Source organism: Microlunatus panaciterrae, from assembly GCF_016907535.1.
Taxonomy (GTDB): domain Bacteria; phylum Actinomycetota; class Actinomycetes; order Propionibacteriales; family Propionibacteriaceae; genus Microlunatus; species Microlunatus panaciterrae.
Genome location: NZ_JAFBCF010000001.1, coordinates 1,151,116 through 1,208,394, shown reverse-complemented (window position 1 = coordinate 1,208,394; position 57,279 = coordinate 1,151,116). Strand labels below are relative to the sequence as shown.

Here is a 57,279-nt window from a genome sequence, read left to right as displayed (position 1 = left end):
AGGGTGGCGTACGAACCCTGCGCTACCAGGCGCCCCACTCCGATGTGGGCAAGGGAGGAGATCAAAGCGGAGCCGCGACCGATGCCGTCGTAGGACTTCGGGTCAGGTGGCACGGCCGGACCCGGTTTGGGCGCGGTGGAGTCGAGCAGCACCAGGCCGGCGACCTGGTCCGGGAACTGCGCAGCGAAATTGAGGACATACAGGCCGCCGAAGGAGTGACCGGCCAGCACGTACGGCCCGGGCACGTGGGCACGATCCAGCAGGGTGTGCAGGTCGGCGGCAATGTGGACTCCGTCCTGTGAGCCGTTGGTGGCGTCGCTCCAGCCGCGACCTGCACGGTCGTAGACGCAGACCCTGGTGTCGCGGGCCACGGCCGGCGCGATCCAACCGAGATCCGACGATGACGCGCCGCCACCCGGCTCCAGCACGACGGTGGGGCTGCCTGAGCCGGTGCAGTGCAGATGCAGCCGGTGGCCGCCCACGTCGATCAGCTGGCCGGGCATCGGATAGGCCCTGGCGTCGAGTGCCTCGTGCACCGTCTCGTAGCCGCCGCCCACGGAGGATATTGCCAGCACAGCCAGTACGGGATACACCATCCAGCGGGCGCTGCGGCTGATCAACTGCCGTCGGGCACGCACAAACATCCAGACAACGAGCGCCAACAGGACGGGCGGCCACACCCATCCGAGCAGGTTGTGGACGGCGGCGGAACCGCTCAGCGAGGCCAGACCGACCACGGTCATAAACACGGCCGGCGCAGCCGCCCATCGTTGCGGCTGGTCGCTGAGACGCACGGACAGGATGGCCAGCAGTGCCCAGCCAAGCGCGAAGCCCAACAGCACGCCGGCGACAATGTGCTCCGTCGGGATGAGGGGGACGGCGACCAGGACAACGGCCGCCAGAAGTCCAGCGGCCATCGACAGTGCGACGATCAGCCCGATCCGCCTCTTCGCGGCCAACTGCAGGCGACCGGGTTGTTGCAGGTCGCCGTGGGGAGTTGTCGTGACCATAATGGCCCGCCTTCCGTTGGATTGGCCTCACCCTCAGACCGTGATGACGATCTTTCCGCGGGCTTCGCCGCTGTGCAGACGCCGGATGGCGTCGGCCGCCTCGCTCAGGGGGTAGGTCCGATCGACCACCGGCGTGATCTTGCCGTCCTCGATCAGGTCGTTCAGCGTCTGCAGGTCCTCCGCCTTCGTGGCCGAGACGACCATCCGAAGGCGCTGTCTGACGAACGGCGAGAGGGCGACGGCGCGGAGCGACCGGAGCAGGGCGCCGCCGACCAGCCGGCCGCCGCCCTCGCCGCCGACGAGGACGAGGGTGCCGCGTGGGGTCAGGCAGCGCCGGAGCTGCGACAGCGTCCGGTTGCCACCCATGTCGAGGACCAGGTCGAAGCGCTGCTCGATCGCGCTGATATCTGTCTCGGCGTAGTCGATCACGTGATCAGCGCCGACGGAGCGGACCAACTCGATCTTGGAGCGGCTGCAGACCCCGGTCACCTCTGCACCGAACGCCTGGGCGATCTGCACCGCGAACAGTCCCACACCGCCCGACGCCCCGATGATCAAGACCCGCTGCCCGGCTGAGATCTCTCCAATGCGTAGCGCCTGCAACGCGGTGCAGGCCGAGGTGGGGACGGCGGCGGTCTGCTCGAAGGTCAGGATTGCCGGCTTGCGGGCGAGAGTCTCGACCCGTGCGGTGGCGTACTCCGCGAAAGCACCGTCGCAGCTGCCATACACCTCGTCACCCACCCGGAAGGCGGTCACGTTGGCACCCACGGCTGCGACGGTGCCGGCGGCATCCATGCCGCGCACCCGTGCTTTCGGTGATCGGAACCCGAAGCCCATGACGCGCATCAGGTACGGCTGGCCGGTCATCACATGCCAGTCGCCGATATGGGCGCTAGCCGCCCGGACCCGGATCAGCACATGGTCGGCGCCGGCCTCTGGCGCAGGGATGTGGACCAGTTGGAGAGCATCGGCGTCACCGTAGGCATCCTGGACGATCGCCCGCATCACTGTGGTGGTCGGCGAGGAATCCGCTGGGGTGGTCGGCGCAGACAAGTGCTGGGGATCGTCCATGATCGTTTCCTCCGAGGGTCACCGATGCGACCACTCTGCAGCACTGACTACGGGAAAGTACCATACGCTGTACGAAAGCACCGTAGGGAGCGAAGGCCTGTGCGAGGGAATGAGAGTGCGGAGCGAGGACGCGTCGGACTCAGCCGTCAACGGGTGCTGGAAGGTGCTGTCACCATCGCTGACGCCGATGGCATCGGCGCGCTGACCATCCGCTCACTCGCCCAGCACCTCGGTGTGAAGCCGATGTCCCTCTACTACTACGTCGCCAACAAGAGCGAGATTCTCGACGCGATGGTCGATATCGTCTTCAGCGCGATCGACGTTCCGGCCGGCGACGGCGGCGACTGGCGATCCGAGATCCGCCTCCGCGCCACCTCCGCACGGGACGTCCTGAGTCGTCACTCCTGGGCGATCGGGCTGCTGGACTCCCGCACCTCGCCCGGACCCGACACGATGCGCCACCACGATGCGATGCTTGGCACGCTGCGCGCAGCCGGCTTCACCATCGAGACGGCCGCCCACGCCTACGTTCTGATCAACAGTTACGTGTACGGCTTCGCCCTCCAAGAGGCCGCTCTGCCCTTCGACGGACCCGACGCGGGCACTGTGGCGGTGCCGATGATCCAGCAGCGCCCCGACGGGGAGCACCCCCACCTGAGGGAGCTGGCGACCCGGCACATTCCCCAACCCGGCAACGACCTCGGCGATGAATTCGACTTCGGGCTGAACCTGATCCTCGACGCCCTCAGCAGGTTGATTCCGGGGTAGGGCAGCCGTACGGCTACTCTTCCTGGGTGGTCTCCGCCGATGCCTTACTGACGCCGAACGTGATGCGCACCATCGAGGCTGCGGTGACGAAGCATCTGGGCTCCGGCTGGCGCTGCGAGGATTCCGTCGATCTCGCGGATCGGTCCTCTCATCCGGCCGCCCTGCTGCACGGAGGCGCCCTCTCGGTCTTCGCGAAGCTGATCGACGGGGCCGGAGCCATCGACCAGGCCACCGCGGAGCTGTCCGGGCTGGCCCTGATCCGGAACCGCTCGGGAGCGGCGACCCCGGTGCCCGTCGGCGACGGCTTCGTCCAGCTCGGTGAGCGGGCCGTGGTTCTGTTCGAGGCGCTGGCCGAACATCCTCCCGAGCAGAGGACCGCGAGGGACTGGGAGGCCATCGGCCGGACATTGGCCAACCTCCACCAGGTGCGCGGGGACGTGTACGGCCTCGACCAGGACGGCTATTTCGGGCCGCTCCATCAGGACAACCGCCCGGTGGCCGCCAACAGCTGGGCCGACTTCTACGCCGACCGCCGGCTGCTGCCCTGGCTTGCGACTGCGGTCGATGCGGGACACGTGCCGCCCGACCTCGCCGGTCGGGTGGAACAGATCGCCGGTCGTCTGGACGAACTGGTGGGGCCAGATCTTGGGCCGCGGTTGCTGCACGGCGACGCGCAGCATCACAACTTCATCAGCACGGCCGACGGGGCCGTGGTGATCGACGCCTCTCCCTACTACGGCCACCCGGAGCTCGACCTGGCGCTGGTCGACTACTTCACTCCGGTGCCGGGGGCGTTGTTCGCCGCCTACACGGAGATCAGCCCGATCGATGCCGGCTTTGAGGACAGGCGTGAGCTGTGGCGACTGTTCGCCTACCTCGGCGTTCTCACCTGTGATGGCGCCAGCCCATTCGGTCGTGCCTTCGTACGCCGGCTGGAAGCTGCGGTCGCGCTCTACACGTAGCCACCCTCCCTGCCGAAGCCTTGGAGGCGGGTCCGTCCTGTCGACATTGATTGGCCATACTGGGCACGACCGTCGATCGAGGAGGAGAAGCACATGGACTGGACGCTCGAAGTGGTGGTGCTGCCGGTCAGCGACATCGACCGCGCCATCGCGTTCTACCGTGACCAGGTGGGGTTCACCCTGGATCACCACACCGTCAACGAGCAGATGGACGTGGCGCAGCTGACGCCTCCGGGCTCGGGGTGCTCGATCGTGATCGGCAACCTGCCGAGCCAGCAGGCCATGGTGCCGGGGTCGATGCGCGGCCTGCAGCTGGTGGTGTCCGACGCGAAGGCTGCCCGGCAGCAGCTGCTCGACAAGGGGGTGGACGCCAGCGAGATCACCGTCTTCGACCAGCGTGACGGTGGCACGTTCTTCGGCTTCACTGATCCCGACGGCAACACCTGGGCGGTGCAGGAGCTCAAGGTGCGCGCCGAGCGTCCGTTGATCCCGGCCGAGGCCAGGGGTCGGTTCGGCACTGAACAATCCGCCTAGCCGCAAGACTGCCTGGGGAAGCTATTTCTAGGCAGTTCGCCGACGCGGGTACGACACGCCGTAGCGGGGTTTAGTCTGCCGCTAATGACCGTTCTGTCGTGACCAAGGAGCGCAGCAATGACCTCACGTCTCAACCCGTACATCAGTTTCCGCGACAACGCGCGGGAGGCTATGGAGTTCTACAAGGACGTCTTCGGCGGCACGTTGACGCTGAGCACGTTCGGTGAGTTCGGAGACAAAGACTCACCGCAGGCCGACAAGATCATGCACGGCATGCTCGTCACCGACAAGGATTTCGCACTGATGGCTGCCGACACTCCAGCCGGGATGTCGCACAATCCGGGCGACAACGTCGCCGTCAGTCTCAGCGGTGACGATGCCGACGACCTGCGTGGCTATTGGGCGAAGCTGTCGGAGGGCGGCACCGTCTCGGTCCCGCTGGAGAAGCAGATGTGGGGTGACGAGTTCGGCGCGTGCGTGGACAAGTTCGGCATCTCCTGGATGGTCAACATCGGCCAGCCCCAAGGCTGAGGGCCGGCGCAGGACGCCGGGGGACGATCGGCCGCCCAGCGAGCAGCCATGCGCGTCACGCCCTGCTCATCCTGGCGGCAGCGGCATTCCTGAAGCGGCGCGCAGAAACCCTTGCGGCGTTGACAAATCCGGTGGTACGTATGGGGCAGCGAGCCGCCGGGGCGACGACTCGGGGTGGGCGTTCTCCAGACTGGACGGGCGCCTGGGCGCGTGGTCACGCGCCGGGAGGAGTGCACCATGCGTCGTACACATTTTCGAGCCGCAATCGCCGCAGTAGCCTCCCTCGGGGGCCTGGCGGCGCTGTCCGCGCTACCGGCCGTCGCCACCACGGTGGTCGGCTCCAACGTCGCGGTGACGACTGACGCGTCCTACGTCAAGGCGAACGGACGCGCAGCCGGTCCCGGTGATGCGATCACGGCCTGCGGCCAGAACCGGCGCCAGCAGAACGAGCCCTCGGTGGCGGTGGACGCGCGAGATCCGTCGATCGTGGTCGCCGGCTCCAACGACTACTGCACGACCGAGCTGGCCGGCGGCAGCTGGGCCGGTTTCTATCGCAGCACCACCTCCGGGTCGACCTGGGTGAACAGCCTGCTACCCGGATACCCGACTGACAATTCGCCTGAGGGACTGGCAAGCCCGCTGCAGCGGAAGGGCATCACCAACGCCGGCGACCCGGTGCAGGCGTGGGACACCCAAGGGCGGCTGTTCTATATGGGCAACGCGTTCAACCGAGTGTCACCCCAGAACGGGTCGGTCTGGATCGCCACCTACGACCAGGACGCCGCCCGGTATGTGCGCACCGTGATCGTCGGCTCCGGGACGCCGGCGTTGAACGGGCGGTTCAATGACAAGACCTCGATCGAGGTTGATCGTGGCGTGAACAGCCCCCACCGCGGCAACGTCTACGGCGCCTGGAGCATCTTCCAGGGCCTGAACGCCAACAACTCGATCCAATTCACCCGCTCGACCGACCACGGAGCGACCTTCAGCAAGCCGACGAAGATCTCGACCGGGTCGAAGGGCGTGCAGTTCGCCGACATCGCGGTCACCAGCGACGGCACGGTCTACATCGCCTACCGCCAGTTCGAGACGGTCCGTGGCCACCAGCAGAACGCCATGGCCTACGTGGTCTCCCATGACGGTGGCCGGACGTTCAGCGCACCGGCCGTCGCGGCCACCTTCGAGCCTTTCGACGCGGCCGACACCGCCGGGGACCCCGCAGCAGCGGCCAAGGCGCACGAGCAGGCCTACGAGAACGCGGACGGACCGCAGTCCGAGCCGAGCGAGGAGTCGGTGGGCGACAGCCGTGACTGCGGCTCGGGCCCGTTCGCCTGCCGCAGCGGCTTCGTCTTCTTCCGCCACGACAGCCAACCTCGGATCACGGCCGACCCGAAGGCCGCCGACCAGCGGGTCTACCTCGTCTACGACGCGACCATTCCGGGCACTGAGCAGGCATCGGCGACCACGTACAACACCGCTGACCCGGCGGGAACCACCCTGCGGGTCGGCCAGGGCGGCATCTACTTCACCTCGCTCAGCTCCACAGGGTGGTCCACACCGCGGCTGTTGGCGCCGACGGCCCGTGGCCACCAGTTCTTCCCGGACATCAACGCTGACGGTGGCGTGCTGCACGCCATCTGGCACGACAGCCGCAACGATCCCGCCTACAGCGTCCAGTATCCGGCCGGCAACAACGGCGCGGTCCGTGACGCGGCAGGTTTCGCCGCCGCGACGCGTGGCCTCGACACCTACGGCGCATCGTCCACCACCGGGGGTACGTCGTGGGCGGTGGCCCGGCTGTCCAACGTGAGGCAGAAGCCCAACTATGAGATGTTCGGCGATCGCCGGGTGCCGTTCCACGGCGACTACAACTACGTCTCCTCGGTCGGCTCCTTCGCCTTCAACACCTGGACGGACAACCGGCAGGTCGTCGGTGGTGACGATCCTCGCTATGCCGGAGGTGAGGGGTTCGACGTCCACCAGTGCCGCGTCCAGGACGCCACCGGCGCCTGGGGTCCGGACACCTGCCCGAACGCCGGTGGTCTCGACCAGGACATCTTCGGGACGGCAAGCACCAGCTGAGGCTGGCCCGCGGCGGCGCAGGATGATCTTCGTGTCAGTCCTGCGCCAGGCTGTCCGCGGGCTCGGCCTGCTGGAGAGCGGCCGACAGTCCGGCGGCGAAGAGGTGCACGTCGGTGACGATGTCAGGGTCGCAGAGGACGGCGAGGTTGAGCTGGCCCGCATACGACAGGACGCTGACGCCCACGGACAGGTTTCCCTGCACAACACCGATCTGGAACATCTCGAGGATGCGGGAGCCGAGAAAGCTGAGCGGCCGTTGCGGACCGGCCAGGTTGCTGACCAGCAGGTTGACCAGCCGCTGGCGAGGCATCACCCGCACCATCCAACGTTGGGCGAACCGCCCGCTCGGCTGGTAGGGCGGCCGGAGCTTGGCTGCTGCAGTGGCGCGGATGATCTGCTGCAGTCGTCGCGACGGGTCGGGCTCCGCGACCGGGAGCGGGATGACCAGCACCGCGGCCCGGTTGCCGCCGGTGTGTTGATCTGCCTCCAGCCGGGTCGCGATGGCGACGGATGCGTTGATCACCATCTCGGGCCGAAGCTCGTCCCGGGACTCGAGCACCTCCCGGGCGGCTGCTGTCACGGCGGCAAGGACCGCGTCGTTGACCGTCCCACCCAGTGCCTTGGCCGACGCCCTGGTGGCCGCCAGGTCCGCGCGGACGAGGACGAGTCGGCGCCGATCACCGACGGGACGATTGAAGGACAGCCTCGGGGCCCTGGTCTGCCGGAGTATGCGAGCCACCTGACCGGTCTGTTGCACCAGCTGGCTGAGAGTGCTTGAGACGCCCGTGGTCGAGAGGCAGTCGCGAAGGATCGTCGCCTTGCGCTGCAGGTTGTCCTGGGCCAGCTCTCGTCGGCTGGGGCGCCGCCGGGGGGTGTGAGGCGAGCGGTCGGCCAGGGCCTCGGCCGGATCGCCGTCGAACAGCACCCGGATCAGTGCCATGGCAGCGATGCCGTCGGCCATCACGTGATGCAGGCGCAACAACATCGCCACCCGGCCGTCGCCGAGGCCGCCGAGCAGCCACAGCTCCCACAACGGGCGCTCCAGCTTGAGCGGTGCCGCGTTCAGTTCGGCGCACACCTCGAGCAGAGTGTTCTCGTCCCCCGGAGGCGGAAGCATTCGGGTCCGTACGTGGTACCTCACGTCGAAGGCCGGATCGTCGACCCAGAGCGGTGGTCCCAGGCCGAGCCCGGGGCGGAACAGCACCTGCTGCAACCGGGGCGCCCACTGCACCCGGCGCCTGACCTGGAAGCGGACGTAGTCGAGACGGACCCGGCCGTTGAGGTCGAGCAGCCGGCCACCGTCGAGAATGGCGAGAGCTGCCACGTGCATGGGTCCACCATGTTCCTCCACCCGCAGGTTGCTCAGGTCCAGTGAGCTGAGGCGTTCGAGGTCAGAAGTCCGCATCGAGCCGCCCTTCGACAGGCTCAGGGCGCGGAAGATCGAGCCGCCCTTCGACAGGCTCAGGGCGCGGAAGATTGAGCAGCCCTTCGACAGGCTCAGGGCGCGTAGGGGTTGGCTCAGGGCGCGGAAGATTGAGCAGCCCTTCGACAGGCTCAGGGCGCGTAGGGGTTGGGTCAGGGCGCGTGGGGGTCGGCTCAGGGAGCGGATGGGTTGGCTCAGGGCGCGTAGGGGTGGGCTCAAGGCGCGTGAGCGGAAGGTCTGGGCGCACGATGCTCCTCTGCGATGAGTCTCTGCCACCGGCTGCGGCTGTGCGCTCAGTCCATCCTGGCTGGGGGAGCCCAACTAGGGGCGAAAGTCCTTCCTGTGTGCGGCTGGCCGAGGTCGGGTGAACATTGTCCAGTACGGTAGGACGGACCAAGATCATCATCTGAGGAGTCGTCCGTGCCGCAGCCCACCTTGTCTCTGTTACCCCTGGGTCAACTGCAGCCGGCTGGATGGCTGCGCGGACAGTTGGAGCGGCAGCGGGACGGCATGGCCGGGCACCTGGACGAGTTCTGGCCGGACGTCCGTGACAGCGGTTGGCTCGGCGGATCGGCAGAGGGCTGGGAACGGGCTCCGTATTGGCTGGATGCCCTGGTCCCGTTGGCCTTCACGCTCCAGGACCCGACCCTAATGGCGAAGGCGCACCGCTGGGTCAACCGGATTCTCGAACTGCAGTCCGCGGACGGCTGGATGGGGCCGACCGCCACCACGGCTGACCGTGATCAGTCGGCCGATGACGATCATGATGTCTGGCCGCGGATGATCATGCTCAAGGCGCTGCTCCAGTACCACTCGGCCACCGATGATCAACGCATCGTTCCGGCCGCGCTGCGGCTCTGCCGACGGATCAAGACGGTGCTCGAGCGCCATCCGCTCCGCGACTGGGGACGGGTCCGCTGGGCGGATCTGGTGCTGTCAATCAACGAGCTCTCCCAGCTGTCCGGGGAGGAATGGCTGCCCGAGCTGGCTGACCTGGTGCGTGAGCAGGGCTTCGACTGGAGGGTCTTCGCCGACGAGCTGCCGTTCCCGGCCAAGGTGACCGCGGCCGAGCTGCTGACCTTCCAGGCGGAGGCCGACGGGTTCTGGATGAACGATCGCTACCTGACCTCACACGGAGTCAACATCGCGATGGGGCTGAAGGCCCTCCCTGTGCGCTGGGCCAACACGGGCGAGGAGGAGCTGCGCGAAGGACTGCAGACGATGGTGCGGCTGCTTGACGATCATCACGGGCAGTCCAATGGCTTCTTCAGCTGCGACGAGCACGTAGCCGGGAGGCACCCGTCGCAGGGCTCCGAGACCTGTGCGGTGGTCGAGGCGATGTTCTCCCTCGAGACAGCCTTGCAGCACTGGGGAGTCGACGGGCGCCTCGCAGAACGGCTGGAGCTGCTCGCCTTCAACCCACTGCCGGCCAGCGCCCGGGTGGACGAATGGGGTCATCAGTACGTCCAGCAGGCCAACCAGGTGGTCTGCCACGTCACTGAGGACCGGATCTACACCAACAACGGACCCGATGCGAACACCTTCGGTCTGGAGCCACACTTCGGCTGTTGCACGGCCAACCGCCACCAGGGCTGGCCCAAGTTCGCCGCGCGGTTGTGGATGGAGGCCGACGACGGCGACTTGGTGGCCCTGTCGTACGCGCCGAGCATCATCAACACCCGACGTGCCGGTGTTCAGGTAAGGATCGAGACCAGCGGAGAGTACCCGTTCACCGACGAGGTGACGATCACCGTCACGGTCGCCGAGCCCGTGGCCTTCGGGCTGCGGCTCCGGATCCCGGGCTGGTCCGATGAACCGGCGGTTCAGGTCGGCGGTGATGCGCTCCAGCCCCTCGATGCGGGCACCGTCTGCCGGATCGCGCAGCGTTGGGACGGCACCCGGACGATCACGCTGCGGCTGCCGGCGCGGGTGCGGGTGACGGACCGTCCCGGCGGGGCGGTCTCAGTGCAGCGCGGCCCGCTGGTGTTCACTCTCGCCGTGGAAGAGGATTGGCGCCGGATCGGGGGCGAGCTCCCGCACGCCAGCTGGGAGGTGCTGCCCGCCTCCCCCTGGAACTATGCACTGACGGGTGCACTGCCGGAGGGGCTTCGGCTGGAACGTGGCACGGTAGGCGAGGCTCCGTTCAGCCCTGACGGTGCGCCGCTGCGACTGCACGGTTTCGGCCAGCGGGTGCCGTCGTGGAGTCTCGAGCACGGGGCGGCCGCGGCGCCACCAGCGAGTCCGGTGCGGCTGGACACTGCGATCGAACCACTCGTGCTGCTGCCGTACGGCGCAGCGCGGCTGCGGGTGACGGAGTTCCCGACAGCCGAGTGAACCCTTCAACCCGACCTCGGGGTGAAGGGGCCCGGACCTGGCCTGGGCAGGATCGATGAGCGCCGCGCAGGGAAGGGTCGATGCTGGTTTATCGTGGTCTGACCAGAACCACAGCAGCGGAGCACCTTTCTTGTGAGCAACGAACCTAAAGACGCCGGTACAGCGAGCGCCGATCCTCGGTCTTCCGCCCTTCGACAGGCTCAGGGCACGGAAGGGGCCGGGAGGGAACTGTGGCGCCGGTTCACCGCCACAGCCCAGCTGAGGCGATGGGCGGTCGCCTCCCTGGTCGGCAATATCGGCATCGTCGTGACGGGTGCACTGGTCCGGCTCACCGACTCGGGGCTGGGTTGCCCGACCTGGCCGAGGTGCGCCCCTGAGTCCTACGTGCCGCACCCGGCCTACGGCATCCATGGTGTGATCGAGTTCGGCAACCGGCTGCTCACCTTCGTGCTGGCGGCGATCATGATCCTCACCTTCGTCACGGCCCGCCGACTGCAGGACCGTGAGGCTCGCCCGCGGGCGCGAACCATCGCTCTGATCCTGCTGGCCGGCATCCCGGCCCAGGCGATCATCGGTGGGATCACCGTGCTCACCCACCTGAACCCGTTCGCGGTCGCGCTGCACATGCTGGCGTCACTGGCGCTGATCTGCGTCAACGTGCTGCTGGTGCACCGCGCTCTCGGGGTCCGTCGCCAGCCGGTGAGCGGCGTTCAGCGGGCGTTGGTCCGGGTCACCTTCGGGGCGCTGGCCGTCGCCGTCTGGCTGGGTACGGTCGTCACCGGCAGCGGCCCACATGCCGGGGACCGGGACGCGGTCCGCACCGGCTTCGACCCGGCTCTCCTCAGCCACATCCACGCAGCCGCGGTCTATGTCGTGATGGCAGCGACCATCGCCGGCATCCTGTGGATCCGCTCCCGGGCAGCCGTCCTGCTCCTCATGCTGCTGCTCGGGCAGGCCGTCATCGGCATCGTCCAATACAACATCGCCCTGCCGGTCGGCCTGGTGCTGCTGCACGTTCTCGGCGCCGCTGTCATCACCGCAGCCGGTGCTCATTACCTGATGTCGGTCGGCAAGCGAGCCGAACAACCCCGGGCGACGGCTCCGGCTCGGCCAGAGTCCGCGACCGTCTGACTGAGGCTGCAACCCGGTGCAGGTCGTTCAGCGGGAAGTCTGATCCGCTGTCCGAGCGGGTGGTCCGCGCCGATAGGGTGGTGGCCAGCATGGCCCTCCGGTGGAGGGCCGTCGCCGTCCCTGCTCCCGCGTGGTCAGGGGATCTGTCCGCGGGTGAGGGGAGCAGGGGTCATCGACCGTTACCAGTACCTGCTGCTGATGGGATTGTGCCTGCTCGTCACCCTGCCGCTGGAGTTCCTGCTCGGAGCACGCGTCTACCGCCGTCCCCGGCCGTTGGTGCTCGCCCTGCTGGTGGTGGTGATCGTCTTCTCCGTCTGGGACATCGCCGGCATCCTGCGTGATCACTGGACCTACAGCCCCACCTTCACCACCGGCATCCACCTGATCTTCGGCATGCCGCTGGAGGAGCTCGTCTTCTTCCTCGTGATCCCCATCTGCGGCCTGCTCACGTACGAGGCTGTGGGCACGGTGCTCCGCTGGCTGCGTCGTCCGCGCGCCGGCACGGCGACGGAACTGGACGATCGTGCCTGAGTACACCCTGCTGACCGTCGTCGCCATCATCGGCGTGGTCGCGTTGGAGGTGCTCTGGCTGAGGACGGGAATTTTCAGGACCGCCCAGTACTGGGTGTCGATGGCGATCGTGTTCGCCTTCCAGATCCCCGTCGACGGCTGGCTCACCAAGCTGTCCGACCCGATCGTGATCTACAACGAGCGACAGATGCTCGGCCTCCGGTTGCCCTGGGACATCCCGGTCGAGGACTTCGGCTTCGGCTTCGCCATGGTCACCTTGGCGATTCTCTGCTGGCGGCGGTTCGTCGACCGCAGCCACGATTCATCAGTACCCAAAGACCCAGAACTGCACGGGAATTTAGAACTGCGTGAGGCGTCTTCCGCCGTCTCCGCCCCGACACCCACCGACCGTGAGGAGCCCTGATGCGCACCCCTTCGATGATCGCCACCGAGGACGTCCCCGAAGCCTTCGACTCGGCAGCGCCGCGCTACGACCTGATGGTGGCACTGAACCCCGGCTACCACCGTCACCTACGCAGCGCCGCCGCGGCCCTGGCAGAGCGCCTCGCCCCCGTCGAGACGACTCGCATCGTCGACCTGGGCTGCGGCTCCGGCGCCTCGACCAGGGCTCTGGTGCAGCAGTTCGGGCAGAGCAGGCTCGATGTCGTCGGCATCGACGCCTCCTCGGGGATGCTCAAGCAGGCCGAGGCCAAGCCGTGGCCGGCTGGCGTCCGCTTCGTGCACGGGTTGGCTGAGGAGCTGGCCTGGTCGCGGGGGGACTGGGGGCTGTCCGACCCGGTGGACGGTGTCTTCGCCGCCTATCTGTTCCGCAATGTGACCGAGCGGGACAAGGTGTTGGCCGCGGTGCACGACCTGCTCGTCCCGGGCGGTGTCCTGGTCACCCAGGAATACTCGGTGGCGGGCTCTCGGCTGGCCCAATGGATCTGGACAGTGGTGTGTTGGCTGGTGGTGATCCCGCTCAGCTGGCTGACCTCGCGCGAGAGCCGGCTCTATCGCTACCTGTGGCGCAGCGTGCAGCGGTTCGACTCGGTGGACTCCTTCACCGACCGGATGTCCGCGGCCGGCTACGTCGACGTCGAAGTGCGCACCGTCCCGGGCTGGCAGCGCGGCATCCTGCACACCTTCCGGGCCCGCAAGCCGGCCGAACAGGGGCCGAGCGGACCTGTGATGGATGAGCCGGCGAGGGGCGCGTGACGGCGCGCTGGATCCCGGGCAGGGACGCCAGAGCCGCCCTGCATCCCGGGGCGACGGGAGCGCTGCGGTCGAGCCAGGCCCGTACGGTGGTGGTGGTCGGCGGCGGCATCGCCGGGATCGCGGCCTCGGTAGCCCTGGCCGAGCGCGGTGTGGGGGTGACGCTGGTGGAGCGGGAGGCCCAGCTGGGTGGCCGGGTCCGGGCCTGGCCGGTCGACCACGACGGCGACCGGGTCACCATGAGCCGGGGTTTCCACGCCTTCTTCCGGCAGTACTACAACCTGCGGGCACTGCTGCGGCGCACCGACCCGGCCCTGGAGCGGCTGACGGGGATCGGCGACTACCCGCTCACGCTGGCGGGCGGGCACGACGACTCGTTCGCCAGGATCCCGCGGACGCCGCCATTCAACCTGGCGGCGTTCGTCGCCCGGAGCCCGAGCTTCACCGCCCGCGACCTGTCCCGGGTCGACATCCCGGCCGCGCTGGAGTTGCTGGATGTCGACTTCCCGGACACGTTCAGCGCGTACGACGGGCAGAGCGCGGCCGAGTTCCTGGACCGGCTCCGGTTCCCGGCCGGGGCCCGTCACCTCGCTCTGGAGGTGTTCGCCCGAAGCTTCTTCGCCGATCCGACCGAGTTCTCCGCCGGCGAGCTGGTGGCGATGTTCCACACCTACTTCGTCGGCTCCTCCGAGGGACTGTTGTTCGACCTGCCGACCGACGACTACGACACCGCGCTCTGGGCTCCGCTGCGAAGCTATCTGGAGCGGTCCGGGGCCGAGGTGCGAACCCGCGAGACGATCGAGTGGCTGGATGTCTCCGACCCCGAGCAGGTTCGCGCCGGGCTCGGCTCCGGAGGCGAGCTGACGGCCGACGCCGTCGTGCTGGCCGCCGACCCGGCCAGCACCCGGCGGCTGGTGGCCGGCGCCGCAGAACTCGGCGACGACGACTGGCGGAGTCGGGTCGCCGGGACGCGGAACGCGCCGGCGTTCGCGGTCTGGCGGCTGTGGCTGGACCGGAGGGTCGACCCGGGACGGCCGGCTTTCCTCGGTACCAGTGGTTATGGTCCGCTGGACAACGTCACTGTGCTGGAGCGGTTCGAGGCGGGTGCGGCCCGATGGTCGGCCGACCACCAGGGCTCCGTTGTCGAGGTGCATGCCTACGCGCTGCCCGGCACCGGGGAGCTTGGCACCGGGGATCTTGGCACCGGGGACCTCGACGGGCTGCAGGCGCGGCTGCGGGTCGAGCTGAACCGGGTCTATCCGGAGCTGGCTGCGGCCCGCGTCGTCGGCTCGGAATGGCTGGTCAAGGACGACTGCCCGTTGGTCGACACCAGCCCCTGGATCCGTCGCCCGGAGGTCAGCACCCCGGACCCGCGCGTGAAGCTCGCCGGTGACGGCATCCGTTGCGACTTCCCGGTGGCCCTGATGGAGCGGGCGGCGACGACCGGCATGCTGGCCGCCAACGCGCTGCTCGGTGACTGGGGACTGGCCGGTCACGATCTGTGGACCGCCCCGATGCAGGGACGGCACCGAGCCGTCGGCCGGCTGCGACGGGCGATGGCACACCGCCGCGACGCAGCGGTCAGCTAGCCGGGGAACTCGCCGCGGGAGCGCAGCTGATAGCGACGCTCCGCGTAGATCAGGTCGTCCACCCACAGCCGGCGGGCGGTGCGTCGGATGCCCGGGCGCAGCAGCGGCGCCATCCATCGGGCCACCTGGAAGCCTGGTCGGGCCGAGTAGGCGATGGTGGCCTCGGTGACCATCGTCAGCGGTTGCCCGCTGTCGTTCACCCCGAGTGGGGTGGCGTGGGTCTCCACCACGCTGCCGGCGCCCTCGCCGTCCAGGATCCGCATCACGATGGTGCGCGCGTCGGGGCAGCTGAACTCGGCCCGGACCGGAACGCCCCAGGTGCGGCTGAGCCGGAAGGTGACGTCCACCATCAGCGAGTGCTCGTCACTGGCCTCGTCGTCGACGACCAGGTGGCTGAACGAGTAGGGGTGGAACCAGGCCCCGTGCCAAGGGTCCAGGCGGTTGGCGATGACGTCCTCGGGCTGGCACACGCCAGGGGTCGCCATCACCGCGGACACCGACGCGGCCAGCGGCGGCCGGGGCGGCAGTGTGGGTCGGTCGATCTCCGTCTCGCCCGCGGTGGGCAGCCGAACCCAGATCAGCACCCCGTCGTCCCAGGCGCGGTACGGGGACCAGGTGGGGTCGCCGTTCTCGGTCAGCGACAGACCGTGCCAGCGGCAGTAGAGCGTGCCGCCCAGCACCGTGCAGCGGTCCAGCAGTGCGCCCAGATGGGGGCAGGCGCCCGGGCCGGCCACCAGTCCGCCTCCGGCGTTGCGCCAGAAGACGACCTCACGGCCGGCGATCGTCCGGGTGATGGAGACGGAGCTGCCCACGTCCGCGCTGGCTCCGGCGACGAACCAGCCACCGGGGTTGTTCTGCTGCGAGGCCGCCAGCGCGGTCGCGATCCTGGCCGGCTTGGCCTTCTGCCAGGTCGGCGCCATCCGGTCCTCGCTCGGCTGCGGCACCCGCGAGATGGGGATCCGGGAGCGCAGGTCGGGCCGGGTCGTCAGCGAGCTAACGCGCGTCCTGAGTGACATCAGTTGCAGTCCCTTTCGGTGTCCGGCCCGCTGGAGGCCTGCTGACCATGATGCGCCCGGCGGTCAGGGCCTTGCGCCAGGTGGGCACCCGGACCCGGCTGGAGAAGACGTCGTAGTCCGCCCGCTCGATCCGATCCAGGATCTGCGAGTACAGCAGCCGGGCGGCGCCGACGCAACGGGCCGACCGCGGCGGCAGCAGGGAGATGCCGGTGTCGGCGACCCGGTAGAGCTCGCGGTTCCGTTCGATCTCGAACCGCATGAAGGCGCGCCACTGCGGCGTCACCCGACGAGCCGCGGGATCGGCCCCGAACCGGCGGAGGTCCTGCTGCGGCAGATACACCCGGCCGCGGTCGAGGTCCTCGTCGATGTCGCGGAGGAAGTTGGTGAGCTGGAACGCCAGTCCCAGCGCGCGGGCGGGTGCGCGGGCGGCCGGGTCGGTGGGCTCCAGCACGGGCAGCATCATCTCGCCGATGACCGCGGCCGAGCCCTCCATATAGCCGCAGAGATCGTCCCAGGTCTCATAGCTGGTGGTGGTGAGGTCCATCGCCATCGCGCCGAAGAAGCGGTCGAAGCACTCCGGGTCGATCTCGGCCCGTCGGACGGTGTCCACCACCGCCGCCATCACCGGGTCGTCGCTGCGTCCGGCGCGCAGGTCGCGCCGGAAGCCGGCCGCGAACTGCTCCAACCGGTCCGCGATCTCGCCGACGGAGGAGGCCGCGAGGGTGCCCGGGTCGTCGACGATGTCGTCGGCCAGCCGGCAGAGCGCATACACCGCGTAGACATGCCGCCGGCGCGGCTTCGGCAGCAGGATGGCCCCCCAGAAGTAGGTGGTGCCGTACTCCCGGGTCAGCTCGGCGCAACGCCGATAGCCCTCGCTGAGCAGCGGGTCGAGTGACGTGGCGGACCTCACCGGCGGCTCCCGGGCAGATAGCGGTCGACGCGGTCGGCGGCGAGCTTGCCGGAGATCAGCACCATCGGCACGCCGACCCCGGGCACCGTGCCGGAGCCGGCGAAGACCAGGCCGGGGACCTGCCGGACCACGTTGGCCGGCCGGAAGGGGCCGGTCTGGCCGAAGGTGTGCGCCAACGCGAACGGGGTCCCGGCCTGCATACCGAGGCGCTGCCATTCGGCCGGGGTGACGATCTCCTCGGTGACGACGTCGTCCGGATAGCCGTGCTGGCCGAGGAAGGCGTGCAGCCGATCCCGCATCGGTCCGGTCTCGGTCCGCCAGTCGACCCGCCCGGACAGGTTGGGCACCGGTTCCAGGACGTACAGGGTGGAGCAGCCCTCCGGTGCCAGGCCGGGGTCGTCGAGCGACGGGATCGTCACCAGGCGGGACGGGTCCGGCATCAGCTCGCCGCGCTTCAGCAGTGCGTCGAACGCGGTGCCCCACTGCTCGCCGAAGTGGATGTTGTGGTGGGCGAGGTCGGGGGCGGGGGTCCCCCGGACGCCGACGTGCCACACCACCGCGGAGGGCGAGTAGGTGCCGCGCCGGGTGGCCCTGGGCGGTCTGAGGTCAGGCAGCAGCTTCTCGTACGCGACCGGCAGGTCCAGGGTGCAGACGACCGCGTCGGCGGACAGCTGCTGGCCGTCCGCCAGCCGGACCCCGGCCACCCCGCCGGTGTCGTGGCGGCGGAGGATCGCCTCGACCTCGGACCCGTAGCAGAACTCCACCCCGGCCTTCTCGCAGGCCTTCGCCAGCGCCACCGGCATAGCGTGCATCCCGCCCTCGGGGAACCAGACCCCCTCGATGCTGTCCATGTAGGTGATGACGGCGTAGAGGGCGAGGGCCGAGTCGGGGGCCAGCCCGGCGTACATCGCCTGGAAGCTGAACAGCCGGTGCAACCGGGGGTCGCGGAACCGTCGGCGTACGGCAGCACCGAGGCGGCCGAAGGCGCCCAGCCGCACCAGGTCGGCGGCAACCCGCGGCGAGGACAGCAGATCCAGCGGCGAGTCGTAGTTGCGGTCGATGAAGTGGGGCATCTCGAGCACGTAGAGCTTGCGCAGCCAGGCCACGAACTCGTCGAAAGCGGCGGCGTCGACACTGCCACAGGTCCGGCTGATCTCGTCCCGCATCGCCTCGTGGCCGTAGCGGACGTGGATGGTGCTGCCGTCGGCGAACCGAGCCCGGTAGGCCGGGTCGAGCCGGCGCATCGGCAGGACGTCGTCGATGTCGGTGTCCACGGCCCGCAGCGCGTCGGCGACCAGGTCGCGCATGGTGAGAACCGTCGGTCCCGTGTCGAAGGTGAAGCCGTCGCGCACCAGCTGTCCGTTCCGGCCACCTGGGATGTCCTCGCGTTCGACAACGGTCACCTGGTAGCCACGGCCGCTCAGATGGCAGGCTGCGGCGAGGCCGGCCAGCCCGGCGCCGACGACGATGACGCGTCCGCTCATCGGTCCCGCCAGGCGATCTGGTGGGCCATCTGGACGAGCTGGGTCACCCCGTCCGGATCGAGCGAGCGTTCGTCGAGCGCCGCGATGGCGGACTCGACGTGGGCCGAGATCATCTCCTCCACCGCGGCCACCACGCCGTCGGCGCGGAGCTGGTGCTGCAGCAGCTCGACGTCGTCGGCCCCGAAGGTCTCGGTGCCGACCCGGGCCAGCGCAGCACGAGCCTCGGGGTCACTCAACCGCCCCTCCGCCAGCGACAGGATCACCGTGGGCTTGCCAGAGATCAGGTCGTCCCCGGCCGGCTTGCCGGTCTGGGCCGGATCGCCGAGGGCACCGAGCAGGTCGTCGCGGAGGGCGAACGCCTCGCCCACCTCGCGGCCATAGCTGATCAGGGCGGAGTTGACCACGTCCGGCGCCTTGGCGGCCGCAGCGCCGAGCTGCAGCGGTCGTTGCACGGTGTAGCCGCCGGACTTCATCCTGGCCACCTGCCGGGCATGCCCGAGGTCACGTCGGCCGGCCGCTCCGCCGGTGAGGTCGCGGCGCTGGCCGCAGACCAGCTCGACCACCAGCAGCCGCCAGATCCGCCGCATCTCCTGCGGCAGCCCCGCGACCAGATGGTCGGCCTCGGCGTGCGCCAGGTCACCCAGCAGGATGGCGATGCTCTCACCGAAGCGCTGCGCGGAGCCGAGGGCCGCGTTGTCGATGTGCAGCTGGGTGGTGCGGGTGTGCACGGTCGGCTGACCGCGGCGCGACCCCGACTCGTCCATCACGTCGTCGTGCACCAGGGCGAACAGGTGCAGCAGCTCGAGTGCAGCCCCGACCTGGACCACCTCGGCATGCCCGATGCCGCGCGACTTGCCGCTGGCGGTGAGCCAACCGAGGTAGGACATCATCGGTCGGATCCGCTTGCCGCCGGTGCTGACCAGCTGCTCGAGTAACTGGGGCAGGTCGGCGTCGGCCAGGATGTCGACGGGCCCGTTGTCGTCGAGCCGGTGGGTCCACAGGTGCATCAGGTCGGACAGTGACTCGCGCAGCAGCCCGTCAACGAGACCAAGGTGCTCCACCAGGTCCGGATGGAGTGCCGGCCGCCGCATGGCCAGCACCTGGGCGGTGGGGGAGTCCGGACCGTCGAACGTCTCCGGCTGGTCCTGGTTGGTCGGGCGGGTCGGATGAGCTCCGCGCCGGGCCGCACCCAGCTGCGTGGGGCTGTCGGGTCTGATCATGCTGGTCGCCATTCCGTTGGGCTCGGTCGGATGCGTCACGGGCTCGAGCTGGTCGCCAGCTGGCTGACCTGACGGACAGCCCACGGGCTGAAGGCGAACGGCGTCGCCGACATCGCGGCGACCGCATCCCGCCAGGGCACCCAACTCCAATCCATGACTTCCTCTGGATTCGGATCCGGACCCCTGTTCGGATGCACCGGAGCACCAACAAAAACGGGACAGATCTCATTTTCCCGGATGCCGCTCGCATCTTGAGCCGTGTAGGCGAAGTCCGGCAGCGCGCAGCGGAGGTCGGTCACGTCCATCCCGAGCTCGGTGCCCAGCCGACGACGGATAGCCGACTCGAACTCCTCACCCGGCAGCGGATGCCCACAGCAGCTGTTGGTCCAGACGCCGGGCCAGGTGGCTTTGGAGAGTGCACGTCGAGTGAGCAGCAGCTGGCCCGACGCGTTGAACAGGTAGAGGGAGAAGGCCAGGTGCAGTGGCGTCGCGGCATGGTGCACCGTGGACTTCGGGTGTTCGCCGATCGGCTCGCCCTGGGGATCGACCAGGACGACCGGATCGTCCACCTCCGTCACGGCGTCTCAGCTGGTCGGCGGCGCTGCATGGACCCACCGTACCCAGTCAGGAACCCGGCCGCCGCACCTTGCGGGAATCGCCGGAGGGTGGACTGAAGCGGTGGGCGTGCTGGTCGAGGGGGCGCGAACGCTTTGCGGGGCCCCTTCGAAAACTCAGCAGATCGCGACATTTGTGGTCGGGGGAGCGATTTCCGGGAGCGAAAAGTCGCGGTGTGACGACTTCTGTGGGGCGGGGAGGGTTGGGGTCGGTTGAGAAGTCGCGGTGTGACGACTTTTGTGAGCGGGAGGACCCGGGGGGGTCGAGAAGTCGCGGTCTGACGACTTTTGTGAGCGGGGCGGATCTGGTCGGTCGCCAGAAGTCGAGGTCTGACGACTTCTTAGGGCGGGGGTGGGCTCCCAACGGTCGAAAAGTCATCACGTGACGACTTCTCGTACGGGTGGGAGACGGGGCAGGGGGGCGCGGCAGCCCGCGAGGTCGAAAAGTCGCGGTCTGACGACTTCTAAGGCACGGAAAGCGATCTCCGACCTAGAAAAGTCGCGGCCTGTCGAGTTTTTGCACGGGGCCGGGGCACGAGCACGGGAGGGGGCCGCGGCAAGCACGTGGGGCGGGAAACGAGCACGGGAGGGGCCAGCGAATGAGCCCGTGGAGCGGAAAGCGACCCCGTGGAGCGGGGAACTAGGGGGCGGCGCGCAGGGTCAGCGGCGGAGGGCGAGGCAGCGGTCGGCGATCATCTCCCCGATCGGCAGCGCGGAGGTGGCCGCGGGCGAGGGCGCGTTCAGCACGTGCAGCATCCGGTCGGTCTGCTCGAAGACGAAGTCGTGGACCAGGGTGCCGTCCGGCAGTACGGCCTGGGCACGGATGCCCGCCTCGTACGGGAGCAGGTCGCTGAGCTCCAGACTGGGGCAGTAGCGGCGGCAGGCGGCCAGGTACCCACGCCGGAACAGCGAGTTGCGCACCTCCACGACACCCGTCCGGGCGTGCTTGCGGGCCACCCGCCAGAAGCCGGCGAAACCGAGGATGTCGCGGATGTCTGCAACCGACAGCGCCCCCTTGCGATACCCCTCCCGGGACAGGCCGAGCACGGCGTTCGGTCCCAGCGTGACCGTACCGTCAACCATCGGGGTCAGGTGAACGCCGAGGAAGGGCAGAGCGGGATCGGGTACCGGATAGATCAGGTGGCTGACGATCGTGCGGCGATGATCCGGCAGCCGGAAGTACTCACCCCGGAAGGGGACGATCCGGGCCGCCGACGCCAGCCCGGCCAACCGTGCCAGCCGGTCCGCCTGCAGCCCACCGCAGACCACCAGCTGGCGAGCAGTCCACCGCTCATCACCGGAACTGATGGTGACCTCGGACAGCGACTCGAAGATGCCGTCCACCTGGACGCCGAGGCGCACGAGCCCGCCTGCCTGCTCGATCTCGCCCCGCATCGCCTCGGACACCCTGCCGTAGTCCACGCTGCCGGTGGCCGGCACCAGCAGCGCCCCCAGCCCAGCCACCTGCGGCTCGAGCTCCTGAAGCTCGGCAGCCGAGAGTCGCTCGGCCTCGATGTTGTTGATCTTGGATCGCTCCTCCAGATCGGCCAGCCGCTGGAGATCCTGTTCGGTGGTGGCAACGAGCAGCTTGCCCTGCGTGCGTACGGGAATGTCATGCTCGGCGCAGAACTCCTTGGTGGCCTGAGCCCCCCGGCGGCACAGGTCAGCCTTCAGGCTTCCCGGCGTGTAGTAGATGCCCGAATGGATCACACCCGAGTTGTGCCCGGTCTGGTGCTGGGCGATCCGCGGCTCCTTCTCCAGGATCAGGATGCTGGCGCCGGGCCGCTGCCGCAGCAGGTTGAGCGCCGTGGACAACCCGACGATACCGGCTCCGATGACACAGAAGTCGAAGATCAACACAACCCCCCTTGAGTGGTTCCAGTATGAACCACTCCGCCGCGGCGGGTTGGTTCACCCGCGTCAGCGGGACCTATGACCCTTCCGGGCCGTCGTCGCCTCGGTAAGGCTGGTGGTGACGGATCTCAATCGTGGAAGGAACTACACGCTCATGAAAAGACTCGAAGGTCGGGTGGCGCTGGTGACCGGTGCGGCCAGCGGAATCGGCCTGGCGACGGCGCAGCGGCTGGCCGATGAAGGTGCTTCGGTCATGCTCACCGATTTCAACGACGAGGCGGGCACGGCCGCTGCGGCAAGCATCGTCGGTGCAGAGTACGCGCACCTGGACGTGGCCAGAGAAGAGGACTGGGACGCGGCGATCGCGGCGACGGTGGAGCGGTTCGGCCACCTCGACATCCTGGTGAACAATGCCGGCAAGGGTGACTTGGCCCCGATCGAGGAGACCTCGCTCGAGGACTGGGAAAGCACCATCGCCATCGACCAGACCGGTGTCTTCCTCGGCATGAAGACCGCTGCGACAGCGCTGAAGCATTCTGATCATGCCTCGGTGATCAACATCAGCTCGATCTTCGGCACCAGCGGCGGTTTCGGGACAACGCCCGCCTACCACGCCGCAAAGGGCGCCGTCCGGACGTTGACCAAGAACACCGCCCTGCACTGGGCGCAGCAGGGGATCCGGGTCAACTCGATCCACCCCGGGTTCATCGACACGCCGCTGCTGGACCAGGCGCGCGGCACCCCCTTCGAGCAGGCCATGATCGACTTGACGCCGATGGGGCGGCTCGGGCAGCCAGATGAGATCGCCGCCGGGGTGGCCTACCTCGCCAGTGACGACGCATCGTTCGTCACCGGGCTCGAGCTCTACATCGACGGCGGCTACATCGCCCGTTGACGGCGGGCGACGATCACGCCTCGGGTCTCGCGCTACGGGCCCGGGGCGGCTGCTGACCTCCTACACTCGGGCTCATGGGTGCACCGGGGACCGTCAGTCGCAACGTCCTGGCGGCGATCTGGCTGCTGGTCGGTCTCGCGCTCATCCTGACGCCGGTGTGGCTGGCGTGGAGCAGCTGGTCGACCCTGCTCAGGGGCCATCCGAGTCTTCCCGCGGTCGCCCTCGGCTCCTTGATCGTCGGTGTGGTGGCCGTGGTCTGGGCCATCGCCTCCCTGGTGCTGGGACGTAGGTATGACGCAGAAAGTCGGACCCGGGCAGGGCGGAGGCTGACCGCCGGCCAGCTCCGGCGGCGCGCGGCCTGGCGGATCACGTTGGCCGTTCCTGCTCTCCTGTTGAGTGTGCTGTTGATCGCGGCCCTCATCTGGGCTCGGCCGTTTCCGGCCGGAAACGCCTCGGTTGTCGCCATGCAGACCTCCACCACGGTGAAGATCGCCGACCGGCTGACCTGGTACGAGATGGTGCCGCAGCGACGGGACCGCTTCAACCACGTGATGAAGCCGACCGGCGGGCTGATCTTCGTCCCCGGTGCTCGGGTGGACCCGCAGGCGTACGCCCCGCTGTTGCGACCGTTGGCGGAGGGAGGCTACCTGGTGGTGGTCTTGAAGGAGCCGTTCGGGCTCGCGATCCCGACGTCGGGACACGCCGAGGGAGTGCTCAAGCTGCATCCGGAGGTGCCGTACTGGGCGATCGGCGGCCACTCGCTGGGCGGTGTCGCCGCAGCCGCTTTCGCAGACAGCCATCCGGTCCAGATCTCGGGTCTGGTGCTGTACGCGTCCTACCCCGCGCAGCCGTTGACCAGGACCGAGCTGAAGGTGCTGTCCATCTCCGGCAGCCGCGACAGGCTCACCACCCCCGCCGACATCGAGGCCTCCAGAGCCAGGCTGCCCGCGAACAGCCAGTTCCTGGTCATCGACGGCGCCGTGCACTCGTTCTTCGGCGACTACGGGTCCATGTCGGGAGATGGCACACCGACCGTCGACCGGGCCAAGGCTCAGGCGACCATCACCAGGGCCACCGGAACATTCCTCGCCTCGCTGAAGCCGAAGCGGTAGCGATGCCGACCGGTCGTCGTCTCGCCCCGGCCGGCGGCGCCGGATGCTCGCCGGGGTGGTCCTCCCCTACGATCACTGCATGAGCGAATCAGGTCTGAAACTTGCCCAGGAGAAGATGGCCGCCGCCGGTGTCGACCAGCGAGCCATCGACGTGTTCAGCCACTACTACCGTGAGCTCGAAGGGGGAGCGACCGGGATCATCGCCGAGGACTCGATCGAGCCGCTCAACCACCCCCCGCTGCTCTCCGACGTCGCGGTGGATGGCGCCCACGCTCGTGAGGCCTTCGCCAAGACGGTGATCATCAAGCTCAACGGCGGCTTGGGTACGTCGATGGGCCTGGACAAGGCCAAGTCGTTGCTTCCGGTCCGCGACGGCAAGTCGTTCCTCGACCTGATCGTCGACCAGGTGCGCGCAGCCAGGACTCAGCACGACGTGGCCCTGCCGTTGATCTTCATGAACAGCTTCCGCACCCGCGAGGACACGCTGGCGGCCCTGTCGCCGTACGAGGATCTGGCCGTGGAGGGGATCGACCTCGACTTCCTGCAGAGCCAGGAACCCAAGCTGCTGAAGAGCGATCTGACTCCGGTCGAGTGGCCGGCCGACGAGACTCTGGAGTGGTGCCCGCCCGGGCATGGTGATCTCTACACCGCGCTGCAGGTCTCTGGGGTGCTGGCCAATCTGCTGGATCGCGGCTACCGCTACGCCTCCGTCTCCAACTCCGACAACCTGGGTGCGGCACCGAACGCGGTGCTGGCCGGCTGGTTCGCTGCGAGCGGCGCACCTTACGCGGCGGAGATCTGTCGACGTACGGCCGCCGACCGCAAGGGCGGCCACCTGGCCATCCGCAAGGCCGACCAGCAGTTGATCTTGAGGGATACCGCCCAGACGGCTCCGGACGAGATGGACTACTTCACCGACGAGCACCGCCACCCCTACTTCCACACCAACAACCTGTGGTTTGACCTGCACGTGCTGTCCGACACGTTGAAGAAGCGGCACTCGGTGCTGGGGTTGCCGTTGATCCGCAACGAGAAGACGGTCGACCCGTCTGACTCGTCCTCGCCCGAGGTCTACCAGATCGAGACGGCGATGGGGGCGGCCATCGAGGTGTTCGAGGGCGCCACCGCGATCGGCGTCGGCCGGGAGCGGTTCCTGCCGGTCAAGACCACCAACGACCTGCTGGTGCTGCGCTCCGATGTGTACGAGCTGAACGACGACTCGACCCTGAGCCGGGTCGCCGATCCGGCGCCGGTGGTCGATCTCGACTCGCGCTTCTACAAGACCATCACGGCGTTCGAGCGCCGACTGCCGGTGGGCCCGCCATCGATGAAGGCGGCCCGGAGCCTCGTGGTCAAGGGCGACTGGACCTTCGAGGCTGAGGTCACGGTGCTCGGTGATGCGCGTCTGGACGACGAGGGCCACCCCAGTACGATCTCCGCCGGCACGGTCCTCGGCTCTGCCACCTGATCACGCGCCCTGAGCTTTGCTCGATCACGCGCCCTGAGCTCGACTACGCGCCCTGAGCTTGACTACGCGCCCTGAGCTTGTCGAAGGGCATGGGGTGGTTGCTCTTCGACAGGCTCAGAGCGCGTAGTTGCGGTTCAGGGCGCCGGCGTTGCGCCTGGGTCAGACGGTGCTGACGACCTCGTCGTAGTCGAGCCGGGGGAGCCGGTCACGGAAGGCGTTCTCGCCGGGCTTGCCGATGTTGACCACCAGCATGGCGCGGTGCTTGCCGTCAGGGTAGAACTGCTTCTCGACCGCGGTGGCATCGAAACCACCCATCGGTCCGGCAGCGAAGCCAGCAGCACGGACGGCAACGATGAAGTAGCCAATCTGCAGGGCGGCGTTCATCCGGGACATCTTCTCGCGGGACGCCTCGTCGGCCGCGAAGCGTTCCTTCGCTGCCGGGTTGTGGGGGAACACCTTGCCCAGTTCCTCGTGGAAGTCAGTATCGGCGGCCAGGATCGCCACCAGGGGAGCCGACCGGGTCTTGTCCTTGTTCCCGTCGGCCATCGCAGCCACCAACTGTTCGCGCGCCTCGGGGCTGCGAACCAGCACGATCCGCAGCGGCTGGATGTTCATCGCCGTCGGACCCCACTTGGCCAGCTCGAAGATGGCCTGGATCTGTTCCTCGCTGACCGGCTCATCGGTGAAGGTGTTGGGCGTTCGAGCGTCTCGGAACAGCAGGTTCTGGGCGTCGGTTCCCAGCGCCAGCTGATCGGCGAACTCGGCCTCGAAGTCGGACAGCTCGGAAAGGTAGTCGGTATGGATGCTCACAAACGGTTTAACCGTCAATCTTCGACGCGTATTTCCGTCCGGTCTGTGAGGTGACCCACAGCCTGGTCAGTTGACGATCAGCACGACCAGGTTGCGCGGGCCGTGCACACCCTCCACCCGGTTGAGCTCGATGTCGCTGGTGGCACTGGGCCCGGAGATCCAGGTCAGCGGGCGCACGGGGTCGAGCCGTCGTACCGCCTCGGGGACGGTGCCGACGATCGTCTGTGCCGGCACCACGCAGATGTGCAGATCCGGGATCAGCGAGATGACGCGGCGGCCCTGAGCCGTCCCCGCGTCCAGGACGATGGTGCCGGTCAACGCCACACTCACCGCGCTCGAGGTCACCACCGCACTGACCTGGTCGAGGCGCCGCGCATCCAGCGGAGGATCGTCCCGGAGCACTTCGCAGGTGACCGTGGTCAGCCATTGGGGATCGAGGTCAGCGGGGACGACGACGCTGGACGCCGACCGTTCGCCGAGGACGTTGCCGATGGTCCGGGCCAGGTCCGCCTGGCTGATGACCCGCACGTCCGCCTTGTAGTCACGGATGCGTTCCACCAGCAGCGCGATCTGCCCGGCTGCGTCCAACTCGAGGCGGTCGGCATAGCCGCGCGGGACGACAGGTGCGGTGGCTCCGGTGATGGCTGTCCGGACCGAGCTGAGGATCCGTTCGCGGCTGCTCATTCCTCCAGCGCCTTCACTGTCGCGGTGTCCTCGCGCTGGGACCACCAGGCACGGAACGACTGCCGGGGCACCTCCGGCAGGTCGCGGCTGCTGGTCCAACCGCCGAGCATGCCCGGCAGCCAGCCCACATGGCGAGCCACGCCGCGGCCCAGACTGGCGGTCTTCTGCGCCCTCGCCAGCCTCTTGGCATCGCCGAAGGTCCAGGCGGCAGCCTTCATGGCAACCGACTCCGCGGTCGGGACGCGATGGTGCGCCTTCTCCCGTACGGCGGCAGCCCGTTGGTCGATCAGCACCGAAGGGATGTCGATCGCCACCGGGCAGGCCTCATAGCAGGCGCCGCACAGGCTGGAGGCGAACGGCAGCTGTGCGTCGTGCTCGTCGGTGACGCCGTGCAGCAGCGGGTTGAGGATGGCGCCGATGGGTCCTGGATAGACCGAACCGTAGGCGTGGCCACCGACCCGCTCATACACCGGGCACACGTTGAGGCAGGCTGAGCAGCGGATGCAGCGCAGCGCCTGCCGACCCACCTCGTCAGCCAGCGCCCGCGTCCGCCCGTTGTCGATCAGGATCACGTGCACCTCCTGCGGACCGTCCCCGGGGGAGACACCGGTCCACATCGTGGTGTACGGGTTCATCCGCTCCGCGGTCGAGGACCTGGGCAGCACCTGCAGGAACACCTCGAGGTCGGCGAAGCTGGGCAGCAGCTTCTCGATCCCTACCACCGAGACCAGCACATCGGGCAGGGTCAGACACATCCGGCCGTTGCCCTCCGACTCGACCACGACCAGGGTGCCGGTCTCGGCGATGGCGAAGTTGGCACCCGAGAACGCCACCGTGGTGGAGAGGAACTTCTCCCGCAGATGGAGACGGGCGGCCTCGGCCAGGCGGCGCGGCTCGGAGGTGAGATCGTCCGGTGCGGCCCGGCCGACCTGTCCCATCCGCTCAGTGAAGATGTCGCGAATCTCATCCCGGTTGCGGTGGATGGCGGGCACGAGGAAGTGACTCGGGGTGTCGCCGCCCAGCTGCACGATCAGTTCGGCCAGGTCGGTCTCCCAGGCGTGGATGCCATGAGCCTCGAGCGCCTCGTTCAAGCCGATCTCCTGGGTGGCCATCGACTTCACCTTGATGACGTCCCGAGCCCGGTGGCGTTGGGCGATCTCGACCCCGATCCGGCAGGCCTCCTCGGCGTCGACGGCCCAGTGCACCGTGGCGCCCGCTGCCGTCGCCGCCTGTTCAAACTGCACGAGATAGTCGTCGAGGTGGGCCAGCGTCTCGTCCTTGATGCCCGCCGCAGCCATTCGCAGGTCCTGCCAGTCCGGCATCTCCCCGACCGCGTTCAGGCGCTTGGCCCGGATCGTGTGGGTGGCATGGCGGAGGTTGGCGCGCAGCTGCTGGTCCCCGAGCGCCACTCGAGCCGCATCTGGGAAGGCGGGCATGCCGAGGAAGGCCTGGTCCGGCTTGGGGTGCAGCCGGACCGGTTCGGTGCCGCGTCGTCGCCGGTCGTGGCGGGCCGGTCTGCTCATCCGGTGCTCGCCAGGATCTCGGCCAGGTGCATGGTCCGGAGCGGGGCGTGCTCGCGGCCGGCCACGCCGGCCAGATGCATCAGACAGGAGGAGTCCGACGCGCAGAGGATCTCGGCACCCGTCCCGACCGCCGCCGCCACCTTGTCCTGGCCCATGGCGCTGGACGTCTCGGCATTCTTGACGGCGAAGGTGCCGCCGAAGCCGCAGCACTCATCGGCACCCGGCAGCTCGCGCAGCTCCAGTCCTTCGACCTCCCGCAGCAGCCGATAGGGTCGCTCGCCGACGCCGAGCAGCCGAAGCGAGTGGCAGGTCGGGTGGTAGGTGACGGTGTGCGGGAACCGTGCCCCGACATCGGTCACGCCGAGCACGTCGATGAGGAACTCCGACAGCTCGTACACCGGCGGCAGCTCGATGCCCTCCGCGACCCGGTCGGCATGGTGGCGGAGCATGGCGGCACAGGAGCCGGACGGCAACACCACCGCCTCGGAGCCGGCGAACGTCTCGGCGAAGCTGCGTACCAGCCCACCGGCCAGCTCCGGATAGCCCGTGTTGAGATGCATCTGTCCACAGCACGTCTGCGCGACGGGGAAGTCAACATCGCAGCCCAGCCGTTCGAGTACGGTGATCGTCGCCTTGCCCACGTCCGGAAACAAGGTGTCGGCAAGGCAGGTGATGAAGAGCGAAACCCTCACCCAGGACCCCTTCTCGGCATGCGGCAGGCGAGCCGACCTCCTCTACGGGAGTGTGCGGCTGTGGACGGGCTCACTCTATATCGCCGTGAGCTGCCGGGTCGGGGTGGCACACCGCGCGTCCGCGGCCGGCCAGCCCCATGGGGTGCGGGCTCTCGCGATTAGGATCGGCCGCATGACCGCGCCCACAGCCGAGGCCGCCTGGCATCAGGCGTTGGCGTTTGCCGTGCTCGGACGCAGGCTGCCCGAGCTGGGTCTGCAGCCGCGGCCGGACCCCGGTGCCCTGTCGGCCCGGCTGAACGCGGACCCCGGCTCGGGTGCGATCCATGATCATGTCCGTACGCGACTTGCTGCGGCACAGGTGTGGCCGCACCCGGTCCCCCCCGAGCTGAGCCGGGGAATCGGTGCGGCCCAGTTCGCCGCAGCCCTCCGCCAGCTGCAGGAGGAGCTGGGCCTGGATGCGCTGATCCGCCAGGCCCGGGTGTCGCGCCCGCTGCCACTGACCGCCGCCGATCAGCGACTGCTGCGGGAGGTGCCCCCGCATCACGGTGGATGAGGGCAGCCCCGACTTTCGCGCTCTGGGCTTGTCGAAGAGCGACAAAACACGTGCTCTGAGCCTGTCGAAGAGCGGGCTCGACATACGTGCTCTGAGCTTGGCGAAGAGCGGCCCAATGTCGCGCTCTGAGCTTGCTGAAATGCCCTTCGACAGGCTCAGGGCACGTGTTGTGGTGCTAGGGCCCTTCGACAGGCTCAGGGCACGTGTTGTGGTGCTAGGGCCCTTCGACAGGCTCAGGGCACGTGTTGTGGTGCTAGGGCCCTTCGACAGGCTCAGGACACGTGTTGTGGTGCTAGGGCCCTTCGACAGGCTCAGGGCGCGGAGGGGGGTCAGGGGCGCTGGGCGCGGAGGAGGTCGCGGATCTCGGTCAGCAGATCCTCGCTGGTGACCGTGGGCGTCGCGTCTTCGGTCCTGTTGCGCGCCTTGATCTTGTTGTAGGGCAGCACGATTGCGACATAGACCACGACCGAGATCAACAGGAAACTCAGCAGGGCGGTGATGAACTTACCGACGCCGATGCCGGCGACCGACACGGTGCTGAAGTCGGGAACACCACCGGCCTTGCCGATCAGGTCCATGATCATCCCGGTGAACGACGTGACCACGGCGGCGAAGGCGGCCCCCATGATGAAAGCGACCGCCAGTTCGATCAGGTTGCCCCGGAACAGGAAATCCTTGAAGCCCTTCATGCGCCTTCTCCCTCGTTCAAATGTCGTGGTACTCACGGTTCATCGCGGGCCGCCGCAGGTGTCCACCACTTCTATCGCAACACCACGCTCAGCCGTGCCGACACGCTGGCCCGCGCCAAGATCGTGGCTGTCTTGTCATCCACCTCGACCAAGAGCAAGGCTCCGTCAGGCGAGGGGCCCGCGCCCGAGAAACCGCGGTTGGAGGCTGGGACGGGGACCGTCGCGATCCGGATCCGCCGGGCGACGACCTGCGCCGTGGCCGACTGCGGGTCTGCCGCGATCACATCGACGACATCGCCGGGGTGGAGCAGCGCCGCCAGATCGGCATCGGCGAGCCTGACCGGGGCGAGCACCCGACCCGGGGCGACGGTTGCGGTGAGCAGGCTGAGCTCGGTCATGATCTGGCCACGCGACGCCGGCGCCGCCAGCACCGCGCCGACCAACCGAAGGGGGTCGCCGAGGGCGCGATCGGGGACCGCCTCAACCGGCAGTCGCTTGAGCACGAGATCGTCCCGGGTCAGCGTGATGCCGCCGGACAGAGCGGTTGCAGCGGTCACCACCGAGACGGTGGGCGGCGCCTCGGGGGCCGCTGCGTTCACACCGGCCAGGACGGCGACCACGGCGGCCACCACGGCGAGCTTGCGGCGGTGCCAGGACGCCGCTCGGCCGAGCTCGCGCAGAGGGTGCCGACGCCGGGAAGGGTCGGCCGGGCGGGTATTGGTTCGCGTCATGACCAGACGCTAAGGACAGACGCGCCGATCGTGCACGCCGTCCACAGGCTAGTTCGTGGCGGCCTTGCCGGCTGTGGACGAGCTGTTCCCTGAAGAGGAGCTGGCAGACGAGCCGTTGGCGGACGAGCCGTTGGTGGACGATCCACTGGCCGCCGGCTTCTCTGTCTTGGGGGTCGGCTCTGGCTTGGACGCCCCGTCGCCGTCGGCCTTCTTCGGCGCGGCACCGCCGGACTTCTCGCCTGCGGTGCGGCTGTCGGTGCGATAGAAGCCGGAACCCTTGAAGACGACACCGACCGCGTTGAAGACCTTGCGCAGCGCACCCTCACAGTTCGGGCAGACGGTCAGGGCAGGGTCGCTGAACTTCTGCACGACCTCGAGTTCGCGGCCGCACTCGGTGCAGCGGTACTGATACGTGGGCATAGTGCTTCTCGGCTCCAGAGTCTGATGACGCCAACACTCGTCGACTAGCACTCAAGCATACCGACTGCTAACCGGCCACGGGAAACGGAGTCTGCGGGCGCGACGACGCCGCCCCGCCGCCGAATCGTTAGGGTTGCCCGGTGCGTCGTATTCCCAGCTCGCTCCTGTTCGGCATCTTCGTCCTGATGCTGGTGGTCAGCGCGCTGTCCAGCCTTGGAGTGGTCACGGTCCGGCAGTCCTTCCCGCAGGAGGACGGCCGTCTGGTGCTGAGCGCGCTGAATGGACCGGTCGACGTGCTCCGCGACAGCTATGGGGTGCCCAACATCTACGCCGACAACGCGGAGGACCTCTTCGCCGCCCAGGGGTACGTCCACGCCCAGGACCGGTTCTTCGAGATGGACTTCCGCCGCCATGTGACCTCCGGCCGGCTTGCCGAGCTGTTCGGGCCTTCGGAGGTGGAGACGGACGCCTACATCCGCACACTGGGCTGGCGCCGGGTGGCCGAGCAGGAGCTGTCCCTGCTGTCGCCCAGCACCCGGCGCTACCTCGACGCCTACGCAGCCGGGGTGAACGCCTATCTGCAGAGCCGCACCACCGCCGAGTTGTCGTTGGAGTACAGCGTGCTGGGGATCACCGGCCCGGACTACACCCCGGAGCCCTGGACGGCAGCTGACTCGGTTGCGTGGCTGAAGGCGATGGCCTGGGATCTCAGTTCCAATCGCCGCCAGGAGACCGAGCTTGCCCTGATGACCACCCGGGTGGGCGCCAGCCGGGCGGCCCAGCTGTTTCCGCCCTACGACCTTGAGAAGTTCGACCCGATCGTCACCCGGGGTGCGGTCGTGGACGGGAAGTTCGACCCCAGGGCGAGTGCCGGGTCGCAGAGAACCGCTCCGGCGGGCGCCGACACGGCACACCTTCGAGGTGCGGACCGGGCGTTGAGAGCGGCGGCGAAGGCGGGGGACGCCATCCCCGACCTGCTCGGCGACCAGGCCCTTGGCGCCGAGGTGGGCTCGAACTCCTACGTCGTATCGGGTCGGCGCACGGCAAGCGGGAAGCCGCTGCTGTCCAACGACCCGCATCTGGCGACGTCGATCCCGTCGATCTCCGCCCAGGTCGGCCTGCACTGTCGGGTCGTGAACAGCGACTGCCCGTTCGAAGTGTCCGGGTTCAGCTTCGCCGGCATGCCCGGCGTGATCATCGGACAGAACCAGAAGATCGCCTGGGGGTTCACCACCAGCTACCTCGATGTCCAGGACCTCTATCTGGAAGAGGTCCGTGACAACACGGTCCGGGTCGGCTCCAACTATCAGCCGTTGGTCACGCGCACCGAGGAGATCAAGGTCGCCGGGGAGGACCAGCCCCGTTCGCTCACCGTACGTGAGTCGCGGCACGGCCCACTGCTGTCAGACGTGGATGACCAGCTGCGCCTGATGGGTGAGCGCTCGAAGAAACCGGGCCAATCCGGCTATGCCGTGGCGCTGAGCTGGGTCGCGCTCACCCCCAGCAGGACCATGGACTCCCTCTTCGGACTCGACAAGGCTCAGAACTTCAGCCAGTTCCGAGCGGCGGCCAAGCTGCTGGCGGCGCCGTCGCAGAATCTGGTGTACGCCGACGTCGAGGGCAACATCGGCTATCAGCTGCCGGGTGCGCTACCCCAACGCGGCAAGGGGAACGGGTTGCTGCCCTCGCCCGGATGGGACCCTGCCTACGACTGGAAGGGACTGGTCGACTTCAACGAGCTGCCCTACGTCTACAACCCGCCGAGCGGCTACATCGTCACCGCCAACCAGCCGATCGTCTCCGCTCGGTACCCGATCAAGCTCGGCTCCGACTACTCGTACGGCTGGCGCAGCCAGGAGATCATCGACCGGCTGGAGGCGGCGCCCCCGTTGACCTTGGACAACGCGGAGAACGTGTTCTACGACGACACCATCCGTTTCGCCGCCGATCTGACGCCGAGACTGCTCAAGATCAAGGTCACCGACCCGTGGATCAAGGAGGGTCAGCAGACCCTCGTCGGCTGGGACTACTCCGCCTCGGCCGACTCCAATGCCGCGGCCTACTTCAACGTCGTGTTCCACAACATCCTCAAGCTGACCTTCCGGGACCAGCTGCCCGAGGAGCTCTGGCCGACCGGCGGTGACCGCTGGTTCGCCGTGGTCGCCTCGATGCTCGACCAGCCGACGAGCTCGTGGTGGGACGACATCACCACGCCGCAGGTGGAGACCCGAGACGACATCCTGCTGGCGGCGATGACCCAGGCGCGCAAGGAGCTGACCTCGTTGATGGCTCGAGACACCGGGGCCTGGCAGTGGGGCAGGCTGCACCGTCTGACGCTGGTGCATCAGACCCTGGGCAAGTCGGGAATCCCTGCGGTGGAAGCGCTGTTCAACCGGGGCGACTACGAGGTCGGCGGCGGACCTGCGGTGGTGGACGCCCTGGCCTACGACGACCGGCTGGGATACCGAGTGACGCATGGTCCGACCATGCGCATGATCGTTGATCTTGCCGACCGTGACGGCTCACGTTGGATCAACCAGAGCGGGGTGTCCGGGCATGCTTTCCACCGCAACTACGACGACCAGACCGAGCTGTGGGCATCGAACAGGATGATCCCGTTCGTGGTGGGACGGGCGAAGGTTGACGCGGCAGCGCAGCACCGGCTCGAGCTGGTTCCTGGTTGATCATCGCTCAGCGGAACGCCGACTGGCCGGTCAGCGCCTGACCGATCGTCAGCAGGTGCACCTCCGACGTGCCCTCATAGGTCAGTACCGACTCCAGGTTGGCCGCATGCCTGATCACCGGATAGTCCAGGCTGATGCCGTTGGCTCCCAGGATGGTGCGGCACTCCCGGGCGATCTGGAGCGCCTTCTCGACGTTGTTGAGCTTGCCCAGACTCACCTGCTCGGGCCGGAGCGCGCCGGCGTCCTTGAGCCGGCCGAGGTGGAGCGCCAGCAGCATCCCGTTGCCCCATTCCACGGCCATCTGGGCCAGCTTGCGTTGGGTCAGCTGGGTGCTGCTGAGTGGTCGACCGAACACCTGGCGGTCCTGCGCATATCGCCTCGCAGTCTCCAGACAGTCCCTGGCCGCGCCCAAGGCGCCGAAGACGATCCCGAACCTGGCCTCGGTCAGGCAGCGCAGCGGACCGGCCAGCCCGATCGCGCCGGGCAGCAGCGCATCGTCGGGAAGGCGCACCGACTCCATGATCAGCTCGGCAGTGATGCTCGCCCGCAGTGACAGCTTTCGGGTGATCTCCCGGCTATGGAACCCTGCCGCGTCGGTGGGTACCGCGAAACCCCGAATGCCGTCGGCGGTGCGCGCCCAGATGATCGCGAGGTCGGCGACGGAGCCGTTGGTGATCCACATCTTGCTGCCGTTGAGGATCCAGTCGGTGCCATCTCGGCGGGCGGTCGTCCGCATTCCGGCCGGATCCGAGCCGAAGTCGGCCTCGGTGAGCCCGAAGCAGCCAATGGCCCGGCCGGACACCATCTCGGGAAGCCACTCGGACTTCTGTTCCTCGCTGCCGTAGCGCCAGAGGGCGAACATGGCCAGCGATCCCTGGACCGAGACCAGGCTGCGGAGCCCGGAGTCGATCGCCTCCAGCTCGAGGCAGGCCATCCCGTACTGCACAGCGGTGCTTCCCGCGCAGCCATAGCCCTGCAGGTGCATGCCCAACAGCCCGAGTCGGCCCAGCTCGACCGCCAGCTCACGGACCGGCGGCGCAGCCGTCTCGAACCAGTCGGCTACCCGGGGCACGGCGAACTGCGCGCCCCACTGTTGCACCGTGGCAGCGACGGCCTTCTCCTCGTCGCTGAGCAGGCGGTCGATGGCGAACAGCTCGTAGGCGCTGGTCATCGTCGGTGCGGATGGCCGGTGGGGCGCCTCGGCGTGTCCGGGGAGGTGGCGTGCCTGTCGCGCGGCCGGTACGAAACAGTGGACGGCAACATGTCGGCCACCTGGGTGACGTCTCTGACGGTGGCCATCGTTCTCCAGTCTCGAGAGGTTCCCCACTTATGACCAGTGCTCACGATCGGGGCGACCGCTCAGTTGATGCTCACCGCGACCGTCCCGGCTTGAGCGCAGTCACCGCCAGCCGTGGGCTCCTGTACGGCGCAGACTACAACCCCGAACAGTGGCCGCCGGCAGTCTGGCGGGAAGACGTCGCGCTGATGCGGCAGGCCGGGGTCAACCTGGCCACCGTCGGTGTGTTCAGCTGGGCCATGCTGGAGCCCGCGCCCGGCGAGTGGGACTTCGGTTGGCTGGACGACGTGCTCGCGCTCCTCACCGACAACGGGATCGGGGTCGACCTGGCCACCCCGACCGCGTCGCCGCCGCCCTGGCTCGGTCACCGCTGGCCGGACGCCCTGACCGTGAACCGTGACGGAGTGCGGATGAGCAACGGCTCGCGCAACCACTTCTGCCCGACCTCGGAGAGGTATCGGGAGCGCAGCCGTGCCGTCGTCGCCGAGCTGGTCAACCGCTACGCGAGCCACCCCGGCGTCGTGATGTGGCATGTCGGCAACGAGTTCGGGCAGGTCTGCCACTGCGACAGCTGCGCGGTGGCCTTCCGGAGCTGGCTGCGCGCGCGTTATGGCGATCTGGCCGGCCTCAACCAGGCATGGGGGACCAGCTTCTGGAGCCAGCGGTACAGCGAGTGGGCCGAGGTGGTGCCACCCAGGGCGGCGCCGTACCTGATCAACCCCAGCCAGCAGCTCGACTTCCGTCGGTTCGCCTCCGACGCGCTGCGCGAGCTCTACCTCGAACAGCGCCGGATCATCGCCGAGCAGGCGCCGCACGTCCCGGTGACGACCAACTTCATGGGTTTCTTCCCGCACGTGGACTATCACAGCTGGGCCGAGGAGATCGACGTGATCGCCGACGACTCCTACCCCGACCCCGCCGACCCGCAGGCGCCAATGGACACGGCACTGACCCATGACCTGATGCGTTCGCTGTCCGACGGCCGAGGCTGGATGCTGATGGAGCAGGCGGCTGGAGCCGTCAACTGGCGAGACCACAACGTCCCCAAGACGCCTCAGCGGATGCGGCTCGACTCTCTGCAGGCCATCGCTCGCGGCAGTGACGGATCCTGCTTCTTCCAGTGGCGGGCCTCGACGTTCGGCGCCGAGCGTTTCCACTCCGCGCTGCTGCCGCACGCCGGTGCGGACACGGAGGTCTTCCGCGGTGTCTGCCGGCACGGCGCTGACCTGGCCCGGCTCAAGGAGGTGGCCGGCTCCCGGTCCCACGCCTCCGTCGCGCTGCTTTTCGACTGGTCGAGCTGGTGGGCCGCCGAGGAGGACGCGATGCCGTCACGCCGGCTGCGGGTACTTGATCAGCTGCGGTCCTGGTATCGGCCGCTGTGGCGGGCCGGCGTGCTGGTCGATGTCCGGTCGGCGGGGGACGACCTCTTCGGCTATCCGGTGGTGCTGGCGCCGCAGCTCTACCTGGTCGACGATGAGGCCTTGGCGGGGCTGCGCGACTATGTGCGGCAGGGCGGGCACCTGGTTCTGGGGCCGTTCTCCGCGGTGGCGGACAGCCGCGGCCACCTCCGCCCCGGTCGGTTCCCTGTCGGGCTGACCGAGGTCATCGGGGGCAGCGGCGAAGAGTGGCTGCCATTGCCGGACGGCATCCGCACCGGCCTGCTCTCCGAGCGGCTCGGTGACGGCGAGGCGCGGACGTGGGGTGAGCGGCTGCGCGCCGAGGGCGCCGACGTGATGGCCTCCTTCACCGGTGGCCCGCTGGACGGCCTGCCCGCGGTGCTGGATCACCGCTTCGGTGCCGGTCGTGCCTGCTATCTGGGCACTGTCCCCGCACCCGCCCAACTGGAAAGATTGCTGGACATGGTGCTGACCGGTGCCGGCGTCGCAGCCGACCGTGAACGGCCGCCCGTCGACGTCGAGGTGGTACGGCGAGGCGAGGCGCTGTTCGTGATCAACCACGGCTGGGACGAGCGGGGCATCAGCGTTCCGCATCCGGTGCGTGATCTCTTGACCGACACCGTCCACAGCGCAACCGTGCCCATCCCGGCACAGGACGCCCGCGTATTGATTGAGGAGTCTCGATGAAGTTCACCGACGGCTACTGGCAGGCCCTGCCAGGTGTCACCATCCTGCGCCCGCGTGGCGTGGACGAGATCAGCGCCTCCGAGGATGAGCTGACGATCTTTGCGGCGACCGCGCCGATCACCGGGCGTGGCGACACGCTCAACCGTCCGGTCGTCACCATCACCCTCGATGCGCCGGCCGAGGACGTGATCGGTGTTCGGATCGAACACTTCCAAGGTGTGCAAGAACGCGGCCCGGCGTTCGAGCTCAACCGCACCCACCCGGTGGTCCAGATCGACGTACCGGCCGATGGTGGTGCGGCCACGTTCTCCTCCGGGCAGTTGACCGCCACGGTAGCCGCCAGCGGCGAGTGGTCCCTGGACTTCACCGCCGAGGGGCGGACGCTGACCTCCTCCACCTCCCGTGGCGTCGGAGTGATCACCGACGCGGCCGGTCGCCACTTCGTCCGCGAGCAGCTGGGACTCGGCGTCGGCGAGCACGTCTACGGGCTGGGGGAGCGGTTCGGTGCGCTGGTGAAGAACGGCCAGTCCATCGACATCTGGAACGCCGACGGCGGAACCGCCTCGGAGCAGGCGTACAAGAACATCCCGTTCTATCTCACCGACGCCGGCTACGGGGTGTTCGTGGCCCATCCCGAGCGGGTCAGCTTCGAGGTCGGCTCGGAGGTCGTCTCTCGGAGCCAGTTCTCGGTCGAGGGCCAGCGGCTGCAGTACTACGTCATCTACGGTCCGACGCCGAAGGAGATCCTGACCAAGTACACGGCGTTGACCGGCCGCCCGGCGCAGGTGCCGGACTGGTCGTACGGGCTGTGGCTCTCCACCTCGTTCACCACCAGCTATGACGAGGCCACCGTGGGCTCGTTCATCGACGGGATGGCTGAGCGGGGGATCCCGCTGAGCGTCTTCCACTTCGACTGCTTCTGGATGCGCCAGTTCTATCTGTGCGACCTGGTCTGGGACCCTGACCTGTTCCCCGAGCCGGCGGCCATGCTCGCCCGGTTGAAGGCGAAGGGGGTGCACATCTCGGCCTGGATCAACCCCTACATCGCCCAGCGGTCCGAGCTGTTCCGAGAGGGCAAGCAGCACGGATACCTGCTGAAGACGGAGTCCGGCGATGTCTGGCAGTGGGACATGTGGCAAGCCGGGATGGCTCTGGTCGACTTCACCAACCCTGAGGCCTGCGGCTGGTTTGCCGGCAAGCTCAAGGTCCTGCTGGACCAGGGTGTCGACACCTTCAAGACCGACTTCGGTGAGCGGGTCCCGACCGAGGGCGTCCGCTGGCACGACGGCTCGGACCCCGAGCTGATGCACAACTACTACGCACAGCGCTACAACCGGTGCGTGCACGACCTGCTCCGGCAGGAGCGGGGCGACGGCGACGCTGTGGTGTTCGCCCGGTCGGCGACCGCCGGGGGCCAGCAGTTCCCGGTGCACTGGGGTGGTGACTGCGAGTCGACCTTCGTCTCGATGGCCGAGTCGCTGCGCGGCGGCCTGTCGTTGGCGCTCTCCGGCTTCGGCTTCTGGAGCCACGACATCGGCGGATTCGAGGGCACTCCGGACCCGGCGGTGTTCAAGCGATGGGTCGCCTTCGGCCTGCTGTCCTCGCACTCCCGGCTGCACGGGTCCGGCTCCTACCGGGTGCCGTGGGTGTTCGACGAGGAGGCGGTGGACGTCACTCGGGACTTCACCCGTCTGAAGATGTCGCTGATGCCCTACCTGTCCGGGCTCGGTCGGATCGCCCACACCGAGGGGGTGCCGGTGATGCGCCCGATGGTGATGGAGTTTCCCGACGACAGGGGTGCGGTCACGGTGGAGACGCAGTACATGCTGGGCGACCAGCTGCTGGTGGCGCCGGTGTTCAGCGAGGACGGCACGGTCGACTTCTACCTGCCGGAGGGCATCTGGACCCACCTGCTGTCGGGGGAGAAGCTGGCCGGGCCACGGTGGCATCGGGACACGTACGGCTTCGACTCGCTGCCGCTGTTCGTTCGACCCGGATCGGTGATCCCACGCGGCAGCCGGAGCGATCGGCCCGACTACGACCACGCCGACGGTGTGACCCTGGGGATCTTCGAGTTCGCCGACGGCGATGAGCGCACCGTCGCGGTCGGTGAGGCGACCTTCACGGTCCGGCGGGACGGAGACCAGCTCAGCGTGGACGCCGTCGGCACCGACAAGCCCTGGCGGGTTCGAGTGGGAGACCAGCTGGTCGACGCCGAGTCGGATCGGGTCGTGCTGCGGCCGTGAACAGACGAATCGGCTGGTCATCGTGCGAGCGGATCGCCTCCCACGCGTGGAGTGGCGGCATCCGCTGCGATGACGAGCCGAAACGCCTGTCGATATCGATTGGCGGTGCGCCCGGGGTCACGGGCTAGAATCGGGCTACAGGCAGTGATCCGGCCATCACCGGTGAGCCTCCGGAAGAACGAGACGGCGCTGGCGCCGGTCTTCACTAGAACCGGACGGGTGGGCCCGTGACAGCCTTGGACCAGAGCGGTCGATGCCGGCCCCACAAGGGCGCAGGCGTCGGCAAGCGAGGTGGTACCGCGGTGGAGACATCGTCCTCGTGATCGGCACAGCACCACGAGTGAGATGAGACCCCATGATGTACCCCAAGGCAACGACCGGACCCGTCGACGGCGAGGCGGCCTTCCGCATCCCCTCGAGCCCCAAGTTCTCCGAGCTCGAGGAACGGGTGCTGGCCTACTGGAAGGCCGACGACACCTTTCGAGCCTCGGTCGCCAAGAACCCGACCGGCGAGAACGGGGCCAACGAGTTCGTCTTCTACGACGGGCCGCCGTTCGCCAACGGCCTGCCGCACTACGGTCACCTGCTGACCGGGTACGTCAAGGACATCGTGCCCCGCTTCGAGACCATGCGCGGCAGGCACGTCGAGCGGCGTTTCGGCTGGGACACGCACGGCCTGCCGGCCGAGCTTGAGGCGATGTCCCAGCTCGGTCTCAAGACCAAGGACGACATCCTTGCCCTGGGCATCGAGGAGTTCAACGCCGCCTGCCGGGAGTCGGTGCTGCGCTACACCGACGAGTGGCAGGCCTACGTCACCCGCCAGGCCCGCTGGGTGGACTTCGACAACGACTACAAGACGCTCAACCGGGACTACATGGAGAGCGTCCTGTGGGCGTTCAAGACCCTGTACGACAAGGGATACGTCTACGAGGGCATGCGGGTGCTGCCGTACTGCTGGAACGACGAGACACCGCTGTCCAATCACGAGCTGCGGATGGACGACGACGTCTACCAGAACCGGCAGGACCCCGCCGTCACCGTCGGTGTCCGGCTGGAGACGGGTGAGTTGGCGCTGATCTGGACCACGACGCCGTGGACACTGCCCAGCAACCAGGCGATCGCGGTCGGTGACGACATCGACTACGTCGTGGTGGAGCACGAGGGGGAGCGCTACCTGCTGGCCGAGGCGCGGCTGGCTGCCTATGCCCGCGAGCTGGGCGAGGACGCCGCCGACCACGTGGTCGAGCGGCTGAAGGGTGCCGACCTGCTGGGCCGGGCCTACCGGCCGCCGTTCTCCTACTTCGTCGGCAATGAGAATGCGCACACGGTGCTGTCCGGCAGCCATGTCACCACCGAGGACGGCACTGGCCTGGTGCACATGTCACCCGCCTTCGGCGAGGAGGACAAGGCGGTCACCGATGTCGCCGGGATCACCCCGGTGGTCCCGGTGGACGCGGCCGGCAGGTTCACCGCCGAGGTGGGTGACTACGCCGGGGTCCAGGTCTTCGACGCCAACCTCATGATCATCGACGACCTGAAGGCCTGCACCCGCGGCGAGGCGGCCGGTTCCACCACCCCCGGGACGGTGCTGCTGCGGCACGAGACCTACGACCACTCCTACCCGCATTGTTGGCGCTGTCGGAACCCGCTCATCTACCGCGCGGTGTCGAGCTGGTTCGTCGAGGTGACCACCTTCAGGGATCGGATGGTGGAGCTCAACCAGGAGATCAACTGGGTGCCCGAGCACGTTAAGGACGGGCAGTTCGGCAAGTGGCTGGCCGGCGCCCGCGACTGGTCGATCAGCCGGAACCGCTTCTGGGGCAGTCCGATCCCGGTCTGGAAGTCCGACGACCCGGAGTATCCCCGGATCGACGTGTACGGCTCGGTGGCTGATCTTGAGGCCGACTTCGGCGTCTCGGTGCCGGACCTGCACCGGCCCTACATCGACGAACTGACCCGACCGAACCCGGACGACCCGACCGGCCGCTCCACCATGCGCCGGATCGAGGACGTCCTCGATGTCTGGTTCGACTCCGGCTCGATGCCGTACGCCCAGGTGCACTACCCGTTCGAGAATGCGGACTGGTTCGAGCACCACTACCCGGGCGACTTCATCGTCGAATACATCGGCCAGACCCGCGGCTGGTTCTACACCATGCATGTGCTGGCGACGGCCCTGTTCGACCGGCCCGCGTTCTCCAACTGCATCAGTCACGGGATCGTGCTCGGCAGCGACGGGCAGAAGATGAGCAAGTCGCTGCGGAACTATCCCGACGTCAACGAGGTGTTCGACCGGGACGGCGCCGACGCGATGCGCTGGTTCTTGATGTCCTCGCCGATCCTGCGCGGAGGCAACCTGATCGTCACCGAGCAGGGGATCCGTGACGGGGTGCGGCAGGTGATGATCCCGCTCTGGAACGCGTGGTACTTCTTCTCGCTCTACTCCAACGTCGCCAACGGCGGTGCCGGCTATGACGCGAAGTTCTCCGCCACCTCGACCGATGTGCTGGATCGCTACATCCTGGCCAAGCTTCGACAGTTCGTGCAGACCATGACCAGCGAGCTCGACCAGCTCAACGTGGCCGCGGCCTGTGATGCCACCCGGAGTTTCCTGGAGGTGCTGTCCAACTGGTACATCCGCCGCTCGAGGGAGCGGTTCTGGGATGGCGAGAGCGAGGCGTCCAAGGCCGCTTTCGACACGCTGTACACGGTGCTGGAGGTGACGAACCGCGCGGTGGCGCCGCTGCTGCCGCTGACCTCGGAGGAGATCTGGCGTGGCCTGACCGGAGGTCGCTCGGTGCACCTGGCTGAGTGGCCCGACGCCGACCAGCTGCCGGCCGATGATCAGCTGGTCGCGGCTATGGACCGCTCCCGTGAGGTCTGCTCGGTCGCGTCGGCGGTACGCAAGGCGGAGCGGCTGCGGGTACGACTGCCGTTGGCCAAGCTCTCTGTGGTCGCTGATGATGCCGCCGCGCTGCAGCCGTTTGTGGAATTGATCTCCGATGAGGTGAACGTACGCGAGCTGGAGCTGACCGACATCTCGGCTGCCGCGGGCGGTGGCTTCGGTGTCCGGCAGTCGCTGCAGGTCAACGCCAGGGCCGCCGGTCCGCGGCTGGGTAGGGACGTGCAGCTGGCGATCCGCGGCAGCAAGTCCGGGGACTGGTCGGTCGCTGATGACGGGACGGTCACCGCCGGCGGGATCGCTTTGCTGGAAGGGGAGTATGCCCTGGAGACCGTGGTCGATGACGCCGACCCGAACGACAGCCGTGCAGTCGCGATGCTGCCCCGGTCCGGGTTCGTGATCTTGGACACAGCGGTCACGCCAGAGCTGGCGGCGGAGGGTCTGGCTCGCGATGTGGTCAGGGCGGTGCAGCAGGGTCGTCGCGACGCCGGACTCGAGGTGAGCGACCGGATCACGCTGCGGCTCGGTGGGAGCGCCGATGTGCTGGCTGCGATCAACGCGCATGCCGACCTGATCACCTCCGAGACGCTGACCACCACGCTGGAGGTGAGCGATGCGCCGGTCGACGGAGCCATCGTTTCCGTCGGTGAGGGTCAGCAGGTCTCCGTCTCCCTCGCCCGAGCCTGACCCGCGCGGGGGAAGGCATGCGGGGGAAGGTGCGCGGGGCGGGCGAAATGTCGCGTTCTGTTGAGTTCTGGTACCGGTTCGGGTCTGGGGCGGGCGAAATGTCGCGTTCTGATGAGTTCTGGTGCCGGTTCGGGTCTGGGGCGGCCGAAATGTCGCGTTCTGAAGAGTTCTGGTGCCGGTTCGGGTCTGGGGCGGCTGAAATGTCGCGTTCTGTTGAGTTCTGCGGCCAGATCGGCTTTGGGGCGGGCGAAATGTCGCGTTCTGATGAGTTTTCGGAGCGGGAGCGCAAGTGCCGACAGATTCAGGCCGCGTGGGGGGAAGTGCGGATCAGCCGGGAGGGCGTGACCAGCACGTCCACTCGCCGGTCCCATGCTTGAGTCGGAATGATCTTGAGGACCTCTTCGTCGTTGAGCAGGACCCAGGTCTCGGCCGCTTGCGACGCGTGCTCGAGAGCACGGTCATACCAGCCGCCGCCTCGACCGAGCCGGTCACCTTCGGCGCTCGCCGCGAGGGCCGAGGCGATCACGAGGTCGGCCCGCGCCAGGGCCTGCGGACCCAGCGGCGCTGTGGTCGGTTCAAGGATGGAATGGGGGCCGATTCGCAGCCGGTCGGGTCCCCCGTAGGGCGCCCAGTCCGGCTGGCTTTTGCGGATCCCGTCCGGGCCTCCGCTCAGTACGGGCAGCAGAACAGTGATGTCGTGGGCCGCCAGCCAGCCGATCAGCTGCAGGGTGCTGGGCTCCGCGCCGGTGGACAGGTAGACCGACACCGTCTGCAGACCGCCGAGCGAGGGTTCGAGGGCCTTCTGGAGTTGCGCGAACCGAGCCAGGTCCTGCTGCGTGCGCTCGGCTGCCGTCCGCGTCTCCCGGCGCAGCAGGACTGCCTCACGGAGCAGCGCCTTGGCCTCCTGCAGCGCGGCCGCATCAGCCGTTGACTGTCCCTGACCCTGCGCATCAACCATGGCCTCAGCGTAGGGCCAGTCACAGGCGAGGCAGCCAGAGTGGCAGGCAGCCCTCGGAGGTGCGGCCGCTCGACCTGCCACGTCCTCTGCGGATTCGCCGAGGGGTTCCCCTAGGGTGTTGGCCATGCCATTGTTCGGCCGTAAGAAGTCCCCAGAACCCGAGGCGCCGGCGCAGCACGCGCTCCCGTCGTTGCCGGAGCCGCCCGCAGCGAGGCCCGACGGCCTCCGTTCGCTGGCCGACCACCGGGACTACCTGCTCGACTGCATCGAGGAGCTGCCCCCGTTCGGGCAGCAGATTCTGGACGCCCTGGACCTGAGTCTCTGCGAGGACATCGTCTCGACGGTGAACCTGCCCGGCTTCGACAACTCGGCCATGGATGGCTACGCCGTGCAAGCGGCGGACGTCGCAGATGCCACGCCGGGGTCGCCGGTCATCCTGCCCGTCGTCGGGGAGATCGCGGCCGGGAAGTCGGCCTCCCACCCGCTGTCGCCGGGGACCGCCATGAAGATCATGACCGGGGCGCCGGTGCCGGCAGGCGCCGACGCCATCATCCCGTACGAGGACACCGACCGCGGCGAGCAGGACGTCAGGATCTTCGCTCCGCGGGAGGCGGGACAGCACATCCGTCGTCGCGGCGAGGACGTGGAGGCCGACACGCAGGTCTTCTCCGCCGGGGACAGGCTGGGACCTCGTGCCATCGGTCTGCTGGCTGCCATCGGTCTGGACAAGGTGCTGGTCCGCCCGCGGCCGCGGGTGGTCGTGGTCTCCACCGGCTCCGAGCTGGTCGAGCCCGGGCTGCCGTTGGACAGCGCCGACCAGATCTACGACTCCAACTCCTACATGCTGGCCGCTGCGGCCAGGGCTGCGGGCGCCCAGGTCTTCCGGGTCGGCCTGGTCAGCGACGACCCGGAGGAGGTCAAGCAGACCATCTCCGACCAGCAGGTACGCGCCGACCTCATCCTGACCACCGGCGGTGTCAGCCAGGGTGACTTCGATGTGGTGAAGGCGGTCATGCCGGAGATGGGGGCGACGGACTTCGCCCAGGTGGCGATGCAACCGGGCAAACCGCAGGGCTTCGGCCTGATTGGTGAGGACCGGACGCCGATGATCATGCTGCCGGGCAACCCGGTCAGCGCCTTCGTCTCGTTCGAGGCCTTCGTCCGGCCGGCCATCCGCAAGCTGATGGGCACGCGGCCCTACGGCCGCACCGCGGTCCGCTGCGTCGCCAGCCACGCCATCACGTCGATCCCGGGCAAGGTCCAGCTGGCGCGCGGGATCGTCACCTACGACGAGAACGGCTCCCGCCAGGTCGAACTGGCCGGTGGCCACGGCTCGCATCTGCTGGGCGACCTCTCCAGGGCCAACGCGCTGGTCCTGCTGGCTGAGGAGACCGAGCTCGTGGCGGCCGGCGACGAGGTCGTCGTCTGGCTGCTGAACGAGGACGACTGAGCCATGGCCGAGTCCGGCGGGCCGCAGTTCCCGCACCTCTCCCCGAGCGGCGACGCCCGGATGGTCGACGTCTCCGGCAAGGAGGTCACCGCCCGCACGGCCACGGCCACCGGCCGGGTCCAGCTGAGTCCCGAATGTGTGGCCGCGCTTCGCGAGGGGTCGGTGCCGAAGGGCGACGCGTTGGCGGTGGCCCGGATTGCGGGCATCCAAGGGGCCAAGAGGACGCCGGAGCTGGTGCCGCTGTGTCATCCGCTCTTCCTGAGCGGTGTCGACGTCCTGATCAACGTCGTGGATGACGGGGTGGAGATCGCGGCCACGGTGCGGACCACCGAGCGCACCGGGGTCGAGATGGAGGCGCTGACGGCCGTGTCGGTTGCCGCGTTGGCCGTGGTGGACATGATCAAGGCCATCGACCGCGAGGCGGTGATCACCGACATCCTGGTGCAGCAGAAGTCGGGTGGCCGGAGCGGCGACTGGCAGCGCTCGGTGACCGGCCCGCGATGAGCCACAGCGCGCTGGTCATCACCGTGTCCTCGCGGGCCGCGGCCGGCGTGTATGCGGACCGGTCCGGCCCGATCCTGGTCGCCGGACTGGCCGAGCTCGGCTTCGAGGTCGGCGATCCGCTGGTGGTGCCCGACGGCCCGCCGGTGGCGGTTGCGCTGACCGAGGCGGTCGCGGCCGGGCACGCGGTGGTGTTGACGACGGGCGGTACGGGTCTGAACCCCACCGACCAGACGCCGGAGATGACCCGGCCGCTGCTGGACCGTGAGCTGCCGCAGCTGGCGGCGGCGGTCGCCCGCTACGGCTGGGACCAGGGGGTCCCGACCGCCGTCCTCAGCAGAGGGCTGGCCGGCACCGCCCGCGGGACCCTGATCGTCAACCTGCCGGGTTCCAGCGGAGGAGCGCGGGACGGGATGGCAGTGCTGGCCCCGATACTGCTGCATGCCGTCAGCCAACTCCGCGGGGGTGATCACTGAGGTGCCCGCCCGGATGCAGTCGTTCGGCCGGGAGCATCACTGGCCGGTGACGCTGCGGCATGGTCAGATCACCTTGCGGCCGATGCGCTATCGCGACCAGGGGGAGTGGGAGCGGGTCCGGCGGCTGAACCAGTCCTGGCTGCGTCCCTGGGAGGCCACCCTGCCGGCTGGAAGCGTGCCCGGGCCCACAACGTACTCCGGCCTGGTCCGGGCGCTGAACCGCCAGGCCCGCGAAGGCAGGATGCTGCCGTGGTTGCTGTTCTATGACCCGGGGGAGGAGGGCGCAAAGGCGGCGAAGCCGGTGCTCGCCGGGCAGCTCACGGTGAGCGGCATCGTGGGTGGCTCGGCTTCGTGGGGGCAGATCGGCTACTGGATCGACCACCGATGGGCCGGCCGAGGACTGATCCCCACAGCGGTGGCGATGGCGACGGACTACTGCTTCGAGACGATGCGGCTGCACCGGATCGAGATCGCCATCCGGCCCGAGAACGCCAAGAGCCTGCGGGTGGTGAACAAGCTCGGTTTCCGTCCGGAGGGGCTCCGCCCCAGATATCTGCACATCGACGGCGACTGGCGTGACCACCTGGTCTTCGCCCTGAACAGCGAGGAGGTGCCGGAGGGTCTGATGGCGCGCTGGGAGCGGCAACGGACCTGAAGAGGCCGATCCCCACCCGTCACTGCTGTTTCTTGCGACACACCGCCTCAGGTCACGGTGGGATTGCGTCGGCCCGCTTACGGTCTCCGTGTGGGGACGACAGGACTGATCTATGCCGCGATTGCGATCGCGTGGCTCGCCTACCTCGTTCCGCTCTATGCCAAGCGACGTGACGCAGCACCGGCGGAAGAGGACGATCCGACGAACCGCTTCTCCGACTCGATGCGGATCATCAAACGGGGGACGGCGCCGCTACTCGACCAGGACCTGGCCGAGATCCCGGCCGCCGAAGTCTCCACCCCGTTGACTCGTCGGGCCGCGATCGAGGACCTCCGCCGGCTCGAACGGGTGGCCGCCAAGCGACGTCGTCGCGTGCTGGTCGCCCTGATGATGGCGGTGACCGTGGCGGTCGCGGTCTGGACAGCCGGCCTGGGGCCGTGGTGGTCGTCGCTCATTCCGGGCGGACTGCTGCTGGCGTTCGTTGTGGTGGCTCGGATCAGTGTCAACGGCATGCGGCGTCGGTTGGATGCCCGCTATGCCGAGATCTGCCGTGGTAGTGACGAGTCGACGGTGTTCCTCAGCCGCGACGATCTGGCCAAAGCGGATCTCAAGGTGGAGAAGAAACTTCACCACAAGCCGAAGCAGCCCGAACGGACCGGTGCCCTGTGGGATCCGGTGCCGATCACGCTGCCGACGTACGTCTCGAAGCCGCTCGCCCCGCGTACCGTCCGTACCATCGACCTGTCCGGACCGGAGGTCACCTCCGCCGGCCGCCAGAGCGTCCCGGTGACAGCGGATGCCCCCGAGCGCGTCGCACCGGTCAATCCCGTTGCCGAAGATGAGAACGCCGAAGGCGACCGCAGAGCCTCCTGACCGTGTCCTGAGCCCGCCCTCCGCTCCCTGAGCCTGGACCGCGCCCTGAGCCTGTCGAAGGGCCACTTGTCGAAGGACGCTCTTCGACAGGCTCAGAGCGCGGATGTGGAAGGGCGCTCTTCGAGAGGCTCAGAGCGCGGATGTCGAAGGACGCTCTTCGACAGGCTCAGAGCGCGGATGCCGGCCTACGCACGAGCGACGAAACCGGGGATGGTAAAGTCTCCCTGCTGGTTCATCCAGAGGGGCTATGGCGCAGTTGGTAGCGCGTCTCGTTCGCATCGAGAAGGTCAGGAGTTCGAATCTCCTTAGCTCCACCCAGAAAATCTCGCTCTCACCAGGCCAAACACGGTCCGCCCGGTGAGTGACACCACCGTCATTTCGATTCCAACCTGCCTGGCGTGCCCCCGGTGTGCCTCAGAGCGTTCAGACGCGCCAATCCGGCCTGGTCAGCGGCCGTTCCCAGGTGATGCAGGTAGAGGTTCGTCGTGGCAATCGAGGCGTGACCCATCCACGCCTGCACCGTCACCGGATCGACTCCTCTAGGCAGCCACAAGCACGCCGCCGTATGCCGCAGATCGTGAATCAGGCGACCCTCGTTCTCGGCATGCGCTGGTACACCAAGACGGGCATCATCGGGCGGCCTCGTTGGCGAGCGCTGAGAAAAGCCCTGGTCAGCGAGCTGGCCGCGGTCATGGAGACTCACTTGAACCTCTTGCGTCAGCAAGGCGATCCAGGTGGCCCTCGCTGATCTCTTCCGGTGTCAGGCCTGACGTGCGTCATGCACGCGTTTCAGGCCCTGACCGGCTGATCGTGCCCAGTACGGTGCCTCGATCCGGCGTATCCTTCGCCGCCTTGGCCGGCGACTGGCGGCCAGCACGTAAAGCTTCCGCGTGGCGGATCAACTGGTCGTCGTCTGCTAAGGATCGAGTCGAACGCAGACACATGTTCCAGCGTGTTAACTCGCGCCATACCCGGCGGTCCACCTTGCTCGCCGGTCGAAGCACCTCATCGATCACGCGGATCCGCCGATCCGTGACCCGGGGTCGATCGACACCCATAGCCCGCAGCCAGGCACGGTCATCTGACATCGACACAAGGTACCGGCCTTCGATTTCGTCGGCCACGGCCGCCTCCAGCTCCCAAGCCTGCGCGGCGTTGTCGGTCGGGTGCTCGCGGATGGCGTCGGTCAGCGCTGCAGCCTGCTGAAGTGCGAGGCTGACCCCCCACGCATAGAGCGAGTTCGTGCGGCTGCGCGCGTCGCCGATCACGTGCAAGCCCAGGGCCAGCGGCGCGCCCTGACGCGGGAACGCACGCACTATGTTGTGCTCCTCGCCCATCGGGCACATCCGACCGACCGGTTCGGAGCGTCCGTCGGCGAGCAGGTCAGCGGCCTCCGGCATCAGATGGATCACCGCCATGAACACCGATTGGTCATGCACGGCCCGGAGGCTGCGATCTCTGACCGGGATTCCCAGCTCGTAGCAGAACGTCCCGCGGTCTCCAGGCCCGAACGCGTAGTACATGTAGCCAAGGTCCTGGATCGCCGACGCCGCCATCAACGTTGCGGTGCCGTCCTCGCCATTCCTGGGACGCAGACGGTTGTACCGAGTGTACCAGAGCTGGCCGCACCCCTCCGAGACTTCCGCCGGCCGCTCCGCACCGATCGCGTCGAGCCATCTCATCAGCGGGAGACGGCGGCCTCCGGCCATGACCACGACGTCGGCCGCTATCACGTCCCCCTCCGACGTCCGGACGCCGGTGACGGTGGGAGGTCGTCCCGGCTCGGCGACCACGCCCGCCAGGCGGCAGCCGGAGCGGATCGTGACAGACGGCTCGGCTTCGACCGCTCGTCGCAGCAGGCCCTCCAGGACGGGGCGGCGGCACATGACGATGATCAACTGCTCGTCCCCGGGCTCCCGTTTCCCCTCCGGCGCTTGCTCGGTGAGGTCCTGGACTACCGCTCCGGCGTCGAGGATGCCCTGCAGAACGTCAGGGGCCCGACTTTGTAGCTCTGTGCAGAAGCCCGACAGGAAGCCGTGGCCGAGCCGTCCGTGAGGGACGTTCGGCCGCGCCCAGTCCGACCACAGCTCGTCGATCCCGGGAGGTGGGGGCCCATCGATCTCGCAAACCGTTACAGGATGACCGTCGCGCGCGAGGAACAGGGCGGCCCCGAGCCCGGCGATGCCCGCACCCACGACGACGTTTCTCCCCACGTGGCCATCGTCTCAAAGCGACCTCACCGCTTCAACCGCATCCGCGGTCGTGGAAGAGACGATCTGCAAGCAGGAGGTCGCCGGGAACCTGGGCCGCCGCCGCAGCCAGACTCCCGCCCAACTGGCCGGCCGTCGGCGGACGTTCTCATCTTGACGTGACCGTGCGACGGACGACCTTGGACGGTGTCGCACGAAGCGATCGAACCCTGCGAATCAGATGGTCTGCCAGTCGAACTCACTGTAAACGACGCTGCCGCGACCTCGTTCAAAACGGACGATCCTGGACGAGCTGCAGGCGCAAACTCGATGGCAGCCCGCGCACCTGCCAGGGTTCGGGACGAAGCGGTCACCTCGACTGCGGCGAGTATTCGCCGGCAAACCACGCAACGAAACGACCGGCTCGGTCTACGTATGTGTTAACGGTGTCTCGGGGCTTGCCGGACGCAACGAGCTCCCGTTCGAACCGCTGCAACTCCTCCACGGTCCAGCATTGGTGAGGCATCGGCACGTCCCCCTCCTGAGTCCCTTGTTCACAGCATGAGTGGTAGCTGTAGGGGACTGTCAACGACCCACCCTGTAGACCGTCTGCTGCCCTTACCTACGCTGAATGTGGAGACGGGCACAAGGCAACGAGGACGTGCACCTCTGTGCACCCCCACGCACCGATCGCGCGCCATCCGAGGCATCCGCTGCGTTGCGTGTAACGCCTGCAACGGCACCACCGGGCCCTTGCCCCGCGTTCGCAACGACACGTTCCGACGTCAGCCAACCTCGGGTCCGATCCGATCAAGTCGGCTCCCGCCACGTCCCCCTGGCGTACCCCCGACCACTTCGCACCGAGTCTGACATGCACTCAATACGCACTCTCCGGACGCCGGCGAACGAGCCCAGGAGGCATTCGCATCGAGAAGGTCAGGAGTTCGAATCTCCTTAGCTCCACAGACAAGCACCGCGGCTGTTGCCGCCGGCGGGTTGCAGCCGAATATCACCCGCGCCGCAATGTGGTCGACCACCATCAACCCGTTATGGGGCCTCGCCCGTCCCGAGTCGGCTGGTACCGAGGACCAGCGACTGTCGGCGTTGGTGCACGGTGAGGTAGCGCAGGCCGTCGGCTCCGGCGGCGAACTGGCGTCGGGAGCGACGGGGCAGCCAGAGCAGCATGCCTGGGGCCAAGTCGATCGGGCCGACCTCGGTGATGAGCTGTCCGGAGCCGGCCAGGATGTGGATGAGGACGTCGAGGTCGGGTCCGACGTGCTCGGCTATGCCCTCACCGGGTGGCAGGGCAATGATGTTGGAGTCCAGGTCCCGCTCGCGCGCCTGGAGCTTCCAGACCGCACCCGACGCATCCGGCCGGTCCTCAGCCGCGGTCAGGTCCGCGGTGTTGACCAGGACTCGGGGAAGCGGGGCGGTGGTGCGCTTGGTGATGCGGATCCGCCAGTCACGGGGCTCGGTGTTGAGGTATTCCCATCCGTAGCTGCCGGCATGGTCGGCCTCGAACTCGTCCCGCAGATGCCGGGGATCGTGGTCGTTGACCAGCACGAACGAACCGCCGACGGGAAGGTCTCGGTAGGTAGCGAAGATCGTCGGGTGCTTCTCGGGTTTGCGCAGTGGGCGCACGTCGAGCTCCGGCGCCGTTGCGTGCTGGTCGACCATACGTTCTCCCGTTCACGAGTTTCTACAATCTAGTGTTGTGTAAACTCTAGGGTATGGCCTCCACCAGTGCGTACGCGCTCCGGCGATCTGCCGGCCTCGCCTCATCGCGACGCTGCGGGAATGGCGCTGAAGGCCATGTCTGAACCCCCGAACCGGCCCGACCCGGCGAGTACACGCGGTCACGTATTGCAGGTACTCCGACAGGCCGAGGGTCCACTGACCATCACCGACATAGCCGACCGGCTCGGGATGCACCCGAACACGGCGCGGTTTCATCTCGACAAGCTCGTGGAGAGCGGTCAGGTAGAGCGGGCGGAGCGGGACCACCGGGCAACTGGACGTCCGCCGCAGGTGTTCCGGGCAAGGCAGGGGATGGATCCCACGGGACCCCGGCACTTCCGAATGCTGGCCGAGGTGCTGGCTCTCAGCCTGGCTGCCGAGCCGGAGCCGAGCGCCCGAGCCGTCGAGGCCGGTCGCGCCTGGGGGCGTCGGCTGGGAAGTCAGGCCGAAAACGGTAGCGATCCGAGCACAAGCGAGGCAGCCGCTCGACTGCTGGGGATGCTCGATGAGCTGGGCTTCGCCCCAGAACAACGCGATACCGACGGCCGATCACAGATCGGCCTGCGGCACTGTCCGTTCCTGGAGCTCGCCGCGACCACGCCCCAGGTCGTCTGCCCGGTCCACCTCGGTCTGATGCAGGGCGCGCTGGAGGCGTGGAGGGCTCCGGTCACGGTCGACCGGCTGGACCCTTTTGTCGAACCCGACCTCTGCCTGGCCCACCTCACACCCGACAGGAGTAGCACCATGATCAGCCTCGGGAAGTCGCGCTGATGAGCTGGTTCTCGGTACCGAAAGGACGTACCCAGGGTCTCCCACTCAGGTCCGGTGGCGCGGTCCGCCCAGTGACGGAACGGATCGCCGTCGCCCACGCCGTACTGGGTGCCTGCTGCGTGGTCCTCGGTGGCGCGGTTGCCGCCGCCACCGGACCGTTGGTGCTCCACAAGGGCAGCTGGCTGGCGGCTTATCTCGTCCTGGTGTGCGGTGTGACGGGATGTGCGATCGGCGCAATGCAGACGAGAGTCGGCCGGCCGGTGTCCGCGGTCGTGGCCCGGACGCAGCTGGCGTGCTGGGTATTGGGCAATGCGGCCGTCATCGCGGGATCTCTTGCTGCCATCCCTGGCATCGTCGATGGCGGCGGTGTGCTGCTCGTGATCGCGCTGGGTATCGCCCTCCACGCCGTCCGCCCCAAGGCCCGGCCTTCCGTGGGCGACGTGGTCTCCCGGTCCGCCGGCTGGGCCTACCGGTTGTTGCTGGTGGTGGTCCTCCTCAGTGTCCCCGTCGGCCTGGTCCTCGCTCATCTCAGCGGTGGCCCCTGAGACGACGTCAGGAGTCGGAGCACTCGGCATGAGCTTTGCGGCACGGGACGTACAGATCGCGGGCTGAGTCTGCCCTGGAGTGAAAGGTGATGTTGATCATGGGATCGGAGGCGCGAGTGCGGGTCGGTCGGGTCTACGACAAGCGCGGGCCAAGCGACGGCCGGCGGGTCCTGGTCGACCGGCTCTGGCCCCGTGGTCTGCGCAAGGACGATCCGCGCCTTGACCAGTGGAACCGCGACGTCGCACCTTCATCGGAGCTGCGCCGCTGGTATGGCCACCGCCCGGACCGGTTTGCGGAGTTCGAGCATCGCTATCGGCACGAACTCACCTCGGGGGAGGTGACCGAGGCGGTGGATGAGCTGCGCACACTGGCACGACTCGGTCCGCTCACGCTGCTGACCGCGACCCGAGATCCCAGCACCAGTCATGCCGCGATACTCGCGCGGGTCATCGAGGGATCCGACTGAAGACCTGCGCGGGACCGAACCCCACAAAGGGAATCACCATCCCCAACGACCACGAGGGGCCGTGAAAACGGAAAGATCCGCGCGGCTGATGGTGGCCGGTCCTCCCCCTGTACTGAACCGATGACCTCAACCGCGCGGATCCCTGTGCCCCGGACGTTGTCCGGAGCGGCTGTGCGAACCCCCCGATCCGACAACACCAACAATGACCGGCCGACCTTTGCCCAACTCCAGCCAGCAGTGAGCGCCGACTGAAGATCTGCTCAGGATTGTGCGGGGATTCAACTTGTGAAGGATTTCGCGTTGAGGGCGGTGGCAGACACGGCCGAACGATAATGATCACGAGAGCAATGAGGGAGAGAGCGAGAGGCGGACACGTGGAGATCCCGAAGCCGACAGAGACCGACAAGGAGCGCTTCCGAGAACTTGTTCCACAGCGAGACGACGTGGAGGTCAAGCCGATGTTCGGCAACCTCGGCGCCTTCGTCAACGGCAATATGTTCATGGGGCTGTTCGGGTCGCAGATCGGCGTGAAGCTCGCGCCGGCCGACCAGGAGCGGCTGCGTGAGGCTGGAGGTGGCCCCTACGGGCCGGAAGGGCGTCCCATGGGTGGATACCTGACCTTGCCGGCGGCCGCGACAGCTCAGCAGCTGGATGAGTGGATCTCCTCGGCGCTCGCCTACGTTGCCGATCTGCCCCCGAAGCAGCCGAAGGCCCGCAGGAAGTAGGTCCCAGGCGAGGGAGGTAGTGACCGGTCCGCGGTCACGGTCCGCGCGGCCTCGTCACTGCTCGAGCTCGTCGAGCAGCGCCTCCAGCGTCCGGTGCGCCGTTGCCGACATCACCGGGTTGGTGACGCGGTAGTAGTAAAGGCAGCCGATCGCCTGGACCAGCGCCCAGCCCTGGCCCCGCGCCCACTCGGTCTCGTCCACAGCCAGGGCCTCGCGGAAGGCCCGTCTCGGCCCCGCCTCCATCAGGTTCCAAGCCGGCATCAGGTCGAGGGCCGGGTCGGCCGGCGCCAGCCCCCCGACATCGATCACCGCGACCAACCGACCATCCTCCGCAAGCAGGTTGCCCGGCATGAGGTCGCCGTGAGTCCAGACATCCTTGGCTCCGGCGCGCGGTGTCTCGCGAAGCCGCCCCCACAGCCGTGCGAGAGCCTCGACGTCGATCAGCCCGCGGCTGCGGCCCAGGCAGGAGGCCACGTATTCGTCGTGGGAGCTCAACGACCCACCTCGGCCGGGCCCGTCGAACGTACGGCCGCCGGTGTCCTGTCGTCGCAGAGCCTGGACGAAGGCCGCCACGTCGCAGGCGAACTGGTGCGAATGTCCGACGCTGGCGGTGGCAGCATCGGTGCCTGGCAGCCACCCATAGACGGCCCAAGCGAGCGGGTAACCACGACCGGGCTCGCCGAGAGCCACCGGCACCGGTGTCGCCACCGGCATCCGCCCCAGCAGACTGCGGGCGAGGTCGGCCTCCGCCACCAGCCAGGCGCGTTTTTCGTCTGGGGGACCCGGTTCCAGCGGGAACCGCAGCACCAGCCTCTCGCCCAGGCGGAACACCTTGTTCACCGTGCCGTGCGAGGTGACCGGTCGCACCGCCAGCCCGCGCCAGTGCGGGAACTGGTCCGCGACAAGATCCTGGACGGTCTCGGGCTCGATCTCGAGCTGGTTCGGGTGCATGGCCACGCGCCAGTGTGTACGGTTGGGCCACTTCTCGACAACCGAATTCCACCACTGGGAATCGAGCAACGGGTGAGATCAAAGTGTGGGCTGACCGGCCCCAGGGGCGGCACGCTAAAGCCGGCCCGGTCTTCCCCCCCGAGAAAGCCGGGCCGGCTTTGGCGTCTCCGGCTGAAGCGCTGCGCCCAATGAGCCCCGCCGAGCAACGCCTCATCTCGCCTTTGAGATCTCCACAACCATAAAATCGGGGACGAGTCGAGCGGTAGGGACTTTAGGCCCTATACGCGGCGGGCTTTTCTCCCTCACGGGCTGCTCCGCAGCCTGTTTTGATGGCTGGCCGAGGGGTACATCTTCACTGGACTCGTTCCTCCTCGGGTCCCGCCCCGTCCATCTTCACAGGCCAGATGGCCGGGGCACTGAGTCGGGCCGCCCCGGACTCGTCGACTGGATCAGTCGGCCGTCGACTTCGGGGCCGCGCGGCTGTCGTCCCGCTGCGTCCCCCGGCGGGGTCTGGCGGAATCCAGACCACGCAGGTAGGGCCGGTCCGGATGCGGCAGCACGTTCTGGATCGCGGACGGCAGCTGGGCCAGCGGTCGGCGTGACTGCTCCTCCTTCCAGCTCTGCCGGATTCGGGCCCGGTTCTCCAAGTTCAATTGCGTCAGCACCTGTTCGACCGCGGCCAGGGTGGAGCCGCGGAGCAGCCAGGAGGACGTGTTGTCACGGGCGTCGACCATGATCAGCTCAGTCAGAATCGCCTGGGTCTCTCGCAGGATGTCGAGGCTCTCCGCGAGCGCAGCTTCGGTCTCCTCCTCGCGTTGCTCCGCCTCGGCCACCACGAGACTGCCGAACGCACGCAGGCAGTCTCCGACATCGTGCAGGACGACAGCGAAGGCTGACCGGAGCTCTTCGCCGTAAGGATCCTCGCGCTCCTCGGTCATCGGAATCTCCGTGAGAAGCACAACGAAGAGGCTGCGGATCGCCAACAGGCAGTGCTCCAGCGTGTCCAGTCCGGTCGCGAGTACGGGCGCGACGTCGGCCGTGCCCAGTGCGCGCGGGTTGAGCCTCCGGCTGTCCCGGAGCCGTGCGATGAGATCGTTGGCGTCCGCCACTCGGCGACCGGCCGTTCGGACTCGGTCCAGCCAGTGTTCGACCTGCTCCCGGGTCACCGGGCCGGCCTCGAGTGCGTGCCCGGCCGTGTCCAACGAGGCGGCCGCCGCGTCGGCCACCCGGAGCAGCGCCCGTCCGGCGG

The 57,279-nt window shown here is 68.2% G+C and carries 52 protein-coding genes, 1 tRNA gene and 1 pseudogene (2 of these 54 cut by a window edge); 30 read left to right on the top strand and 24 right to left on the bottom strand.

Annotation, left to right across the window (positions count from 1 at the left end):
• Positions 1-1,010 carry the 5' portion of an alpha/beta fold hydrolase gene (locus tag JOE57_RS05420; protein WP_204916743.1) on the bottom strand. 349 nt of this gene lie to the left of the window's left edge, so the window shows 1,010 of its 1,359 coding nt (coding positions 1-1,010); its start codon is at positions 1,008-1,010; the stop codon falls past the left edge of the window.
• 33 nt (positions 1,011-1,043) lie between these two features.
• Entirely contained in the window at positions 1,044-2,081 is a 1,038-nt protein-coding gene (locus JOE57_RS05415) for an NAD(P)-dependent alcohol dehydrogenase (protein WP_239578849.1), read from the bottom strand.
• A gap of 153 nt (positions 2,082-2,234) precedes the next feature.
• Here JOE57_RS05415 and JOE57_RS05410 point away from each other — a divergent pair, with 153 nt between their 5' ends.
• The 5 genes from JOE57_RS05410 to JOE57_RS05390 all read left to right on the top strand — a co-directional run bounded on the left by JOE57_RS05410 (position 2,235) and on the right by JOE57_RS05390 (position 6,958).
• The gene (locus JOE57_RS05410; protein WP_338041172.1) at positions 2,235-2,849 is read left to right on the top strand and encodes a TetR/AcrR family transcriptional regulator; all 615 of its coding nucleotides are present in this window, start codon (positions 2,235-2,237) and stop codon (positions 2,847-2,849) included.
• Between the two features lie 26 nt (positions 2,850-2,875).
• Positions 2,876-3,811: a fructosamine kinase family protein gene (locus JOE57_RS05405; RefSeq protein ID WP_204916741.1), complete on the top strand. Its 936-nt coding sequence runs from the start codon at positions 2,876-2,878 to the stop codon at positions 3,809-3,811.
• A 93-nt stretch (positions 3,812-3,904) separates the two neighbouring features.
• Positions 3,905-4,345 (top strand): VOC family protein, encoded by a 441-nt coding sequence (locus JOE57_RS05400; RefSeq protein WP_204916740.1) that lies wholly within the window; start codon positions 3,905-3,907, stop codon positions 4,343-4,345.
• 117 nt (positions 4,346-4,462) lie between these two features.
• Entirely contained in the window at positions 4,463-4,876 is a 414-nt protein-coding gene (locus JOE57_RS05395; RefSeq protein ID WP_204916739.1) for a VOC family protein, read from the top strand.
• Between the two features lie 237 nt (positions 4,877-5,113).
• Positions 5,114-6,958, top strand: a complete 1,845-nt coding sequence (locus JOE57_RS05390; protein WP_204916738.1) for a sialidase family protein — start codon at positions 5,114-5,116, stop codon at positions 6,956-6,958.
• A gap of 34 nt (positions 6,959-6,992) precedes the next feature.
• On the opposite strand, the gene JOE57_RS05385 is transcribed toward JOE57_RS05390, so the two are convergent.
• Positions 6,993-8,363: a wax ester/triacylglycerol synthase family O-acyltransferase gene (locus JOE57_RS05385; protein ID WP_204916737.1), complete on the bottom strand. Its 1,371-nt coding sequence runs from the start codon at positions 8,361-8,363 to the stop codon at positions 6,993-6,995.
• Between the two features lie 438 nt (positions 8,364-8,801).
• Here JOE57_RS05385 and JOE57_RS05380 point away from each other — a divergent pair, with 438 nt between their 5' ends.
• From JOE57_RS05380 to JOE57_RS05355, 6 genes are all read left to right on the top strand, one after another.
• Positions 8,802-10,715 carry a beta-L-arabinofuranosidase domain-containing protein gene (locus tag JOE57_RS05380; protein WP_338041171.1) on the top strand — a complete coding sequence of 638 codons (1,914 nt, stop codon included), beginning with the start codon at positions 8,802-8,804 and terminating at the stop codon, positions 10,713-10,715.
• Between the two features lie 132 nt (positions 10,716-10,847).
• Positions 10,848-11,846, top strand: a complete 999-nt coding sequence (locus JOE57_RS05375; RefSeq protein ID WP_338041170.1) for a COX15/CtaA family protein — start codon at positions 10,848-10,850, stop codon at positions 11,844-11,846.
• A 153-nt stretch (positions 11,847-11,999) separates the two neighbouring features.
• Positions 12,000-12,377, top strand: coding sequence for a lycopene cyclase domain-containing protein (locus JOE57_RS05370; RefSeq protein ID WP_338041169.1), 378 nt, complete (start codon positions 12,000-12,002; stop codon positions 12,375-12,377).
• Positions 12,370-12,780: a lycopene cyclase domain-containing protein gene (locus JOE57_RS05365; protein ID WP_338041168.1), complete on the top strand. Its 411-nt coding sequence runs from the start codon at positions 12,370-12,372 to the stop codon at positions 12,778-12,780. The genes JOE57_RS05370 and JOE57_RS05365 overlap by 8 nt, the downstream gene beginning before the upstream one ends.
• Entirely contained in the window at positions 12,780-13,571 is a 792-nt protein-coding gene (locus tag JOE57_RS05360; protein WP_204916736.1) for a class I SAM-dependent methyltransferase, read from the top strand. Before JOE57_RS05365 ends, JOE57_RS05360 begins: the two co-directional genes overlap by 1 nt.
• On the top strand, positions 13,568-15,157 hold the full coding sequence (locus tag JOE57_RS05355) for an FAD-dependent oxidoreductase (protein ID WP_204916735.1): 1,590 nt from the start codon (positions 13,568-13,570) through the stop codon (positions 15,155-15,157). Before JOE57_RS05360 ends, JOE57_RS05355 begins: the two co-directional genes overlap by 4 nt.
• Here JOE57_RS05355 and JOE57_RS05350 read toward each other — a convergent pair.
• From JOE57_RS05350 to lhgO, 6 genes are all read right to left on the bottom strand, one after another.
• A complete protein-coding gene (locus tag JOE57_RS05350) occupies positions 15,154-16,173 on the bottom strand; it encodes a Rieske (2Fe-2S) protein (RefSeq protein WP_204916734.1) in 1,020 nt (339 codons plus the stop codon). The two genes, JOE57_RS05355 and JOE57_RS05350, sit on opposite strands and share 4 nt — an antisense overlap.
• Positions 16,151-17,083 carry a squalene/phytoene synthase family protein gene (locus JOE57_RS05345; protein WP_204916733.1) on the bottom strand — a complete coding sequence of 311 codons (933 nt, stop codon included), beginning with the start codon at positions 17,081-17,083 and terminating at the stop codon, positions 16,151-16,153. The genes JOE57_RS05350 and JOE57_RS05345 overlap by 23 nt, the downstream gene beginning before the upstream one ends.
• Entirely contained in the window at positions 17,080-18,567 is a 1,488-nt protein-coding gene (locus JOE57_RS05340) for a phytoene desaturase family protein (RefSeq protein WP_204916732.1), read from the bottom strand. The genes JOE57_RS05345 and JOE57_RS05340 overlap by 4 nt, the downstream gene beginning before the upstream one ends.
• On the bottom strand, positions 18,564-19,826 hold the full coding sequence (locus JOE57_RS05335) for a polyprenyl synthetase family protein (RefSeq protein ID WP_204916731.1): 1,263 nt from the start codon (positions 19,824-19,826) through the stop codon (positions 18,564-18,566). Before JOE57_RS05335 ends, JOE57_RS05340 begins: the two co-directional genes overlap by 4 nt.
• Positions 19,823-20,365 (bottom strand): isopentenyl-diphosphate Delta-isomerase, encoded by a 543-nt coding sequence (gene idi / locus JOE57_RS05330; RefSeq protein ID WP_204916730.1) that lies wholly within the window; start codon positions 20,363-20,365, stop codon positions 19,823-19,825. The genes JOE57_RS05335 and idi overlap by 4 nt, the downstream gene beginning before the upstream one ends.
• A 696-nt stretch (positions 20,366-21,061) precedes the next feature.
• Positions 21,062-22,261: an L-2-hydroxyglutarate oxidase gene (lhgO, locus tag JOE57_RS05325; protein ID WP_204916729.1), complete on the bottom strand. Its 1,200-nt coding sequence runs from the start codon at positions 22,259-22,261 to the stop codon at positions 21,062-21,064.
• A gap of 148 nt (positions 22,262-22,409) precedes the next feature.
• Here lhgO and JOE57_RS05320 point away from each other — a divergent pair, with 148 nt between their 5' ends.
• The 3 genes from JOE57_RS05320 (at position 22,410) to JOE57_RS05310 (ending at position 25,730) form a co-directional block, all read left to right on the top strand.
• Positions 22,410-23,150, top strand: coding sequence for an SDR family NAD(P)-dependent oxidoreductase (locus JOE57_RS05320; protein WP_204916728.1), 741 nt, complete (start codon positions 22,410-22,412; stop codon positions 23,148-23,150).
• 74 nt (positions 23,151-23,224) lie between these two features.
• Positions 23,225-24,262, top strand: coding sequence for an alpha/beta hydrolase (locus JOE57_RS05315; RefSeq protein WP_204916727.1), 1,038 nt, complete (start codon positions 23,225-23,227; stop codon positions 24,260-24,262).
• Positions 24,263-24,341: 79 nt separating this feature from the next.
• Positions 24,342-25,730, top strand: coding sequence for a UTP--glucose-1-phosphate uridylyltransferase (locus JOE57_RS05310; RefSeq protein ID WP_204916726.1), 1,389 nt, complete (start codon positions 24,342-24,344; stop codon positions 25,728-25,730).
• Between the two features lie 159 nt (positions 25,731-25,889).
• Here the strand turns inward: JOE57_RS05310 and JOE57_RS05305 are convergent, their stop codons facing one another.
• The 4 genes from JOE57_RS05305 to JOE57_RS05290 form a co-directional block, all read right to left on the bottom strand.
• A complete protein-coding gene (locus JOE57_RS05305) occupies positions 25,890-26,540 on the bottom strand; it encodes a malonic semialdehyde reductase (RefSeq protein ID WP_338041167.1) in 651 nt (216 codons plus the stop codon).
• 66 nt (positions 26,541-26,606) lie between these two features.
• Positions 26,607-27,224 carry a LutC/YkgG family protein gene (locus JOE57_RS05300; RefSeq protein WP_204916725.1) on the bottom strand — a complete coding sequence of 206 codons (618 nt, stop codon included), beginning with the start codon at positions 27,222-27,224 and terminating at the stop codon, positions 26,607-26,609.
• A complete protein-coding gene (locus tag JOE57_RS05295; protein WP_204916724.1) occupies positions 27,221-28,747 on the bottom strand; it encodes a LutB/LldF family L-lactate oxidation iron-sulfur protein in 1,527 nt (508 codons plus the stop codon). The genes JOE57_RS05300 and JOE57_RS05295 overlap by 4 nt, the downstream gene beginning before the upstream one ends.
• Positions 28,744-29,439, bottom strand: a complete 696-nt coding sequence (locus JOE57_RS05290) for a heterodisulfide reductase-related iron-sulfur binding cluster (protein ID WP_204916723.1) — start codon at positions 29,437-29,439, stop codon at positions 28,744-28,746. Before JOE57_RS05290 ends, JOE57_RS05295 begins: the two co-directional genes overlap by 4 nt.
• 172 nt (positions 29,440-29,611) lie before the next feature.
• On the opposite strand from JOE57_RS05290, the gene JOE57_RS05285 reads away from it, so the two are divergent.
• Entirely contained in the window at positions 29,612-29,992 is a 381-nt protein-coding gene (locus tag JOE57_RS05285; protein ID WP_204916722.1) for a hypothetical protein, read from the top strand.
• Positions 29,993-30,321: 329 nt separating this feature from the next.
• On the opposite strand, the gene mscL is transcribed toward JOE57_RS05285, so the two are convergent.
• From mscL to JOE57_RS05270, 3 genes are all read right to left on the bottom strand, one after another.
• Complete coding sequence (gene mscL, locus JOE57_RS05280; protein ID WP_204916721.1) at positions 30,322-30,681, bottom strand: large conductance mechanosensitive channel protein MscL; 360 nt, start codon at positions 30,679-30,681, stop codon at positions 30,322-30,324.
• A gap of 71 nt (positions 30,682-30,752) precedes the next feature.
• Positions 30,753-31,412: an SAF domain-containing protein gene (locus tag JOE57_RS05275; protein WP_204916720.1), complete on the bottom strand. Its 660-nt coding sequence runs from the start codon at positions 31,410-31,412 to the stop codon at positions 30,753-30,755.
• Positions 31,413-31,460: 48 nt separating this feature from the next.
• The gene (locus tag JOE57_RS05270; RefSeq protein ID WP_204916719.1) at positions 31,461-31,832 is read right to left on the bottom strand and encodes an FmdB family zinc ribbon protein; all 372 of its coding nucleotides are present in this window, start codon (positions 31,830-31,832) and stop codon (positions 31,461-31,463) included.
• Between the two features lie 140 nt (positions 31,833-31,972).
• On the opposite strand from JOE57_RS05270, the gene JOE57_RS05265 reads away from it, so the two are divergent.
• Positions 31,973-34,516 carry a penicillin acylase family protein gene (locus JOE57_RS05265; RefSeq protein ID WP_204916718.1) on the top strand — a complete coding sequence of 848 codons (2,544 nt, stop codon included), beginning with the start codon at positions 31,973-31,975 and terminating at the stop codon, positions 34,514-34,516.
• Between the two features lie 7 nt (positions 34,517-34,523).
• On the opposite strand, the gene JOE57_RS05260 is transcribed toward JOE57_RS05265, so the two are convergent.
• The gene (locus tag JOE57_RS05260; RefSeq protein WP_204916717.1) at positions 34,524-35,687 is read right to left on the bottom strand and encodes an acyl-CoA dehydrogenase family protein; all 1,164 of its coding nucleotides are present in this window, start codon (positions 35,685-35,687) and stop codon (positions 34,524-34,526) included.
• Positions 35,684-35,815: a hypothetical protein gene (locus JOE57_RS18915; protein WP_275588304.1), complete on the bottom strand. Its 132-nt coding sequence runs from the start codon at positions 35,813-35,815 to the stop codon at positions 35,684-35,686. The genes JOE57_RS05260 and JOE57_RS18915 overlap by 4 nt, the downstream gene beginning before the upstream one ends.
• Positions 35,816-35,905: 90 nt before the next feature.
• Between JOE57_RS18915 and JOE57_RS05255 the strand changes: the two genes are divergently transcribed.
• From JOE57_RS05255 to ileS, 3 genes are all read left to right on the top strand, one after another.
• Positions 35,906-37,897, top strand: a complete 1,992-nt coding sequence (locus JOE57_RS05255; RefSeq protein ID WP_204916716.1) for a beta-galactosidase — start codon at positions 35,906-35,908, stop codon at positions 37,895-37,897.
• The gene (yicI, locus tag JOE57_RS05250) at positions 37,894-40,143 is read left to right on the top strand and encodes an alpha-xylosidase (RefSeq protein WP_204916715.1); all 2,250 of its coding nucleotides are present in this window, start codon (positions 37,894-37,896) and stop codon (positions 40,141-40,143) included. Before JOE57_RS05255 ends, yicI begins: the two co-directional genes overlap by 4 nt.
• Positions 40,144-40,498: 355 nt before the next feature.
• Entirely contained in the window at positions 40,499-43,732 is a 3,234-nt protein-coding gene (ileS, locus tag JOE57_RS05245; RefSeq protein WP_239578847.1) for an isoleucine--tRNA ligase, read from the top strand.
• Between the two features lie 301 nt (positions 43,733-44,033).
• Here the strand turns inward: ileS and JOE57_RS05240 are convergent, their stop codons facing one another.
• On the bottom strand, positions 44,034-44,690 hold the full coding sequence (locus tag JOE57_RS05240) for a 5-formyltetrahydrofolate cyclo-ligase (RefSeq protein WP_204916714.1): 657 nt from the start codon (positions 44,688-44,690) through the stop codon (positions 44,034-44,036).
• Positions 44,691-44,814: 124 nt separating this feature from the next.
• Between JOE57_RS05240 and glp the strand changes: the two genes are divergently transcribed.
• The 6 genes from glp (at position 44,815) to JOE57_RS05210 (ending at position 48,959) form a co-directional block, all read left to right on the top strand.
• On the top strand, positions 44,815-46,140 hold the full coding sequence (gene glp, locus JOE57_RS05235) for a molybdotransferase-like divisome protein Glp (RefSeq protein WP_204916713.1): 1,326 nt from the start codon (positions 44,815-44,817) through the stop codon (positions 46,138-46,140).
• Between the two features lie 3 nt (positions 46,141-46,143).
• Positions 46,144-46,644, top strand: a complete 501-nt coding sequence (gene moaC, locus JOE57_RS05230) for a cyclic pyranopterin monophosphate synthase MoaC (protein WP_204916712.1) — start codon at positions 46,144-46,146, stop codon at positions 46,642-46,644.
• A complete protein-coding gene (locus JOE57_RS05225; RefSeq protein ID WP_204916711.1) occupies positions 46,641-47,117 on the top strand; it encodes a MogA/MoaB family molybdenum cofactor biosynthesis protein in 477 nt (158 codons plus the stop codon). Before moaC ends, JOE57_RS05225 begins: the two co-directional genes overlap by 4 nt.
• Positions 47,118-47,130: 13 nt before the next feature.
• Positions 47,131-47,772 carry a GNAT family N-acetyltransferase gene (locus tag JOE57_RS05220; protein ID WP_204920235.1) on the top strand — a complete coding sequence of 214 codons (642 nt, stop codon included), beginning with the start codon at positions 47,131-47,133 and terminating at the stop codon, positions 47,770-47,772.
• Positions 47,773-47,862: 90 nt separating this feature from the next.
• Positions 47,863-48,645 (top strand): divisome protein SepX/GlpR, encoded by a 783-nt coding sequence (sepX, locus tag JOE57_RS05215; RefSeq protein ID WP_204916710.1) that lies wholly within the window; start codon positions 47,863-47,865, stop codon positions 48,643-48,645.
• A 241-nt stretch (positions 48,646-48,886) separates the two neighbouring features.
• A tRNA-Ala gene (locus tag JOE57_RS05210) sits at positions 48,887-48,959 on the top strand.
• A 59-nt stretch (positions 48,960-49,018) separates the two neighbouring features.
• Here JOE57_RS05210 and JOE57_RS18910 read toward each other — a convergent pair.
• From JOE57_RS18910 to JOE57_RS05195, 3 genes are all read right to left on the bottom strand, one after another.
• Positions 49,019-49,348 (bottom strand): tyrosine-type recombinase/integrase, encoded by a 330-nt coding sequence (locus tag JOE57_RS18910; protein ID WP_338041166.1) that lies wholly within the window; start codon positions 49,346-49,348, stop codon positions 49,019-49,021.
• 73 nt (positions 49,349-49,421) lie between these two features.
• Positions 49,422-50,840 carry an NAD(P)/FAD-dependent oxidoreductase gene (locus tag JOE57_RS05200; protein WP_204916709.1) on the bottom strand — a complete coding sequence of 473 codons (1,419 nt, stop codon included), beginning with the start codon at positions 50,838-50,840 and terminating at the stop codon, positions 49,422-49,424.
• 1,041 nt (positions 50,841-51,881) lie between these two features.
• Positions 51,882-52,511, bottom strand: coding sequence for a DUF2249 domain-containing protein (locus JOE57_RS05195; RefSeq protein WP_204916708.1), 630 nt, complete (start codon positions 52,509-52,511; stop codon positions 51,882-51,884).
• A gap of 120 nt (positions 52,512-52,631) precedes the next feature.
• On the opposite strand from JOE57_RS05195, the pseudogene JOE57_RS18550 reads away from it, so the two are divergent.
• The 5 genes and pseudogenes from JOE57_RS18550 to JOE57_RS05175 all read left to right on the top strand — a co-directional run.
• A pseudogene (locus JOE57_RS18550) lies at positions 52,632-52,811 on the top strand (helix-turn-helix domain-containing protein); the annotation flags it as partial.
• Positions 52,812-52,883: 72 nt separating this feature from the next.
• Positions 52,884-53,342, top strand: coding sequence for a helix-turn-helix transcriptional regulator (locus JOE57_RS05190; RefSeq protein WP_239580205.1), 459 nt, complete (start codon positions 52,884-52,886; stop codon positions 53,340-53,342).
• Positions 53,342-53,887, top strand: a complete 546-nt coding sequence (locus JOE57_RS05185) for a hypothetical protein (protein ID WP_204916706.1) — start codon at positions 53,342-53,344, stop codon at positions 53,885-53,887. Before JOE57_RS05190 ends, JOE57_RS05185 begins: the two co-directional genes overlap by 1 nt.
• A gap of 89 nt (positions 53,888-53,976) precedes the next feature.
• The gene (locus JOE57_RS05180) at positions 53,977-54,354 is read left to right on the top strand and encodes a DUF488 domain-containing protein (protein WP_239579196.1); all 378 of its coding nucleotides are present in this window, start codon (positions 53,977-53,979) and stop codon (positions 54,352-54,354) included.
• A 374-nt stretch (positions 54,355-54,728) separates the two neighbouring features.
• On the top strand, positions 54,729-55,079 hold the full coding sequence (locus tag JOE57_RS05175; protein WP_204916705.1) for a TfoX/Sxy family protein: 351 nt from the start codon (positions 54,729-54,731) through the stop codon (positions 55,077-55,079).
• 54 nt (positions 55,080-55,133) lie between these two features.
• Here JOE57_RS05175 and JOE57_RS05170 read toward each other — a convergent pair whose 3' ends face one another.
• Complete coding sequence (locus JOE57_RS05170; protein WP_204920233.1) at positions 55,134-56,030, bottom strand: aminoglycoside phosphotransferase family protein; 897 nt, start codon at positions 56,028-56,030, stop codon at positions 55,134-55,136.
• 449 nt (positions 56,031-56,479) lie between these two features.
• A protein-coding gene (locus JOE57_RS05165) for an aromatic acid exporter family protein (protein ID WP_204916704.1) crosses the window boundary here: on the bottom strand, positions 56,480-57,279 show its 3' portion. It continues 550 nt past the right edge of the window; only the last 800 of its 1,350 coding nucleotides appear in the window; its start codon lies off the right edge, out of view; the stop codon is at positions 56,480-56,482.

Bases quoted from the DNA above. Each gene is read 5' to 3' on its own strand.
- JOE57_RS05360 (WP_204916736.1), top strand. From the start codon at position 12,780: ATGCGCACCCCTTCGATGATCGCCACCGAGGACGTCCCCGAAGCCTTC.
- JOE57_RS05385 (WP_204916737.1), bottom strand. From the start codon at position 8,363: ATGCGGACTTCTGACCTCGAACGCCTCAGCTCACTGGACCTGAGCAAC.
- JOE57_RS18915 (WP_275588304.1), bottom strand. From the start codon at position 35,815: ATGGCCACCGTCAGAGACGTCACCCAGGTGGCCGACATGTTGCCGTCC.
- JOE57_RS05310 (WP_204916726.1), top strand. From the start codon at position 24,342: ATGAGCGAATCAGGTCTGAAACTTGCCCAGGAGAAGATGGCCGCCGCC.
- yicI (WP_204916715.1), top strand. From the start codon at position 37,894: ATGAAGTTCACCGACGGCTACTGGCAGGCCCTGCCAGGTGTCACCATC.
- JOE57_RS05240 (WP_204916714.1), bottom strand. From the start codon at position 44,690: ATGGTTGATGCGCAGGGTCAGGGACAGTCAACGGCTGATGCGGCCGCG.
- glp (WP_204916713.1), top strand. From the start codon at position 44,815: ATGCCATTGTTCGGCCGTAAGAAGTCCCCAGAACCCGAGGCGCCGGCG.
- JOE57_RS05170 (WP_204920233.1), bottom strand. From the start codon at position 56,030: ATGCACCCGAACCAGCTCGAGATCGAGCCCGAGACCGTCCAGGATCTT.
- JOE57_RS05320 (WP_204916728.1), top strand. From the start codon at position 22,410: ATGAAAAGACTCGAAGGTCGGGTGGCGCTGGTGACCGGTGCGGCCAGC.
- JOE57_RS05220 (WP_204920235.1), top strand. From the start codon at position 47,131: ATGCAGTCGTTCGGCCGGGAGCATCACTGGCCGGTGACGCTGCGGCAT.
- JOE57_RS05390 (WP_204916738.1), top strand. From the start codon at position 5,114: ATGCGTCGTACACATTTTCGAGCCGCAATCGCCGCAGTAGCCTCCCTC.
- mscL (WP_204916721.1), bottom strand. From the start codon at position 30,681: ATGAAGGGCTTCAAGGATTTCCTGTTCCGGGGCAACCTGATCGAACTG.
- JOE57_RS05190 (WP_239580205.1), top strand. From the start codon at position 52,884: ATGGATCCCACGGGACCCCGGCACTTCCGAATGCTGGCCGAGGTGCTG.
- JOE57_RS05185 (WP_204916706.1), top strand. From the start codon at position 53,342: ATGAGCTGGTTCTCGGTACCGAAAGGACGTACCCAGGGTCTCCCACTC.
- JOE57_RS05395 (WP_204916739.1), top strand. From the start codon at position 4,463: ATGACCTCACGTCTCAACCCGTACATCAGTTTCCGCGACAACGCGCGG.
- JOE57_RS05180 (WP_239579196.1), top strand. From the start codon at position 53,977: ATGTTGATCATGGGATCGGAGGCGCGAGTGCGGGTCGGTCGGGTCTAC.
- ileS (WP_239578847.1), top strand. From the start codon at position 40,499: ATGATGTACCCCAAGGCAACGACCGGACCCGTCGACGGCGAGGCGGCC.
- JOE57_RS05350 (WP_204916734.1), bottom strand. From the start codon at position 16,173: ATGTCACTCAGGACGCGCGTTAGCTCGCTGACGACCCGGCCCGACCTG.
- JOE57_RS05195 (WP_204916708.1), bottom strand. From the start codon at position 52,511: ATGGTCGACCAGCACGCAACGGCGCCGGAGCTCGACGTGCGCCCACTG.
- JOE57_RS05315 (WP_204916727.1), top strand. From the start codon at position 23,225: ATGGGTGCACCGGGGACCGTCAGTCGCAACGTCCTGGCGGCGATCTGG.
- JOE57_RS05260 (WP_204916717.1), bottom strand. From the start codon at position 35,687: ATGACCAGCGCCTACGAGCTGTTCGCCATCGACCGCCTGCTCAGCGAC.
- JOE57_RS05300 (WP_204916725.1), bottom strand. From the start codon at position 27,224: ATGAGCAGCCGCGAACGGATCCTCAGCTCGGTCCGGACAGCCATCACC.
- JOE57_RS05275 (WP_204916720.1), bottom strand. From the start codon at position 31,412: ATGACGCGAACCAATACCCGCCCGGCCGACCCTTCCCGGCGTCGGCAC.
- JOE57_RS05225 (WP_204916711.1), top strand. From the start codon at position 46,641: ATGAGCCACAGCGCGCTGGTCATCACCGTGTCCTCGCGGGCCGCGGCC.
- moaC (WP_204916712.1), top strand. From the start codon at position 46,144: ATGGCCGAGTCCGGCGGGCCGCAGTTCCCGCACCTCTCCCCGAGCGGC.
- JOE57_RS05285 (WP_204916722.1), top strand. From the start codon at position 29,612: ATGACCGCGCCCACAGCCGAGGCCGCCTGGCATCAGGCGTTGGCGTTT.
- JOE57_RS05415 (WP_239578849.1), bottom strand. From the start codon at position 2,081: ATGGACGATCCCCAGCACTTGTCTGCGCCGACCACCCCAGCGGATTCC.
- JOE57_RS05295 (WP_204916724.1), bottom strand. From the start codon at position 28,747: ATGAGCAGACCGGCCCGCCACGACCGGCGACGACGCGGCACCGAACCG.
- JOE57_RS05270 (WP_204916719.1), bottom strand. From the start codon at position 31,832: ATGCCCACGTATCAGTACCGCTGCACCGAGTGCGGCCGCGAACTCGAG.
- JOE57_RS05400 (WP_204916740.1), top strand. From the start codon at position 3,905: ATGGACTGGACGCTCGAAGTGGTGGTGCTGCCGGTCAGCGACATCGAC.
- JOE57_RS05340 (WP_204916732.1), bottom strand. From the start codon at position 18,567: ATGAGCGGACGCGTCATCGTCGTCGGCGCCGGGCTGGCCGGCCTCGCC.